Origin of the sequence: Roseburia sp. CLA-AA-H209 (assembly GCF_020687575.1) — a bacterium.
Classification (GTDB): Bacteria; Bacillota; Clostridia; order Lachnospirales; family Lachnospiraceae; genus Roseburia_C; species Roseburia_C amylophila.
Window position 1 is genome coordinate 115,344 of sequence record NZ_JAJEQU010000006.1, and the last position, 57,671, is coordinate 173,014.

The window sequence follows — 57,671 nt, forward strand, 5'->3', positions numbered from 1 at the left end:
GCAGACAAATTCAAAATCTTCCTCCGAATCCGGTTCAGCACCAATCTCCATTGTGTTCTTCTCGTTGTCCTCTATTGCCACCATTTCCAGATTCTCCGGTTCGCCCAGATTCAGTTGCACATGGTCGGTATACCCGGTCAGAATATATTTTCCGAGCGGACTCTGGAAAAAGCCTCTGCCCATTACGGTTGTTCCGAGAATCAATATAAGTACTGCCACAACCATAATGACACGCCGTCTGCCATGCACCGGATAAAGTGCCGGTATCGTGCGTTTTCCCATGCCCGGTTGCAGCAGCACTTTTATTTTCTTTCGAAATGTCCTTGAAAAGTGATGCTTTGGTGCAGCCATTGCGTGCTTATAATCTGCCTCACACGCCGATGTGATGGCATCCTTCAGTTCCTGTTCTGTCATAATGAATTCCCCTTCTCTAGCTTTTCCTGCAGTTTCTTCCTTGCCCTGCTGGAAATGTGTCTTGCATTGTCAACTGTTGTGTCAAGAGCAGTTGCAATTTCTTCATAGCTCAATTCATTATAATATCGTAAATATAATACGTCCTTATATGGATATTTCATTCTGCCGATAAGTTCTGACATGCTGCTGCCATCCGGAAGTTCAAAGATTTCTCCGTCTCCCTGAGACTCCTGCAGCAGATTTTCAATCGTTTCCTCGTCCATTTTGCTTTCGCGGTTCCGCCTACGATATACATTAATTGCTCTGCTCCTAACTATAGTAACAATATAGTTCCACGCTTTATGACAGTTTTCACGAGAAATTTAACATAAATTATTTATAATTGCAATATAGCTTTCCTGCACAGCATCTTCCGCATCTGCAGAATTCTTTAAAATTCCATATGCCACATGGTACATTGCAGAGTCAAACTGCTCACTCAACTTTCTGCAAAATTCCCTGTCCTCTTCATTTTCGATTAGTTCAAGTAACTGAAACATAACACGCTCCCATTTCCTCTGCTGTTCTTTTCCGACGCTTATGCCGTCTTATTTGCTAAAGTTTCTGCCTACTATTACTCCTCCTTGCAGACATTAACCCATTCTGAATATCCGGAGCACTGCTCCAGTTCCGGGATTGTCAGCTCAATGGCACTGTTTCCACTGCCACATGCCGGAAATACTGTTTCAAATTTTTTCAGGCTTTCATCGAGATATACTTTTATACCCTCTTTGATTCCAAAAGGGCAGACTCCGCCAACGGCGTGTCCGATATAGTCTTCCACTGCCGCTGCCGGAATCATTTTTGCTTTGGTTCCGAAGGTTGTCTTATATTTGTGGTTGTCGATTCTTGCATCTCCTGCAGCTACAATCAGAATCGGCTGTTCTCCCACCAGAAAAGAAAGCGTCTTTGCAATACGCTCCGGCTCACAATGAAGCGCTTCTGCTGCCAGTTCCACTGTCGCACTGGATTCTGCCAGCTCCATAATCCGCTCCTCCATTCCAAATTCTTTTAAATATGCTCTCGCGCGTTCGATTGACATAGTTACGCTTCCTTTCCATCATTTCTAATAGCTGATTTTATCAAGAATTCCAGACAGATATGCAATGGCAACACCATAGTTGCTCATTGGAACTTTCTGTTCTTTTGCACGTTCAATTCTCGTCATAACATACTTTTTATTAAACATACAGGCTCCGCACTGAATTATTAAATCATAATTAGATAAGTCTTTTGGAAAATCTGTTCCGCTGACGATATCCACTGTCAGTCCTGCTCCGATACGTTTTCTCAGCATATTCGGAAGTTTCTCCCTGCCAATATCCTCTTTCAGTGGTGCATGGGTGCAGCATTCTGCAATCAGTACCTTTGATTCTTCCGTAAGACTGCTAATAGCTGCTGCGCTCTCTTTGTAGTAAGCGAAATCTCCCTTGTACTCTGCAAACAATACGGAAAATGAGGTCAGAAGACTTTCCTGTGGCTTCTTATCATATACTGTACGGAATACCTGAGAGTCGGTAATAATAAGCTTCGGCGGTCGTGCCAGCGCCGCCAGCGTATCCCCTAACTTATCCGTTGTGCAGCTCATTACCAGACATTTATGATCCAGCAAATCACGGATGGTCTGTACCTGTGGCAGAATCAGTCTGCCCTTTGGTGCCTGAATATCCTGTGGCATAACAAGAAGAACCAAATCTCCTTCTTCTACCAGCGCTCCGGTTATGGTCTCTTCGCCATAATCATCCGGCACAAGTCTTATTAATTCTTCTTTAAATTTTTCTATATCCTCCTTGTTTTTTGAGCTGATAACAAGAATTTCCTGCTTTATCTCTTTCTTAAGCTGTGCGGCTATTGCATCCGAATCCGTCAGTGTATCCGCTTTACTCAGTACACATAAGGTCGGTGTATGCTTTTCTTTAAAATAGTGGAACCATTCTAACTCTGCCTGATATTCCTCCCCGGAAAACAACAGCACCGCAATATCCGTTTTCTCTGCAGCTTTTTCCGTCTTCTCTACACGCATTTTCCCCAGTTCGCCTACATCATCCACTCCTGCCGTGTCAATAAATACACATGGACCGATACCATGTACCTCCATCGGCTTGTAGACGGGATCCGTTGTGGTTCCCGCTACATCCGATACAATTGCTACCTGCTGACCGGTAAATGCATTAATCAGAGAAGATTTTCCGCTGTTTCTTTTGCCATAAAAACCGATATGTATCCGGTTTGCACTTGGTGTTTCATTCAATGACATTGCTAAAGACCTCCTAGAATCTGAAATCGCGCTGTCCTTCCTCAATTTCTTTCAGATGACGTTTTGCAATTTCTCTTGTTTTTTCATTTGGTACTTTTTCTATCTCCTTAGCAATCAACGCTTCTCCGATTTTTCTGGTATCTTCAGAAGCATAATCAATCAAATATTCCTTCAATGTCATCAGTGCATTCGGATGACAACAGTTTAAAATCTGCTGGTTCTTGCACAGACTCATGAAACGGTCTCCCGTTCTTCCCTCACGATAGCATGCGGTACAAAAGCTTGGGATATAACCCATATCCATCAGCCAGTGTACTACCTCATCCAGAGTTCTGGTATCGCTGACATCGAACTGCTCAGAACGCTCGTCTTCCGGCTCCGGATGATCATAGCCACCTACAGAAGTCTTGGAACCACCACTAATCTGGGATACACCAAGGCGGATAACTTTCTCACGCACCGCCTGGCTCTCTCTGGTAGAAATAATCATTCCGGTATATGGAACTGCCACACGGATACATGCACAGATTTTTGCAAAAATATCATCACTGATGCCGTTGTCGAATACATCCGGATCAATGTCATCGGCACGTTTGATTCGTGGCACACTGATGGTATGTGGTCCTACTCCATGCACTGCCTCCAAATGTTCTGCATGCATCAGAAGTCCTGCAAATTCATATTTGTAAAGTTCCAGTCCAAAAAGCACACCTAAGCCAACATCATCGATGCCGCCTTCCATGGCACGGTCCATGGCTTCGGTATGATATGCATAATCATGCTTTGGTCCGGTTGGATGTAATTTTTCATAGCTTTCTTTATGATAAGTTTCCTGGAAAAGGATGTAAGTTCCGATTCCGGCCTCTTTTAATTTCCGGTAATTTTCTACGGTTGTTGCAGCAATATTTACATTAACACGACGAATTGCACCGTTTTTGTGCTTAATGCTGTAAATGGTCTTAATACACTCTAAGATATATTCGATTGGGTTATTCACCGGGTCTTCGCCTGCTTCAATTGCCAGACGTTTGTGTCCCATATCCTGTAATGCTGTTACTTCCTGACGTACTTCATCCTGTGTCAGTTTCTTCCGGGCAATATGCTTATTTTTTCCATGGTACGGGCAATACACACATCCATTGATACAGTAATTGGACAGATATAATGGTGCAAACATTACAATACGATTTCCATAGAAATCTTTCTTAATCTGTTCTGCGAGGTCATATACTTCCTGGATTTTCTCTTCGTTCTCGCAGGCCAGCAATACTGATGCTTCTCTGTGAGTAAGCCCTTTCCGTAATTTTGCCTTTGCAATGATTTCGTCAATAAGGGCAAGATTGTCCTTATTTGCCTCGGCATATGCCAGAGTCTCTTCAATCTCTTCGTGGCAGATAAATTCTTCTGCCTTTAATGATGCTTTGTTATACATAATGTTTCCTTTCTTCCGGGTCAGAAGCTCTTTCCCGTTGGTTATTATATGGTGATTTAAGAAATACCTCTTGTATTTCCTTTATTTATATAAATGGCGAATCTCCTCTTGAGACCACCAGTTTATATCCAATGGATTCCATACGGTTGCCAAGACATCCACGGCATTCCGCTGCCTCTTCCCCGGTACAGATTTTATTATCGTAAAGGGCGTACTTCTTCCGTACCTTTACCGGTGACAGATTCGGCATTACCACATTTCCTCCTGCTAAAATGCCAAGCTCCCTGCCCCTTGAATGGATAGTTCCCAATGCTGTAGTTGCCGGAAGCAATACCTTCGGCAGCATCAGGCGGATAACTGCCAGTAAAAACAGCGTCATTTCAAGACTTCCCGGTTCCATCTCTCCAAACGGCGTATCCTTTTGTGGAATAAACGGGCCGATTCCTACCATATGCGGATTGAATGCTTTCATAAAAGCAAGGTCTTCCACCAGATTATCTATGGTCTGATAGGGAGAACCTACCATAATGCCACACCCCACCTGATAACCGATTTCCTTTAAGGTATACAGGCACTGCTTGCGGTTTTTAAGAGACATTTCTGCCGGATGGAGCTTCCCATAATGGACTTCATTCGCGGTCTCATGACGCAATAAATAGCGGTCTGCTCCTGCCGTGTAAAGTCTTTCATAGCTTTCCCGGCTCCGCTCTCCTAAGGACAGTGTAATGGCACAGTCCGGGTAAGCAGCTTTTATCTTATGAAGTAAATCTTCCAGTAAATCATCTGTGTAGTAGCCGTCTTCGCCACCCTGCAGGACAAAGGTACGAAACCCTAATGCATAACCACTTTCACAGCAGGATAGGATTTCTTCTTCATTCAGGCGGTAACGTTCTGCATTCTGATTGCTTCTTCGGATGCCGCAATAGATGCAGTCATTCTTACAGTAATTGGATATTTCAATCAGTCCTCTGGTATAAACTTCATTTCCAAAGGTCTCTTTCTGTCTTTTTCTCGCCAGTTCAAAGCCGTACTCTGCAATTTCTTTATCGGTATGCAGTTCTAATAATTCTTTATATTCTGCCTCTGTAAGCTGTGTATCCTGATACAGCTTATTAAACAACTCTTTTCCTCTATTCTTCATGTCTGGTCACCACACTGGAATATGCTGTTTTTACACTGATTCCCGGTAATTTTCCGATTTTACCGGTCAGTGCACTGATGGTATCCTGCGGTGCATCGATTGCTATACTTACGATATTTATGCCTCTCTCCCGGTATGGAATTCCCATTCTTCCGATAATATAAGCTGCATATTCATGTAAAATTTCATTTAATGCTCCAACGGATTCGTCCTTTTCTATTACAATGCCGATTACAGCCACTCTGGTATCTGTTGCCATATCTTCGTTCCTCTTGTTTTTCTGAATCAATACAATTTCAACGCTTATTTTACGTTTTTAGTATAAGAGATTTATTTTGGGATTACAATTGTCAAGCCCTGGTTTTATGCGTATTTATTGTATTTTTTTAGGCACATTCCCGCGGAGCGTTTTTTACTTTACAGGAAAGCAATTTTCTGTAAAGCAAAAAGGGATTCTGCTCCTTCCTTTCATCCGAAACAGAATCCCTTTTCTTTCACACTTTTTAATTTCCTTTACGTCCTTCTTTATAACCACTTCCAATATAATGCATATAATAGGATTTTAAATCATTTCCAAAGGCGTTTTGAAGATCGTTGTATCTATTCTTATATTTTTTCACATTAAAGGAGTCTTTTGCCTGTCTTCCTTCATTCATACCACACTCCACAAAATGTCTCAATGCGGCTGTATCATCACCATAAAACGCTGCCTTAAGGTCAGAATATTTGCTGATGTAATAATTGTAGTCATATACCAGACTGTAATCCACTCCATTGTATACGGTTACAGGATTCTTAAGCACGCCATTTCCTGTTGCTTTACGTCCTTCCCGATAGCCACTGCCAATATAATGCATATAATATGCTTTCAGATTTCTTCCAAATGCACTTCTTAAGTCTGCATAATTAGCACGGTAAGCTGCTACATTAAAGGATGCTTTTCCCTGACGCCCCTCATTCATACCACATTCCACAAAGTGACGTAAGGTTGCATTTTCATCACCATTAAATGCCGCTTTAATATCCGGATATTTGTTGATGTAGTAATTGTAGTCATATACCAGCTTGTAATCCACGCCATTGTATACGGTTGTCGGATTCTGCAGTTCTGTACTTCCGGTTGCTACTCGTCCCTCAGCATATCCATTGATGCGATAATGATCATAATATGCTTTCAGATTATTTCCAAATGCACTTCTTAAATCCGCATACCGGGCACGATAAGATGCAACATTGAAGTTTGCAATTGCCTGACGGCCTTCTGCCTCACCATTATTTACAAAATGTGCAAAAATTGCTTCTGTATTGCCGCCAAATGCTTTTGCTACATCAGGGTTATTCTTTATGTAATAATTTAAGTCAAAGACCCTTTCATAGCCTGCACCAAATACGGTAGTCGTTGCATATGCACACCGCATTTTATATCCGCCACCACTTACATATACATGGATATTATATACACCCACATTATTCTTATGATTTGCAATATTGGCATGCACGATAAAGGTATCTGCATCTACTCTGGATGCGTTATACCATACAATATCGCTCTGATCAGCCTTTGTCCAGACCGGAACACTAACAGAAGTCACATAACTTGGGACTCCATCCACAACAATATCAAAGGTTCCTGCTGCTGCATTCCTGCTCTGAACGATTACGTCAGAAGTCAGCACTGGTTCTGTGATAGCAAAGGACTTTGTCACGCTGCCCTTATAGTCTCCAATTCCTGTAATGGTTACATAAGCTGTTCCTACAGAATAATTGTCACGATAGGAAAGCTTGTAGTCTACATTTTCTTTCAGCATTGTTGTCCCATCTTTGACAACAACCGGCGGAGTCAGCAGTCTTCCATTATAAGTCTGTGATGCAACTGCCAGAACCGTACAATTTTCAATGCTCTTTTCTTTAATTACAAAGGTAACAACTTTTTCTCCGGAGTATACACCAATACCGGAAATGATTACCCTGGCAGTTCCCACATTTCTATTGTTACTGTAGCTTACCGTATAATCAACATCTTCTGTTAATACCTTGCTTCCCATCTTAACGACCGGAACCGGCTTATAAGTCTGTCCGGTATACTGCTCTGAAGCAGGAATTCCGGTAACTGTTGCCTTGGATAAGCTGTTGCTGATTTTGAATTTCTTAACAATCGTTCCGGTATAATACTGGGTCAGCGGACGCACAGTAATGGATGCATCGCCTGCCAGCTCATTATTTGCATACGTTGTTTCATAATCTTCATTCAGCGTTAAGGTATTGCCACCACATGCCACATGGATAGACGGACATATCGGGCTTCCGGTATAAAGCTGTTCCGGAACACTGTCAATAATTGCATCCTCAAGGCTTGCCACAATATTGAAGTAAACGCGCTTGGTCTCATCATAGTTGCCAAGTCCTTTAATTACTACCCATGACTCTCCTGCCCTTAAGTTGTTGCCATTGACAACCTGATAATCCTTCCCTTCTACCAAAAGTTTTCCGTTGTCATAAATCGTCAGTGCCGGGCGGATGTAATTGCCGGTATACTTCTGATCTGGGATTGCTTCTGCCACAGCATTTCCAATATCATGCTTGGTAATCTTATAGTATACCGTAATGCTGTCTTTGTAGTTACCGCTTTCGGTTGCAGTTACCGTTGCACTTGCGGTTCCGATTGCAGTGTTGTTCTCATAAGTTACTTCATACTGGGAAGAATCAATGGTTAATCCGGTAGAAGTATCTTTTAAAGTAAGTACCGGTTTAATCTCGCTTCCGGTATAATCTACGTTATCGGTTCCGGTAATCTCAATATCTGCAGAAGTAAGTGACTTTCTTGCAATCTGATATGGATATACAGCTGTTCCTACATATCCGGTCTGGTCATTTTCCGTACCAACGATTCCAACATATACTGTTCCAGCATGAATCAGGTCAATGGCACTTGCTTCCGCCGTACAATCTTTATCAATATAGTATTTTACGATGTAATCTTCGTTTTCTGTCAGATAGCTTCCGGTCTTATTGAACTTCACCTGAATGTTCTTCGGCTTGGTATCAAGACCGTTATATACAGTATCGGAAATTCCGGTTACCGTTAAAGTATCATTGGAAAGCAAGGTACCGATGGTAAACTTCTCAATTCGTGTTCCACTGTAGTTACCCTGTCCGGTTACTTTAATCCACGCGGTTCCCACCTGACTGTTATTGGTAGAATATTCATAAGTAAAGTCTGTTCCATTTACCAGTGCTACAATTCCATTTTCCGAATTATCTTTCAGGCTGATATTCGGTGTATAAGTAGTACCCTGAATATAAGGATAGTTCCGGTTTGCCGGGTCAAATCCTGTATCAGAAGCATCGGATAACGCCGCACTGATATTTTCAGAAGAAAGATCCCTTGCCAGAATAGAGAACGGAATTGTCTTGCTTCCGGTATAGTTGGTGGTATCCTTCGGAGTAATCTGAACAAACGGTCCGGAAGTTCCATTTGCATCTTTTACAGCTTCATTGTTAAAGTAAGCTGCCACATAATCTACATTGCGAACCAGCGGTTCTGCACTGGTGGATGTCATGTAAACATTTAATTCCGGTTCATACTTGGTTTTTAACGGTACATACTGTGGATCTTCTATTTTAGAGTATACTAAATCCTCAACATTTTTCTTTAAAATGTTAAACTCTACCGTTGCAGTTCCAGTACAGCTTGCCACACCGTGGATTGCTGCATATGGTGCATTTGCCCCGCCGGCGTTCGCTGCATTGATATTATTGCGATACTCATCCACTACATAATCTGTGTCTAACGTAAGGGTCTGTTCTTTGTTATTTTCATCATTAAATGTTAATTTAATTTCAGGTTCCTGTGCCTCACCATTGTAGGTTACGTCATCAATCGTCTTGCTTACCGTAGACAAATCACGTTTTGTAATCGTAAAGGTCTTAGTCAGTGTTCCCTTGTAATTGCCCTTACCGATTACGGTAATGGTCTCGGTTGCGCCTGCCGGTGCACTGGATGGATTATCTGCATCCGTCTGGTAATACACACTATAGTTTGCCGGGTCAATTACTTCTGAACCGCCAATCTTCTTAATGACCAGAGAATCCGGCTTAATCAGCTTACCGGTATAAACATAGCTGTCCGCAATTCCGGTAATCTCATAATCTTCCATATGAATGGAATCAATGGTAAATGCTTTCGCCTTGGTGGTTCCCATCAGTTTACCGTTTGCTGTTGCCTGAATGACTACACATGGTCCGTTCTCGCCATTTGCTGCTGCAACTGCAGTATTCTTACGATAAGTTACCGTATAATCTTTTCCTTCTTCCAAGGTATCAAAGGTAGAACCGGTTAATGCATATTTCACAACCGGAACCGGTCTGATTTCCTGTCCGGTATAGGAGAATACATCTCCGCCCAAGTCAATGCTTAAATCATCACTGCCCAGGTCGTATTTAATCGCAAACTTCGCTGATTTTTCACCACTGAAATAAGTTCCGGTTCCCTCAATAGTTACGATCGGGTCAGTCAGTGAAACAGATTTACCATTTACAATGCTCTTAATGTTGTAGTCTGTTCCAAGTGCCAAAGTCTTGCCATCACATACTACAGTCATATTTTCAATTGGCTGTGTGGTTGTATTGTATTCGCTTCCGGTATATTTCTGTGCCGGAATCGTAATCTCAGCATCTTCAATTTTACCGGTAATAGCGAAATTTGCAACATAGCTTCCTACCCAGTGATTCTTCTCAATTCCGGTAATGAGTACACTGGCCTGCCCTGGAACAGTATTATTTCTATAAGACACGCTGTAATGTGTTCCCTCTATCAGACGTTCCTGGGTATCGCTGCCTTTTACATACACGGTAACGGTAGGTTTCATTCCGCCGGATGCTGCCTGTGCCTTGTCATACTCAATGGTATCATAGCTTAACTTCACTTCAATCTGGTCAGCAGAATTATTCATATCTCCATCATAGTAGAAGTAACTATTCTTGGTTCCCTTAAAGTTACCGGTTCCTTCAATGGTAATATCCTGCTGTCCAACTTTAAATTTATCTACCTGGGTCGGAGTATAAGTATAATCTACGCCAGGCTGCAGAGTATATGAATATTCTCCAATTCCGGACTCATTCGGAAAACTCTGTGTTACTGTGAAATCCGGAATACTCTTTTTAAAAATGTAACTCATTCCCTGCAAAGATACGCCTACACCATCAATACTTTTCCGCTGAATAATAAACTGGTTCGAACCTGCAATCTTATCTGCAGTATAATTTGCGCTTTCCAGCACACCACAGTAGTTTCCAATACCCTGGATTCTTACATAAGTCGTGCCGGCATTGGTTTTTTCTGCGGCTGTTGCTACATTCTGATAATCCTCATCCGAATATACTTCAAACTGATAATCCTTATTCGTTGACAATAAGCTGGAAGAATCTCCATAGCTTACTTTTACGGAAGGAGTCAGTACTTTATTGGCATAAACCGGGCTGGTAATGTCTACACGCAGCTTGCTTAATTCGTTCAGATTTTTCTGATTAATGGTATAGCTTACGGTTGTTGTTCCTGTGTAGTTGCTGTTTTCTGCCGCTTTTAAGGTCAGAGTTGCAATTCCCGCATTGATTGCATTTTCACTGCTTTCAATACTGTATTCCTTATCGGTCAGAATATAGCCATTGGTGGTAGGGTACTGTAATACAACACCATCTCCGTCTGCGGTAGTAGAAATTACAACCTTCTGCTCAATTCCATTATATGTATAAGTTCCATTTACTCTTGCATTCAGTTCAGATATATCTTTCTTTGCAATGACTGCATATCCGGAAATATCTCCATAATACTGACCCTTGCCGGATACTGCGAAGTAAATCGTTCCCGCATTGATAAATGCCTCATTTGTCTCAGAGCTTACAACATTCTTATGTGCTGCATCACTATAGAAGGAAATGCTATAGGACGACGGATCCGGAATTGCATCCATCATTTTTGTCTCAATTGCCTGAATCATTTCATCCTTATGGGAATTGCGGTTATAGGTTCCACCGGAAATATTAAATGCCGGCACAACGGTCGCAATATTTGCTCCAATAAAGAATGTGGTTGTTGCGGTTCCGGTATAATTCTTACCGTCTACCGCTTTGATTCTGACATATACTTTTCCGGAATTCTTATGTTCTGAAACCTGTTTACATAATTCATCGTCATAATATCCTTCAACTTCATAATCCACGCCTGCAACCAGTACACGGTTTCCATCAGATACACTGATACCCGGCTCCACTGCTTCTCCAGTATAACCGCAGTTGCTTGCAGTTACGGTCAGCGTGCTCATGTTCTTTGGCGTGATCTTATAAGAAGTACGGATACTTCCGCCTAAATTAGCATAAGTTCCAAGACCGCTGATTAATACATAATAAGTACCTGCGTCCACCGGCTCTGCAATGACCTTCTTGTATGCAGAATCCGTAAAATAAGTAACCTTAAAGTCTTCGCCCTGTACCAGGCCTTTGGCACCGTTATTATCAGTAATACGGATTGCCGGTACCTGCATGCTGCCATTGTATTCAAAGGTAACCTGTGTCGGATCATAGTTTGCAGAACCTGCAACGATATTACACTCGCATTCATTTAACTTTCTTGGCACAATACTGAAAGTTCCACGGTTCACGCCACCCTCTGCCAGTGCATAATCTCCAGTCAGTCTGATATAAGCCTTTGCATTATTGGTTCCAATTTCGATATTATCTTCACAGGAAACCACTTCTACATACTGGCTGTCCAAGGTGACATTTTTACTACCTTCTTTATAATAAACGGTAATATTTGCAGGATCCGGCACAACAGCACTACCGGTATAAGTCTGGTCTGTAATTACAATATCTGTCGGGCTGATGTTCTTTGGCTTAATCATATAAGTATATACTCTTTCGCCTCCGGCATAGTTACTGCCATCCAGACCGGTTATCTTAAGATAATAGGTTGCTGCATGAATCAGTTCCTGTATGCCCGTAGTGCCTTCCTTATCGTCTGCCGGTTCAGTACATTCCGGATCACGATAAACAGCATAGTCAAAATCCGTTCCTTTTTTCAAAGCATTCCCCTCATCATCGGTTGCTGTCAGGGATAATACCTTGCTCTTACCATCAAAAAAGCTGGAATAACTGGTATCTTTATTAATGACACCTGCTTCTGTTCCGTTGATTGCCAGCTTAAAGGTACATTTATCTAAAGATTTTGCAACAATATCAAAATAAATCGGCTCTGCCTTGGTTCCAAGGTCTCCTTCGTAGTAATCCAGTCCGGTTACCTTCACATAATATCTTCCAATAGAGGTCGGTTCAGATACAGTCTTGGTATACTCCGCATCTTTATAATAAGTAATCTTATATCTGGAATCACTGATAACATCACCGGATGTATTGGAGACGGTAATGTTTGGCACATTTTTCTTGCCATTGTATTCCAGTTCATTTTTATCTAATACTGCTTTACCAAGCTTGTCATAGATCTCAAAGTTGATAAATGCGTTTCCGGTTAAATTTCCGGTTCCGGTAATAATCAGGTTATTGGTTCCGGTCTGTCCTGCAGTAGTTTCATTTCGGTATGCCACGTTGTAGTTGCCGGCAGGAATCTCCACGCCATTCAACTTCACTACTACCTCATTGGTCATATCCGGTTTACTATTCTTTACATAATAATATTTATCACTCTTTAAGGAAACACTGATGCCTGCTGCACTTAAATCTGCCTTGCCAATCAGGAAATTAAAGGTCTTGCTGCCCCGGTACAGAGAAGAAGAATTCGCTGTTACTGTCATCTTCGCTGTTCCGGCATTGGTATTATCTGCCCAGCTTGTGGTATAGTCAGACGCCTGGATTCCTGCGGAATTCTGACTGTCTACCAGTGTAAATTCCGGTCTCTGTGCAGTTCCGGTATAAGTAGAATCGCTCAGTCCATTGGAAACAGTTACAGAATCCGCTCCAATATTATAGTAAATATTGTAACGGTTCTCTGTAATTGTTCCGGAAAATGTATAGTTACTGCTGCTCTTTAATACAATTTTAAAGGAATGTGTTCCTACTGTGGTATTGCTTCCGGATGTATATTCTACGTTATAATCATCTGCTGAAAGGTTTACCATGGTAGAAGTACCGCTTATGATACCATACACCCCTGTAATCGTCGGTAATACATCACTTCCTGTATAATATACATATCCGTCTTCACCGGTTCCTTCCACCCCTTTATAATTAACACCGATATAGCTTAACTTCTGCTGTGCAATCGTAAAGCTCTTGGTGGTCTGCCATCTGTGGCTGTCTCCGATACCAACGATATCAATATATGCTGTTCCTGCGCTGGTATTATTACGGTAATAAACGGAGTAATCCTCTTTTTCTTTCAAAGTTTCTCCATCAATCTGGACCGTAACTGCCGGCTTAACCTCCTGTCCGGTATAAGTATAGGTATCATTTCCGGTTGCAGTTGCACCATTTGCATCCGCTCCTAATGTAATGCTTCCATTGCCCGGAAATGCATCCGCCGCCTCTGCCGGTATTGCCGGAAGAACGCCCGCAATCATACAAACACTTAAAACTAATACCAGTATTCTTTTTCCAACATCCTTGTACTTACGCATAGAACCTCTCCTTGTTGCTTGTTGTTTCCTCATCTTTTTATCTTTACTATATTCCTTTTGCTTTTCAGATTCAAGAGTAACCCTTTTTTCTAAAAAAGCGCAGGAAAAGACACTTCTAAACCTTTTATCGTCCGGAAGTTACTTTTTCTTTATATTTTCCAGCGGATTTTTTCATTTTTTAGAAAATCTTTTTCAGAAAATTAACACTTGACATTTTATACTACCACTGTTACCATTACAAACTGAAAACAAAACATCACTTTGCTAGGGGCGCCTTTGGCTGAGAAACGCATCTGCGTTGACCCTTATTACTTGAACCGGATAATACCGGCGTAAGGAAGCACATAGTTCAACCTCCTGGCAGAGTATCATCTTTAAGGAGGATTTTTTATGTCATTTTTTGCAACATACGACGGCTCTTCTTACCAGCTTACCACCGCTGGTTTTACAGCCCTCGTTATCATCATGATTGCCATTCTTCTGATTGGCTGTGCTATCTTCGGTGGAAAGAAGAAATTCAGTGCAAAGCAGCTTGCATTTTCAGCTATGGCAATTGCCCTTGCCATGGTAACTTCCATGATTAAACTTTTCGATATGCCAATGGGCGGTTCCGTTACTTTACTGAGCATGTTATTCATCGTTCTGATTGGTTACTGGTACGGTCTGGGTGCCGGCTTAACCGCAGCTTTTGCTTACGGAATACTGCAGTTAGTCGTTGACCCTTATATCATCAGTGTTCCACAAATGTTAGTGGACTACCTCTTCGCCTTTGGTGCATTAGGACTTTCCGGACTTTTCAGCGAATCCAAACATGGACTTATCAAAGGTTATATCGCTGGTGTATTAGGTCGATACTTCTTCGCATTCCTTTCCGGCTGGATTTTCTTCGGCATGTATGCTCCGGAAGAATTCCCGAATGCAGTGGTATACTCCCTTGCCTACAACGGTGCATACCTTGGTGCAGAAGCACTTATTACATTAATCATTATCTGTCTGCCACCAGTCCAGAAGGCATTGAATGCCGTTAAGAATATGGCAAATTCATAATTTAAGTTCTAAAATCTACAGAAAAAGCGTCTCTTCTAAATCAGAAGGGACGCTCCTTTTTTCTATCAACTACATCTGAATCCATCCGAAAGCATTTGCTATGGAACTGATTAAAATAATCGCTGCAAAGATCGGACAGAGGTATTTTATCATCACTGTAAATATCTTTTTCCTGCGGAACGGGCTGCCGCCCCGGGTTACTTCTTCTTCAATCCGCTGCACTCCCACCACTCTTGATACCAGAAGGCAGGTTGCAATAGCCGCAATCGGCATCATCACGGAGTTCGTCAGGAAATCAAAGAAATCAAGAATCTGCATTCCGATAATTTTTACATTCGCCAATGGTCCATATCCCAGTGTAGAAAGACTTCCCAAAAGAAGCATTACAATACCGACAATTACCGTTGCTTTCCGTCTTTCCCAGCCCAGTTCATCTTCGAAAGTCGATACTGCACTTTCCGTTAATGCAATAGAACTTGTGATTGCTGCAAACAGCACCAGTACAAAAAATAAAATTCCGACTCCGGTTCCAAGTCCCATGCTGTCAAATACTTTTGGAATCGTAATAAACATCAATGATGGACCCGCCTGCAGGGTTTCCGGATTTCCATTGGAAAATGCAAAGACTGCCGGAATAATCATCAGCCCTGCCATCATGGCAATCGCTGTGTCGAAGATTTCCACGTTCTTCGTGGACTCTTCAATAGAAACTTCCTTCTTCATATAAGAACCAAAAGTAATGAGAATTCCCATGGCAATGGACAGGGAATAAAACATCTGTCCCATGGCTGTTACTACCGTCATCCAGGAAAAATTTTCAAAATTCGGAATCAGAAAATATTTAACTCCTTTTAATGCTCCCGGTCTGCTTACGGAATAAACCGTTATTAATATAGAAAGAACAACCAGCACCGGCATCATAAATCTGGATACCCGCTCAATACCATTCCGGACTCCGGCAAAGATAATCCCCAGCGTAAATACTGCAAAAAAAGCAAAGCAGATTTCTGTGGAAAGCCCGCTGGAAATGAAATCGGAAAAATATCCATCCGATGCAAGCTTACTGCCATTTCCCCTGATATATTCCACCAGATATTTCATTACCCAGCCGCCAATTACAGAATAATATGGCACGATTAAAACCGGAATAATCGCATTTATCCAGCCACCGAAAGAGAGCCAGCGGGATTTTCCAAAGGTATGATATGCTCCCACCGGGCTCTTCTTCGTCATTCTTCCGATAGAAGTCTCCGCCATAATCATCGTATATCCAAAAGTCAGTGCAAGTATAATATAAATCAGCAGAAAGATTCCTCCCCCATACTTTGCCGCAAGATATGGGAATCTCCATATGTTTCCCAGTCCCACGGAAGCGCCTGCTGCTGATAATACAAACCCTATCTTCCCCGAAAATGTACTTCTTTTCTCATTCTGTGTCTTCATTTTGTTTTTCTTCTCCTAAACTCATAATTTCCATAACGCAAAGTTATAAAAATCATAACACAGTCTCATAGTTCCTGCAATATTCTTTCTTTTTTCGCAATACATTCACTTATTTTCTCTTCTTTTTCACAGCGTATTCCCTTATATTTCCTTAGTTTTCTCGCAATTTGCAACCAATTCACAAATTTTTCACAAATTTATTAGCACTCACCTCTTGACATTGCTAATAATTGGTGTTATAACGTAGTCAGAACAAAGGAGAGGAACAAAAAGAGGTTCCTAAAACATCCCGGTTCCAAAGAAACAAGGTAAACAAGCATAGATAGATTTATTTAAAAAAGGAGAGATGACTTATGTTGATGCCTAGTATTTTTGGAGAGAATTTATTTGATGACTTCTTTGAGGATTTTCCATGGATGGACGATAACATGGATATGAAAAAGACTGAGAAAAAACTTTACGGTCGTAGAGCCGCACGTCTGATGAAGACAGATATAAAGGAGCAGGACAATGGTTACGAACTGGTCATTGATTTACCTGGATTTAAGAAAGACGAAGTAAGTGCTTCCTTAGAAAATGGTTACCTGACCATCAGTGCCGCCAAAGGCTTGGATGAGGAAGATAAAGATAAGAAATCCGGCAAGTACATCCGTAAGGAACGTTATTCCGGAGCCTGTAGCCGAAGCTTTTATGTTGGCGATGCCGTTACCGAAGAAGATATCAAGGGTGAATTTAAACACGGTATCTTAAAACTCTTCGTTCCGAAGAAAGAAGCAAAACCTGCTGTGGAAGACCACAAGTACATCGCCATTGAAGGATAACAGAACTTTATATAGTATCTGATTCAGATTAAGAAAGGAAGCATGTTATTATGTCAGACAAAAATCCAAAACATCCATTAAAAAAGAAAAAAGTAAAAGCTAAAATTAATGTAGCCGACCATGAGGCTGTTGAGGAAGCCAGAGAAGCTCACAGAAACAAGAAACATTATTACTAATTACAATAGACTATTTTAGGAGGAATGACTTATGTTAGTACCAAGTATTTTTTCAAACAACTTTGTAGATGATATATTCGATGATGTATTTCCATTCGGAGCTTACAATGCTCCTGCAGCAGACAACCGTGCTGCCATGAACACTGACGTTAAGGAATTTGACGACAGATATGAACTGGAATTTGAACTTCCAGGTTTTAAGAAAGAAGATATCCAGGCTGAGCTGAAAGACGGATACCTCATCGTCAATGCCAAACACCAGGACAACAAGGACGAAAAAGGCAAAGATGGCAAATATATCCGTAAAGAACGTTACTATGGCTCTTACCAGCGTAGTTTCTATGTCGGAAATGGCGTTACTCAGGATGACATCAAAGGCGGTTTTGAAAATGGTATCCTGACTCTGACCGTTCCGAAGAAAGAAGCAAAACCTGCTGTGGAAGAAAAGAAATATATTTCCATTGAGGGATAATACCAGGATAATTAAAAGGGAAAAGGGGCGGTGTGAGTATTCACACCGCCTCTCCTTTTTATGTGAGAAACACGCTTTACGTGTCTCTCGTAGTTTAGCTGACATTACTTTATCGTCGATGCCCGCTGTCTGACATTCTTATTAAAATTAATCACATTGTGATTATATTCTTCATCCATCAACTCGGAATGAATCATAAAATCTGCAGTTGCCTTATTATTCGCAATCGGGATGTCATATACCTGTGCAATACGAAGCAGTGCTTTTACATCCGGGTCATGAGGTGCTGCAGTAAGCGGATCTGAAAAGAAAATCACGAAATCTACTTTTCCCTCTACTATCTTAGCACCAATCTGCTGGTCTCCGCCCAGCGGACCGCTGTTATAGCCCTTTACCGGCAGTCCCGTCTGGTCTGTAATCATTTTTGCCGTTGTTCCGGTTCCACAAAGGAAATGCTTCTTTAAAGTTTCTGCATTGTCTTTGCACCACTGGATCAGTTCTGCTTTCTTTCCATCATGGGCAATCAATGCAATATTTTTCTGTTTTCCGATTGTCAAAGTAAGAAAATCCGGTTCCATACTCATATTGTGTCTTCTCCTTTATTGTATTATTTTCCAACCTTTTCATTTATCAAGTGAAAATCAACTCCTGATAAACAATTGCAGCTCGCCAATCACGCTTATATGTTGACTTGCTTACGTTCATTATAACATGACAAGATGATTCCAGACAATATTTGGGTAGAAATCTTCATATAAAAAACGAGCACACCTAACAGTGTACTCGTTTTTTTCGTCGATGCGACAGGATTTGAACCTGCGACCTCTGCGTCCCGAACGCAGCGCTCTACCAAGCTGAGCCACGCATCGTTATTCAGTTCTTTCACACGCTCAACTATATTAGCATATATCACATTTTTTGTCCAGTAATATTTTTATTTTCTTTTCTACTTAATCGTTTTATGTTGTACTTAAGTCAATCATAAGAACGGCTTTTTCAATGCCGAAGCAACTTTTTTTACCAGACCGGATGCACTCATTATTACCTATGGTTCTCTTTCTATTTTTAAAAGTAACCAGGTAAAGGCAGACTTTCTTTCCCATTATAAAGATATTCCATTTCTGATGTTAGAGGACACACCTGACGATCCGGACATTCCATACCTGATTGCTGACAACTACTCAGAGCTTGTCACCGAGCAGGTGGAATATATCCTAGACCACAACCCGGAATTAGAGGCAATTGCTTTTGCAAATGATAATATGGCAAAGGCAGGATACCGCGTCTGTGCTGCAAGAGACCTTTTGGTGGGATATGACATTGACCACGCAAAAACCATGGAACCACCACTGACCAGTGTTTCCCACAGCAGCTTCCAGTTCAGCTGCCAGGCATTACAGAATGCGCTTATGCTCTGTCAGGGAAAGAAGCCACAATCCTGCCGGATGTCAACCATTTTTCACCAGAGAAGTTCCTGCGGTTGCCAGCTGTACACTGGCTTTACCACACTGCGTCATATCAGCATGGAGCGGCTGCGTAAATGCCTGCCAAAGGATGCCATTACTGCAAGACTGGGCGGTGACGAATTTGTTTCCTTTATTTTAACCGATATATTAAAGCATTCCGACGCAATACTCTACGAGGAAAAGGTCAAACGGCGTGCAAGCATCAAGAAGTAGTCTATGACTTACTCTCCAAATCAGCATATAAAATGCCGGATGGTAAATCCATCCGGCATTCTTAAACCTCTCTTTTATTCATCCATTCCCCATTTGTCTTTCATGTATTCTTTTCCAAATCCGGAACCGATATTTTCATTGATTCTCCGGCCAAAGCATGCATAAAATCCAATTATTGCGGCGAATATCAGAATTCCAATAAATATAACCATAGTAAGTCCCCCTTCCTATGTCTCTTTATCTTTTCCAAAGTATAGCACAAGTATGTAAAGATGTCACTTATCTTTTTAAGGAACGGTACTATTTATAGAAATATCTTTTGTTTTACAAAACAACCAAAAGCTTTCCCTCACAAGAAGAAAGAATTATCTTTTTTTCCTGCAGCTGTGGAACCTCCACTGATGTCAGTGTCACACTGCCGGTGCCGGTATTTAAAAATACCAGGACTTTGTCGTCCCCAAAACTACGTAAAAATACATATACTCCCATTATATCATTGCAGTAAATTGTCCGGTAATTGCCCTTGCGTAATGCCACATGCTCTTTTCGGAGTGCAATCCAGTAGCTGAACTTCTCTGCCAGATTTCCCTGTAATCTGTTGTTTTCTGCCTGCTGCTCCATTACTGCCTGCCAGTCCATGGCTGCCCGATACTCCAGTTCTTTCATTCCCTCGATATACACTTCATCCCCGTAGAATACCGATGGCACGCCCACTCCCATAAAGAGATAGAAAAATGCCAGCTCCATTCTCTTTCTATTTCCATTGCAATAGCTTAAAAATCTCGGAATATCATGGGAATCCAGAAAATTCATCTGTGCCAGGCTCACCTGCCATGGGTAGCGGTAAATCATCCGCTGCATCTGGGCATCAAATTCACTGACCGAAAGTTCTCCCTTTCCAAAAAAATCCCGGCACAGATAAGAAAAAGTATAATTCATCGTAGAATCAAACTGGTCTCCCTGAAGCCAGATGCCTGCTTCTTCCCAGATTTCACCTATTAGAAATATATCCTCTTTTACCGCTCTCACCGCATGACGGAAGACTCTCCAGAATTCATGATTGATTTCATTTGCCACATCCAAGCGCCAGCCGTCAATATCTGCTTCCCGAATCCAGTAAGTTCCAACATTGCAAAGGTACTCCACCACTTCAGGATTTCCGGTATTAAGCTTTGGCATTTCCTTTACATAGGCAAACGCCTCATAATTCGGCGGATCAGCGTACTGTATCGTTTCCGGCAGGTGATAAAACCAGTTATAATATCTTGATGCTTTTCCCTTCTGCCGCACATCCCGGAATGCAAAAAAATCTGCTCCACAATGATTAAATACACCATCTAAAATAACCCGGATTCCTCTCTTGTGGCACTGCTGCACCAGTTCTTTTAAATCCGCTTTATTTCCAAGACAGGGGTCGATTTCAAAATAGTCAATGGTATCATATTTATGATAAGACGCTGCTTCAAAAATCGGATTCAGATAAATGCAGTTAATTCCAAGCTTTTCGATATAGTCAAGATTTTCACAAATTCCTTTCAGTGTACCACCCAGATGATTCTTACAAATCCGGTCCGGTAAAATTTTTCCATTGCTGTCGCTTTTTTCATCCGGCAAAAGCATATGCCTTGTCGCTTTTTCCGTCAGTTCCCGTCTGTCATTTGCAAAACTGTCCGGGAAAATATGATACATAACAATGTCTTCTGCCCACTCCGGGATATCTAAAATATCCTCTCTTCTAATATATGGAAACTGGAAATATTCTGCCCTGCCACAGGACAGTTTCTCTGCAAATCCTCTTCCATAATAATAAAGGCTTTCTATATCGTCCTCTAACCGGAAATAATAGCATACCCTGGTATACGGAGACGTAATCTTAACTTCATAATAATCATAAAGCATATCGGATGCCACATGTTCCATTTCACTTTGTTTCACCGGAAGTGGCTCTTCCATTGCCACCCGGTCTCCCCAAAGCAGCACGCACCGTTTTAAATCGCCCTTTTTACAACGGATTCTTATTACCAGCCGGTCTTCTTTTTCTGCAAAAGCAAATTGTGACAGTGGAATATGCAAAATTGCTTCTTTTTCCATTTTATTTCTATCCTTTCACACCACCTGCAGTAAGACCGGATACCATATACTTTTGTATACAGAAGAAAATAATCAGCACCGGAACAGATACCAGGATAGCGGCTGCGGAGAACATTCCCCAGCTTCTGGTGTAATCGTTGGACTGTAACTGATATAATCCACCTGCCAGTGTATAACTGTTTTCATTCAGTAGAAATGTTGTGGAAAACAGATATTCATTCCATACAAAAATAAGTACCATCACGGAAGTTACAATGATTGCCGGACGAGCCAGCGGCATTACTACCTTCCACAGCAGCTGGAAATCCGATGCACCGTCAATTTTCGATGCTTCTTCGATTTCTATCGGAATGGTATCAAAATACCCCTTCATATTCCAGATAGAGAAAATGCACATGCTTCCCGCATAAATAATCACCAGTCCCAGTTTCGTATCCAGCATATTCATCTGTTTTAAAAGACGGAATAATGCAAACATGGACAGAATCTGTGGGAATGCATTTAAGAGAAGCAGTAATTTTAAAATGCCATTTCTTCCCTTAAAACGGTATCTTGAAAATGCATAAGATGACACCATGGCAAATCCGATAGCAATGACCATTGTAAAGAAGCTTAATACGGCAGAGTTATAAAACCACCGCAAAAACGGCTTCTGCGTCAGTATATTTTTATAATTATCCAGTGTAAATTCCTTTGGAAACAAAGATAATCCGGAGGACAATGCTCCACTTCCCCTTTCAAAGGAAAGATTCAACGCATATAAAATCGGTACCAGTGCCAGCAGACACAGTATAATATAAAAAATATGTAATCCGCTAAGCTGTAAAATCTGTTTTCTCTTTTTCTTAGTCATAATTTTCCTCCTTTACCCCTCGATTGGTAAACAGCGAAAATACCATGATGAGGAAAAAGATAATAATGGATACCGCTGAGGACAGTCCATAGTTATTTGAAACAAACGCATTCTGCTGTGCATAAGTAATTACGGTCTGTAAGGTTGCCCCTGAATATGCTCCCTTCTGCATCGTAAGAAGATATACGATATCAAACTGCTTAAATGTGGTAAATGTCGTCATAATAACCGCCGGTGCAATAATTCCTTTCATTGCCGGAACGGTAATATGGATGTTCTTTGACCAGAAACCTGCTCCATCCAGTTCTGCGCTTTCATAATAGCTGCGGTCAATGCTGGACAGTGCACCGTCTATCATCATAATCATAAACGGCAATGCCATCCACAGGTTTAGAGTCATGCAGGAGAGAAATGCCGGCACATTGGTGGAAAGGAAATTTACCTTTCCAAAGCCAAGTGCCACCAGAATCTTATTCAGAAGACCAAACTCCGTGTTATAAATGCCTACCCTCCACAAAAGAATGGACACATAAGCAGGCATTGCCCACGGGAACATCAAAAGAGTCTTGTATACACGTTTTCCCTTTAAATCTTCTCTTTGAAATCCCAATGCAATAAAATATGCCACAACTACCTGTATCACCATATTTAATGCGGTCCAAAGTAAGGTTGTAAACAATGCTCCAAGAAAACCGGAATCTGCCTTTAATAATGCCCTGCTATAGTTGGATAGTCCGATAAATTCATAATTTGACCAGTGAAAAAGATTCATATTGGTCAGTGATATATAGCCCGTATAAATAATCGGGAATACAATAACCATTCCAATCAATATCAGTGCCGGCATACTGTAAAGCCATGGTGTTAATTTCCGTTTGTTCTTCATATACACACTTCTCTTCCTAATTTTCCTCTTTATTGCTTCTAAATAAACTCCTTCTTACTGCATATCTGCAATGGCATCCAATGCCTCCTGCTGATAAGTCTCTGCTGCAGTGTCAATATCTTCCCCTGATTTGTTGACTGCTGCCAAAAATTCTTCTGTCGGTCCCCACATAACGCTCATCTGTGGAATGTTTGGCATAGGCTGTGCAGTTTCTGCAGTTGCTTTCATTGCCATAATCATCTCATTTGCAGCAACATCTGCGTCATCATATGCTTTGCTGTTTGCCGGTGCACAGTTTGATTTATTCGCCAATGCAATACCTACTTCCGGGCTTGCAATTGTCTCTAATACTTTTGCAATTGCTTCTTTCTTATTTTCTGCTGCATATTTTAAGACACCAATGCTCTGTACACCTGAATATGGTGCCAGTCCGTTTCCATTCGGAAGTTTAAAATCCGCTAAGGATTTAATACCAAGGTCAATGCCCGCTGCCTTGATTCCGGATACCAGCCATGGTCCACCAATGATTGCTGCTGCCTGGCCTTCATTGAATAATGCAGTTACTGTGTTGTAATCTCCATCTGCCTCCAATGCTGCAAATTTCTGATTGTATGCGATAGCATCCTTGGTTTCCTGTGTATTTAATCCAGGATTTGCATCTTTATCAATAATATATCCACCAAAACCATTGATTACCGGTGCCACATTGTATGCGGTAGAATGCTGATTTACCAGCGCATAAGTTCCTGCATCCACATCGGTATGTGCTACCATATAATCATACAGTTCATCTGTTGTTTCCGGCACATCACCTTCCCATTTTGCCTTATTATACATAAAGAGCAATGTCTCATAATAAACCGGCATCAGGTACTGGGTATCCTTATAATTACCTGCTTCTACGGTCATCGGTAATAAATCCGCCATTACATCCTCACTGATAACATCCGTAATCGGAGCTAAAATCCCCATTTCTGCAAATGTTCCCAATGAATCATGTGCATAAAGATACATATCCGGTCCGTTGGATTCATCATTTCCATATAACTGAAGCTGGTCGGTCAGACCGCTCTTCTTTTCAAAGGTAACCTTGATATTATCCTCTGCCAGTTTCTCATTCGCACAATCCGCAATGGTCTGCATGATATTCTCATCCCCATCATGCCAGATTTTTACTTCTGTCATTTCATCCTCTGCATCATTTCCAAGTACTTCTGTAGTCTTTCCTTCGTCATTTCCTGCTTCTTTTCCACAACCGGATAATGTGCCGATTGTCATTGCGGTACAGAGCAACAGACTCAACACCCTTTTCTTCATAAAAATACCTCCGTTTTCCGGTTTCTTTAGGAAACCGTTTTCTTTATTTTCTTTTTTTCATGCAATTGGTTCCTCTTGCTAAGTCTATATTTATCACTTTTTTCCCTTGTTTACAATGTTTATTTGTCAAAAACGATTGACTTTGTCAGGAAACCGCTATACTATATTTGTAAATTTATACATTTTTTCAGGAGGTATTTTATGTCTGTTACCATCAATGATGTTGCCAATGAAGCCGGTGTTTCCAAATCCACTGTTTCTAAAGTTTTAAATCACTGGACCACCATATCCCCAGCCACTGTGGAAAAGGTTCATGCAGCAATTGAAAAGCTTCATTATACCCCTAACTCCCGGGCTGTAAGCTTTGCAAAAGGTGCTACTTCCAATATTGTCTATCTTACCAATCTGGAGAAAGATACTGCTTATCGGAATCCGCATATGTTTGACATTATGTGCGGCGTACACCATACCTTGTCCGAAAACAACTATTCCCTGACGCTTGTCAACACTTCTGAAGAACGCTATCCCGGAGAAAAAGTCAGCGAAGTTATCACAAGCGGTTCCTCCGATGGTCTTATCATCCACGGCTCTGCCATTAATAAAGAAATTGCAAATCTTATTCTGGATGCAGGCTTTCCACACATTATCATTGGGCATCCGAGTTTTGAAAGCCGCTTATGCTGGGTAGATACCAACCACGCCCTTGCCGGTGAATATGCCGCTGCCCACATGATAGCCTGTGGTTATACAGATGTCGCCTTTATCGGAGAGCGCAAAACCGATTATATTTCTGCCCAGCGTCAAAAAGGATTTATGGCAGGCATGTTAGACAGAGGCTTTCACATTCCGGCTGCCCGTATCGGAAATACCGATTCCAGCTGCCAGCACGCTTATTCTGTTACTTCTGATATGCTGACACAGCCTGTACCGCCTCGCGCTATTGTATGTGAAAATAACACCCTCGCATTAGGTGTCATCCAGGCCGTCAAAGACCGGCAGCTTTCCATCCCGGATGACATTGCCATACTTACCTTTGACGTCTACCCATATTCCAGCATCATCGACCCACAGCTTACCATTGTAGACATCAATGTCTATGATACCGGTGTGCAGGCAGGCTCCATGATGATCCGTAAGCTTCAGAACCCGGAACTTCTCATCCAAAGCTATACAACGCTTCCTGTTATCATCCAGGGAGAAAGCACCAGACCACTGCCATAAGAAACACCCCTGTCAATCTGACAGGGGTGTTTCTTTTGCACTCATTATATGATAATTAATGATAAGCCAATCAGCTTATCATTAACTTTCATCGCTCACTATTTCATTTTCATAATGATATCTCTTGCAACGGCTTCTTCCACCGGTGTAGCAAATACGCCTTCCTCAAACTCTACGATTCCACCGATTCCTTTCTCTACAACGAAACGGAGTTTTCCATCCCGGACTTTCTTATCCGTATATAATTTCTTAACCAGGGCTTCCCGGTCAATGTATTCCGGAATCTCTACCGGCAGCTTCGCTTTCTCTAACAGATTCTTTACTGCTGTTTTTTCTTCTTCTGTCATGTAACCAAGTCGGTGTGCCAGTTCTGTCATAGCTACCATTCCAATGGAAAGTGCTTCTCCATGAAGCAGTCTATAGTCACTGACTGTCTCAATGGCACGTCCTACTGTATGTCCTAGATTCAAGATTTCTCTTAAGCCCTGCTCCTTTTCATCCTTCATTACCACAGCATATTTAATCTGGCAGTTCTTCTTTGCGATGTATTCACAGGCTTCTCTGTCTCCCGCAAAAATATCTTCCATATGTTTTTCCAGGAATTCAAACATTTCCTTATCTGCCATGCAGGCATGTTTGATTGTCTCTGCCATACCACTGGATAACTGTCGCTGTGGCAGTGTTTTCCATGCTGCAATGTCAAGATATACTTTCTCCGGCTGGTTAAAAAGTCCAATCAGATTCGTTGCCAGTGGTGTGTCTACTGCGGTTTTTCCACCAACAGATGCATCTGCCGCCGCCAAAAGTGTCGTAGCATAGTTAATGAATGGCACTCCTCTGCCATAGGTTCCTGCCAGAAATCCAGACAAATCGGTTACCACACCACCACCAATGGCGATGATGCAGCAGTCTCGCCGGAAACCTGCCTCTAACATGGCATCTTCTACTTCTTCTTTCGTCTTTCTTGTCTTGCTGGTCTCTCCTGCCGTAAAAACAAATTCCCTTGCCTGATATCCTACTTCCTGTAATAAGGTTACAATGTGGTCTGCGTAAAGCTCCTTCACCGTGCTGTCTGTAATTACTGCAAATTTCTTAATCTTTCCAACCAGACCGTTTTTTAAATCTTCTATTAACCGGTTCTCAAGCTGGTAGCCAATCTCGATTTCGTAACTGTCATCAACTACCTTCTTCAATTCTACCTGAAATACACTCATGTTTTTCTCCGTTCTATCCTGCGTCTTGTAAATCTGCTCCTGTCACAGATTTTTATTTCGTTTATTATACTATTTTGCTCTTTTCTCTGCAACCACAGGAGCTCTAATCGAAAGAAATTCCCTGTTTGCGAAATTTCCTATTTCACGCCAGATGCTTCTCTATATATGCAAGATACGGTTTCTTATTTACCTTATCCTGATTTACCACATACCAGTCATAAGCTTCTTTTAATCCATCCGCCAGTGGCTTCGTCCCACTCATAAGTGCAAGCTGTTTCGTAACGTCCAGTGCATATTCATAATTATAAAAGCTGAAATAATTACGCTGCTCTTCCTCCGCTGTAACTTCCACAAACTCTGTCTGCTTTCCTGCCGCCTGATAGCACAGAGTTACCCAGTCACGAATGGATATGCTTTCTTTATTTCCAACATTGAAAATATGCTGCTCCGGTTGTTTTTCCACCAGAATATCTATAAATCTACACAAATCCTCCACATGAAAAAATTGCAGCTTCATGCCGCCCTCCCGTGGCAGATAAAATTTCCGGTTTTCCAATGCACAGTCAAATACAAAGGTTTCCCGGTATACATTATTCATTGGTCCATATAAATAAGGCGGTCTAAGAATGTACGCTTTCGGATTTCTCTCCATCAGTGCTGTCTCAGCCGCTATTTTATTTGTTCCGTATGCACCCCAGTGCACATTTTCTGCAAGCTGTGTTTCTTCCGTAAATGGTGCCGGCGCATATTCCGGATATACGGCACTTGAACTTATAAGAACATAATCTTCGTAGCTTTCCAATGCATTCAGCAAATCCGCTGCATCTTCCCCGGTATATGCCGTATCAACCACCAGGTCAAAATGCAGTCCCTGCAATGCATCACCGATTGCATGCCGGTCTGCCTGAATCAGCTTTACGCCCGCTGACTGCGGTCGGGTGTTTCGATTTAATACATAGACTTCATCACCTTTTGCCACATAATGCTCTGCAATAAACCGACTCACAAATACAGTGCCACCAGTTACCAAGATTTTTCTCATACTTGTCCTCCTTGTGCATGGGTTTCTATGAAATTTTTATTATTCCCGCTCTATTGTTAAAACCATACATTCTTTAGATTCGGTAAATCCGCAGGCATGATACAAGGCTCTGCCACTCTCCGTTGTATCCAGAATCAGTTCTGTCACGCCACGCAATTTGGCTTCATTTATCAGAAGCTCCATCATGTGGCGGGCAATTCCCTGTCCACGATAGTCCTTCTTCGTATATACATTCATAATATGTCCACGTTTTCCGGTAGGATGGGCAAATGTCGGCATGACCTCAATATAGCTGACCGACGCACAGCCAACTACTTTTCTTCCATCCATTGCCAGAATGGTTGTCTGGTTGCCATCTTCAAAATACAGTCTGCTGCTGTCGACCAGATTATCCGGAAAAGTATAATCCTCTGACAAATCATTTACTTCCCGCAGCATCTCCAACCGGGTACTCATCAGATTCTCCATATCTCTTCGTGACGCATTCATATATGTTATCATAATCATTCCTCCAGGTCGCAATATTTCCGTCTTCTTCGTACAGCAGTATCATATCACAGAACAGAGGAAATAATACTTAATTTTTTATGATTCTTTGATTTCCATATAAAATGTCACATTCTTACAATCATATCCTACGAACTTCAGTCGATTTTTTCCCTCTTTCAACTGAATAGAATAGGTAGTCAGTTCATTCACTTCAGAATCCGGCGTACATTCCACCACCGTTGACACATTTCCATCCTCATCAATCTGCACCAGCTTTGCTTTTCCTTCATCCAGCGTAAACACAAGCGTTATATCTACCCACGTCGCGCTGCTGCAATTCGCTTCCCAGAGTGTCTCCCTGCCATCAAATTTTCCAACGGTGTATGTCACATTATTTCCATAATTATTCAATACACTATTTGTTTTAGCATATCGGTCCCCACCCTCTGCTATCTGAATATCTGAATCGTACTGCTCTTTTGCAAATTTATTATTACAGCCAGTAAGCAATAGCCCCATAACTAAAATACATACTATGCCAAATCTTTTCATTTTCCCTGTAATCTTGTTTTTCATTCTATTTTTAATCTTCCTTTTCATTTACACTTCCTTTGCGTTCTCTCTTCTTTTCCGTTCACTCTTCCTCTTCATTCACTCTTCTCTATCACCGATTGCATGAACAACGCAGGCAAATCCCGCAACCATCGAAAATAAAATAGCTCCTCCCATTGAATTGTCCAAAAAAGCCCCCATAAAGAAACCTACAATTCCCGCAAGTACCATAATACAAACTGCATCCACTGCTTTAAATTTTCTCATAAAAATACCTCCGTTTTTTGCGCTCTTCTTGTTTTTAACTTCTATTTACCCACAACAATTTACATATCATATTATACTTATTATTGTTTCGCATGTATATAGCTTATCTTTAGCTTTCTTTTATGAATTACTTTTTGACTTTCTTTTTTTAATGAAATAAAGACGAAGGGATTCAAAAATGCTGTTAAAAATAGATGAACGCCAAAATATCAACTCCACGATGTTGTTTTGCCGAACACTTTTAAACGTTATTCCCATGTTTCTTTCCTCCATGTCATAATTTTTAATACAATAACTATTGAAACAAAAGCTGAGAAAAAGGAATGCTACAATTAAAAAATGCAGTCATTCCTTTTTCTCTATACATTTATTCTGTTGTTTCAACCTCTTCCTGCGGTGTCACATCATATAGCCATACTCCTTTTTTCTCTTTCTTATTTAAATTCAATGTGTTTTTTGTTTTAGTTCGTGAATATCCTGTATATAGTTGTTCATCATCAGATTGTGACAACCATCCACAAGTCATCGGATAACCTTTGCTCAAAATCGGTTCATCATAGAAAATCATAAATTCATCATCCGTAAATATAATCTTGGAATCCCTTGAACTAGTATCATAATCCACTTCAAGATTGCCTAGTTTTACTGTTTCTGGTTGAAATCCACCATTTACAAGGTCATCCTTACTTGTCATTCTCCATTCACCTCTAAGAATATCCTGTGTAATAGTTGTTTCATCTGAAGTGCCTTTTTCAAATTCTTCGATTTGTTTCTCTAATTCTGATAATTCACTTTGTCCTTTGTCGGTAAAATCTGTTTCTGTTATTTCTGTTGTTTCAGACACTTCTTGCTCACCCGTTTCTTTTTGTTGTTGCCCACAAGAAGTCAATATATTTCCTTTTGTCTCTGATTCATCTGCATTCACTCCATCTAAAGCCTTTTGTGCTTCAGCGGGTTCATTTTCCGCTTCATCCGGATTTGGAAGTTTTCCTTTGATTTCGTCATAATCAATATCAAGGGCATCACAAATATTACGCATTAGTGTTTCATTATCAAGCTGTGAAGCAAGAGAAAGAAGTGTGTTAATTAACACCCTGAAAACCTTTCACCACATGAATAGGAGTATCAAAATCAATCAGGTTATTTGAAAGGCTGCTTACTATATTTGATATATCCCTAGAACGTAATGAATTGACCGTAAACAAGGCTTTAGCCTTTGATGGCAATAATCCTTACATTAAGGGTACAAAATCCGTAAATGGCAATCGTATAGTTCCAATACCACCATTTTTAAATGAATTTATTTCAGAATACATAAAGACCTTACCAGGAACCAATCTCTTCTATTCTGCCAATAATGAATATATGACTGCTTCTACTTATAATAAGATGTGGTCTAATATTGTTTCCAAAATGAATGTTGCTGCCGGTGGGTCAAATAAGATTAAAATAATAACCAGACTAACCGCGCATATCTTTCGGCATAATTACTGTGCAAACTTATGTTATCAGATGCCAAACATCAGTATTAAAAGAATTGCACAATTATTAGGTGATTCTGAGAAGATGGTTTTAGAGGTTTATAATCATGTTCTGAAACAGAAAGAAAACGTACAGGAAGTAGTAAAAAATGCAATTAATTTTTGAAGATGAAATGAAGATGAAGGGGTTCAAAAATGCCCTTGAAGATGGGGTGAAGATGAATATTTAGGCTTACTTAGCACTACTTCCGATTACTCACAAAAATGGCGGAAACACTGTATTTATCAGTATTTCCGCCATTTTTAACTACTGAGACATCGGGGATTCGAACCCCGGACAACTTGATTAAAAGTCAAGTGCTCTACCAACTGAGCTAATATCCCATTTCTCAGGTTTTCTGAGAATGCCCAGTTCCGGAATCGAACCAGAGACACGAGGATTTTCAGTCCTCTGCTCTACCAACTGAGCTAACTGGGCAAGAGTTGCGGGAACAGGATTTGAACCTGTGACCTTCGGGTTATGAGCCCGACGAGCTTCCAGACTGCTCCATCCCGCGCTATTTATTTGCAAAAGCTATTATAGTCCTTCCTTCTGCAAATGTCAAATTTCTATGTCCCTGCCTTACATAATATACAGTTACAAGCACTTTTATTCCTGATTTTTGAAGAATTGTATCTTCATCATCTGAAGTCCTGTACAGTCCTCGTCAACCCAGAAAAAGTGTAGCACACTATTTATGGAAAGTCTACACCCGTCCCGCCAAAAAGATACTTGCCGCAATTCCTGCCAGCGTAGCAAACAATGCCACCGGAAGCGTAAAGCCGGTCTTTCGTACTTTTACCGACATAAAATAAATTGACATGGTATAAAAAATGGTCTCGGTGCAGCTTAACATGACAGAGGCTGCCATTCCCACGAAGGAATCACACCCGGCTTCCTTGTATAAATCCACCAGCAGTCCGGTTGCCGCCGAGGAGGAAAACATTTTGACAATGGCAATGGGGATAAGCTCGGAAGGGATTCCGATATGTTTCGTCCAGCCCATGCAGGTAGTAGAAATGAAGTCCAACAGCCCGGAGGCTCTTAGGATCCCGACTGCTACCATAAGCCCCACCAGCGTTGGCAGGATTCCAACTACTGTCTGTATGCCTTCTTTTGCGCCCTTTAAAAAATCGTCATATACATTTTTCTTCATCAGAATGCCGAATCCTACGATGTAAAAGACCAGTATCGGAATCAGGGCATCTGACAGGAACATAAGAAAGCGCATCCTCATTCTCCTGCTAAGAGCTTCTTTTTCATTCTATGCAGACAGGAGAACTATCATGCCGCTTTTATAAAAAATTTGCACTAACCGGGAATTTTATCCAGGAATTTATCCGGAAAATTTTTACTGCTTCCGCAGGCGCAGCCCCACGCCCTTGCGGGTTTCGATGTAATCCCTGCCGCTTAATTCCCGCAGTTTCCGTCGTAAGTTGCTGGCATGGACTTTGATGGAATTTTCTACACAGTCCGGTGTATCTTCTGCAATTTCATCTAACAGCGTGGTCTTTGTCACCGTCCGTCCGTTCCGCTGTATCAGACATTTTAAAATAGCAGCTTCTGTTCTGGTAAGCTTCGTAGTCTGCCCGCCAATGGTCGCCAGCCGCTTCTCGATATCCAGCTTTATCTCTTCGTAATAGAAAACTCTTACTTTCTCTTTTTCTGCCGGAATCTTACTCAGACGTACTTCCACCCGGATGCGGAATTCCTGTATATCAAAGGGCTTTCTGATATAATCGTCTGCCCGTTCTATGCATTTTTTACACCGTTCAAAAACAGAGCCGGTTTTCTCCGGCCGAATCAATAGCAGCGGCTTTGCCTGCACCAGGGCGAGGAAGGTATTCTCCCATATTGCTGCTACATCCTCTTTTCCGGCAAATTCCTTCTGCTCAAGGTCTAATACCACCATATCCACAATAACCTGCTGAAATAACTCCCCGGCATCTGTGAGGGAATCCGCCCGCACTGTAAAATAGCCTTTTTCGTCCAGTACCTGCTCCATGGCATCCCCCAATGCTTTATCCTGTTCGATGATTCCTATGGTATACATTAATCCGTTCTCCTTCGACTTACAATCCGACAGAAAATGACTGCCGTTGCTGTGCTGATAATGGTCGCTGCAAGTCCCGGTCCCACCACCGCAGCCGGATGCACCGAGCCATACTGACTGCGGTACGCCACAATGTTCATGGGAATCAGTTGCAGAGACGATATATTGATAATCAAAAAGGTACACATTTCCTTTGTGGCATTTCCGGAATACTTCTGTATGTTTTTTCCGGCTGCCTTAAGTCTGGCAATATGTAACTCCTGTAATTGCTGCATTGCCTTTAAGCCTGCCGGCGTTGCCGCCCAGCCAAGCCCTAGCATATTGGCTATCATATTGACTGCTATGTAATGATTGGCAGGATGGTCATCGGGTATATCCGGAAAAAGAAATGTCAGCACCGGCCGCATTTTCTTTACTGCCGCTTTTACAATGCCGCTGCATTCCGCAATTTTCATCATTCCCATCCAGAACGCCATGACTCCTGTCATCGTAATGGCTAATGCCACTGCTTCTTTGGCAGAGTTTACTGCTGCCTCCGTCACTTCCGGCAGTGTTCCGTTGATTGCACCGTAGAGCACTCCCACAAGAATCATAAATCCCCACAGATAATTCATTTCGAACCTCTTTTGCTTTCCCGTTACTCTACTATATGCAGTTTCCCCGGAAGGAACTACTTTCTCTGGTGATTATAGCACACCCTCTTCTGCCATATCACGTTCTTTTGTCATATCGATACGATTTTTTTCATATTCTTTGTTGAATACTCTTCATCCGAGGCCGTCTATGCTGCACAAATATATTTCTCCTTTTCTGATAACCATTTGCTTTGCTTTATCCTTATTTCTTCTAAGCGGGTGCAGCAAAGACCAGTCGGCTTCTGATTCCGGTTATATTGCACCGGATTCCATTTCCTTTGAGGAATATACCAGTCTTTTATTCCAAAGCCAAGTAATCTCCGATACCCTGACCCTTCACTATACCTTAAGCCAGCCGGAAGTCTATGGCATTACCGATTATAAAATTGCTCTGCCGGATTATTCTGCCGATGCCAGAAAGCAATCTGCCTTAAATATCGAAAATATCTCCTGTGGGTTACAGTCCTATGACTATGAGGTACTGACCACCGAGCAGAAGCTGACCTATGATATTTTAAATGACTATGTCTCTTCTAACCGCAGTCAATCGGACTATACCTATTACCCGGAAATCCTGCGTCCTTCCACCGGATTTCCTGCCCAGCTTCCGGTTCTGCTATCAGAATACCATTTCTATGACCGTAAAGATGTGGAGGATTATCTGACTCTGCTTTCACTGATCCCAGCCTGCTTTGATTCTGTCTTAGATTATGAAACGAATAAAATCAATGAGGGACTTTTTCTTTCGGATACCCAGGCGGATACGCTGATTGCAGACTTAAATACCTTCTGTGATAACAGTTCTGAGCATTATCTGATTACTACTTTTCGTAATAAAGTAGCGGAACTTCCTGATTTAACAGCAGAGGAACAGGCTTCCTACTGTATCGAAAATGAAGGTGCTTTTAGGGAATATGTTCTGCCAGCCTATGAAGCTTTGCGGGATTTTCTGGTGGAGCACAAGGGCAGTGGCAGCAACTCCGCCGGACTTTGCTATTTTCCGGATGGCTCAGACTATTATGCTGCTTTGGTTTATGATGTCACCGGCTCTTCCCATTCCATAGATGAACTTTTAGAAATGACGGAAAAGCAACGGAAATCCGACCTTCTTGCCATCAACGGGATTGCTGCCAGTCATCCCGGTATCTCTCTTGCTACCGATGATTTTCCAATGAAGGATGCCACCCCGGAGGAGATGCTTACCTGTCTTTCTTCCGCTATTACAAAGGATTTCCTGCCGCCGGTCTCTACGGATTTTTCCGTCCGCTCCGTGGACCCTTGTATGCAGGATTCCATGGCTCCCGCCTTTTATCTGACGGCCCCTATCGATAACATTTCCCATAATGTCATCTATATCAATCCCCGCAGCCACTACGAAGGCTTCGAGCTTTTCACCACACTGGCGCACGAAGGATTCCCGGGACATCTCTATCAGACTACCACTACGTCTGCCTCCGGCTGTGCACCCATCCGGAGTATTCTCAACTATCCCGGCTATGTAGAGGGCTGGGCAACTTATGTGGAAATGCTCTCTTACTCTTATGCCGGTCTGCCGGAGGAAAAGGCTTCGCTCCTTATGCACAACCAGTCCGCTCTTTTGAGCCTCTATGCCACCGCAGATTTATCCATTCATGCAAAGGGTTGGACACTCAGTGACCTTAAGGACTTCTTAAGTGATTATGGCATCGACAATAAGGAAGCCGTCTCCGAAATCTACGACTATATCGTAGCGGAGCCGGCTCATTATCTCAAATATTATATTGGCTGCCTGGAATTCCTTCAGCTAAAGGACTACGCCAAAGAAACCTTCGGGGATTCCTATTCCGATAAACAGTTTCACCAGGCAGTGTTGTCCATCGGTCCTGCACCTTTTGATATTGTAAAAAAATATTTAAAGGACTACTACCGGCAGACTATTTAACTTCTACTTTAACAGTGCCTGATATACATCACGTTTACTGATGCCACGATCCTTTGCCACCTGCTTCATGGCTTCCTTCCGTTCCATGCCGGAAGCCTCATAATGTGCCATATGTTCCTCGACGGAAAGGCTCTCCCAGGCTTCTCTTGCTTCCTGTTCCTTTGTCTCAAATGTCTTTCCAGAAATGATTAAAACGTATTCTCCTTTTGGTTCATTGTCCTCATAGAATCTTATGACATCTTTGAATGTCGTTTTTGTCGCGTTCTCATATCGCTTGGTCAGCTCCTTGCAAACCGTTAATTCACGGTTTCCAAGAACTTCATAAAGCTCCTTTAAGGTCTTGAGAAGGTGGTGTGGTGCCTCATATACTATCATCGTTCGGCTCTCCTGAGCCAGTTCCTCCAAGACTCTGGCACGCTCTTTTTTATCTCTTGGAAGAAATGCCTCAAAGGCAAATCGTCTGGTGGGAAGTCCAGACATGGTCAATGCAGTAATGCAGGCTGCCGGTCCCGGAAGGGATGTTACTTCGATGCCATTTTCATAACAGATACGGACCAGTTCTTCTCCCGGGTCAGAAATACCCGGTGTTCCGGCATCTGTTACCAGGGCAATATTTTTGCCTTCCTGCAATTTCTCTACCAGCTTGTATGCCTTTTCAATTTTGTTATATTCATGATAGCTGGTCATCGGTGTCTTAATCTCAAAATGATTTAAGAGCTTAATGGAATTTCTCGTATCCTCTGCCGCTATTAAATCTACTTCCTTTAAGGTACGCAATACCCGGAACGTGATATCCTCTAAATTTCCAATGGGTGTTGCACACAGATACAGTTTTCCTGCCATAATCTATCCTCTTTTATTTAAGTGGTATTATATATCTTCTTACTCCGCTTTCTTCGCATCTTCATAAATGCGCGGCAACATCTGATAGAGTATGATGCCTGCTGCCACAATACCAATGGAAATAAACTGGGAAGTAGAAAGGAATCCCACGCTTCCGCGGTAATCACTTCTTAAAAATTCCACACCAAATCTTCCGATTCCATAGAACATTAAGTATAAGGATGCCACTCTGCCTTTTTTCGGCTTACGCTTTGCATAAGCAAGCAACATCAGGCAAATCATGAAGTCTCCTGCAGATGAAATAAGCTGTGTTGGTATCAGCTTGACTCCATTTGGAGCATAGTCGGAATGAGTAAAGGTAATTCCAAACCAGCTGTCCGTTGCTTTTCCGTAACAACAGCCTGCAAAGAAACATCCGATTCTTCCAAAGCCCTGTGCCAGTGCTACTGCCGGCATAACAAGGTCAAAGTATTCGATGAAAGATACCTTCTTTATCCTGCAGTAAAGCCAGGATACTAAGATTCCTCCGATAATTCCTCCATATACTACATAACCGTTTTTAAAGTTCCAGAGAATGGATGGGTCTTTGATAATCTCCGGAATCTCTACAATATAATAAAGCAATCTGGTTCCCACCAGTCCGCCGATGATGGCACACCAGAAGATTCCATAAAGGATATCTCCGCTTTTTTCCATTTTCATCTTTTTCCCACGGTAATAACACATCGCATATGCGGCTAAAAATCCAAGTCCAATCATCAGTCCATACGTATGAAGTGTCAACGGTCCAATTGTTATCTCATTAAACATATGTCTTTCCTTTCTTTCATTACAAATCATAAATCTCATATATTTCATCGGTGTATACATTCGGTTCCTTGTATACAATCAGCGGCTTCTCCACCGTCATACGGGAACGCCCGCCTCTGCAGCCTTCGATAAGTACCATGTTCGGCTCCCGGTCTGCATATGGATATACCAGCCGCATCCGCTTTGGCTCGATGCGATGCTCATGCATACAGCAGATGATTTCTGTCAGACGAAACGGGCGGTGTACCATAAAAAAATGTCCCCCCGGCTTTAGTATTCTCGCACTCTCCCTCATAATATCCGTAAGATTGCACAATATTTCATGGCGGGCAATTGCCTTTGCTTCCTCCGGATTCGTAAGACCGTGCTGTCCTATCATATAAGGCGGATTTGTGGTTATAATATCAAAAGAAGATGCCCCAAAGATCTTCGAGGCATCTTTTATATCTCCTGTTACGATATCGATTTTATCCGTCAATCCATTTAACGCAACGCTTCGTCTTGCCATGTCGGCACTGTCCGGCTGAATCTCAAGCCCGGTAAAATGCTCTCCGGGAGTCTTCGCCTCTAATAGGATGGGAATCACTCCCGTTCCGGTTCCAAGGTCTAACACTCTCTGTTTCGGCTTTACCTTTACAAAAGCACTTAAGAGTACCGCATCCATTCCAAAGCAGAACTGCTTCGTATCCTGAATGATACGATAACCCTTGCGATTCAGCTCGTCCACACGCTCATCCGGTTTTATTTGAATCTCATTACTTGACGTCATTAATCTTAGACTTTCCTCCCTTATCCTCTAAGGCTTCCAGCTCTTTCATCTCTTCCGGAGAAAGTTTGATATTGTCTCTGCGTCTTCTTGGCTTGAACTTCAGCTCTTTTACCTTATATTCCCGAAGTTCTTTCTCATCATTTACTTCGATTAAGACCTTCACCAGCTGACGCAATACGTTAATGCTCTGTACTTCACCTTTACATCCATCAATTGTGGTAACGGTATCACCCACATTCGGAAGATGGCTGTTTAAATATTCGTATGTTTCAGCCTCATTTTTCAGACAGCACATCAGTCTGCCACATACACCGGAAATCTTAGTCGGATTTAAGGACAGGTTCTGCTCCTTTGCCATCTTAATGGATACCGGAGCAAAATCAGCCAGATAGGATTTACAGCATAATTCTCTTCCGCAGATTCCAATTCCGCCTAAAATCTTGGTCTCGTCTCTCACTCCAATCTGGCGCAGCTCAATTCTGGTACGGAATACTGCTGCCAGATCCTTTACCAGTTCACGGAAATCAATTCGTCCGTCTGCGGTAAAGTAAAACAGAAGCTTATTGTTATCAAAGGTATACTCTGCTTCTACCAGCTTCATTTCAAGCTTATGCTTTGCAATTTTCTCAAGACAGATTTTGTATGCTTCTTTTTCTTTCTCTTTATTTCTCTGCTCGGTCTTATCGTCCTCCGGTGTTGCCACGCGGATGACCGGTTTCAATGGCTGAACCACTGCTTTATCGTCTACCTCTTTCGGGGCAATCAGCACAGTTCCGTACTCTATGCCACGGGCAGTCTCCACGATAACATGGCTGCCTGCCGCCATCTTTGCTTTACCCGGGTCAAAATAATATATCTTTCCGGCTCTGCGGAATCTGACTCCAACTACTTTTGTCATTCTAATTCTCCTTTATTGTCAGCAGCAACAATTCCATCACAAGGTCAAAGTTGACATTTGCCGTAAGGCGCACCTTAGCCTTTTCCAACGCTTCTAATATTGCTTCAATTCCACTGTAGGAACTCTTGCTTGCCTGCTTCTTTATGTCATAGACTTCATCCTTAAATATCAGTCCATTTACATCTGTTGTTGCTTTATATAATAAAATGTCACGAAACCAGATCATCATGATATCAAGATAATCGTTGATTTCCATTTTATATTCGTTAATCTGTTTGATGGCTTCCTTAAATTCATAAAGCTCAATCTCATGGATTCGCTTTAATAACTGCACGGCTGCAGCTTTCAGCTCCTGAAAATCATCCGAAGATGCCAATGCCATTGCCTTTCCCACATTTCCCTGGGCAAATGCCACACACACATCCGCCTGATAATCCGGCACTTTACAGTGCTCCATCAGATATTTTTTGATTTTATCATCGGAAACTACCTTAAGGTTCAATACCACACACCGGGAAAGAATCGTCGGTAAAAATGCATCCGCATTGGTAGTCAGCAGAATGATAACCGCATATGCCGGCGGCTCTTCGATGGTTTTTAACAGTGCATTCTGCGCCTGCTGGTTCATTTTCTCTGCTTCATCTACAATATAAATCTTATATCTGCTGCTGTATGGCTTCACATCTACATCATTTACAAGCTGGCTGCGGATATCTGCCACGGAAAGCGTATTCGGCTTCTCATGTGTGACATAAATGATGTCCGGCTGGTTGTGGTTCACTGCCTGCTTACAGGAATGGCACTCCATGCAGGGCTCAATGCCGTGCTGTTCACACTGCAGGGTCTGGGCAAATGCCTCCGCCAGCATTTTCTTGCCGGATTTGTCCGGTCCGTTCAATATATATGCATGGGATATTTTATCCATTTTTATTGCATTCTGTAAATGCTCTATAATCTGTTCATGTCCAATGATTTCTGCAAATCCTGCCATGTGTGCTCCTTTCTCCTGAAGCTTCCTGCTGTCTTAGGCTGCCCTGTTTTTACGTGAAAATATCCAGCAATAATCCTGCAATTTCCCCGATTTTATCCAATATGGTAATGTGGTCCGACTCATCCTTCACCAGCTCTTCTGCCAGTTCGTCTAAGTTCTTATCCACCAACTTGACGATTCCATAGACACGATGACGGCCTTTCCGGTCGAGAAAGTTCTCTCTGGAAAATTTATGGGAACGGGTTACGACTTCATTTAAGAAATCCTTCACCAGTCCGCGGTATTTCTTCATGTCCCGGATGTCCATATGCTGTGCAATAAGATTACCCTGCTTGGTAATGTCATCTAAGAGGCTGTTCAACCGCTGCTGAAGCTCCTGCTCTTCGATTGCACTGGTCAATGTAAATTTAAAGCTGCCGTCTCCGGTGTCTACCGGCGTGGTTCCGGTGGTCTGATTCACCGGTGCAGTGTCGTTTACTCTAATCTCCATTTTATCACCTATCCATTATATGATAGCACAAAAGCTGCAATTTCCTCTACTGTCTTTTGCAGATTATCATTCTCAAAGTGTCTGGTAATTCCTGCCTTTTCCAATGCCTCTTCTGCAAAATCCGCATCATCTGCAAGAAATCTCCTGCAAAGCTCTGTATACTTTGGCTTATCCTGCATCCGCTCCCGGTCCAATGCCCGCTGCAGACGTAAACCATCTTCTACTTCTATATATATCGGTACGATTGCGTCTTTTCCATAATAGGCACAAAGCTGTGTATACACGGCAAGGGTGCCAATCAGAAGATAACTGTGCTCCGACAGATTGACCTGCCCGTCTGCAATTGTGGCATAGCGCCAGATTCCGTATATAGTATCATATGCGCGCTGCTCTATGACTTTTCCTTCTTTTTCGAGATTCAAAAGCCTTTGTTCATCAATAAAATGATACTCTACGCCCTCCGTCTCGCCGGCACGGATCGGCCGGGTAGTATATGGTACAATCGTCTGAAGCTGCAACGCTTTCTCATCCCGCAGCATCTTATATATGGTATCTTTTCCTGTTGAGCTCTTGCCCATCAGGCAGAAAATCTTTCCCATGTGTAAATCTCCTGTTTCTACGGTTTTGCCGTCTGTTTTCTAGTATAAAATAATTTTCAGGAAATGACAACTTTTATCTTTCCGTCCTCAGTCACACCATGAATACGAAATGCATTCTCCCGGCAGGTTTTTATCACTACCACTGCTTCTTTGGAAATCCCTTCTCCCGGCACCAGCATCGGGATACCCGGCGGATAAAGATAGACAAATGCTCCTGCCATCTTGCCAACACTTTCCTTCAGCCCCATTTCCACTGTCTTTGCATCCAGCGCTTCTGCAATGGATATGCGGACCGTCCGCTTTGCATAGACTTCGGTCAGAAACTGCGGCGTTATTGTTCTTCTTGCTGCGGCTTCTTTTTTATCAATTTCTTCCAGTGCCGCATACAGCCGGTCAAATCCTTCTTCACGGTCAAAGATACTGGTCATTGCCAGCGCATAGTCTCCCTGACACATCTCTAACTGCAAATGGTATTTTTCCCTGAGCAGCTGATACAGCTCTTCCCCGGAAAATCCGGCTTTCGTGGCACGGAGTACCAGCTTCGACGGGTCTTTGGCAAAGCCTTCTGTCTCTTTTAAATCCACGTCTCCCATGACTTCCACATTAGAAAAATGGGATGCTTTTTCATAAAAGTCCCTCAGATGCTTCTCATATGCATCAAAATACTTCTCTTTCTCTTCCGTCAGAAGACGCACACATTCATCCATGCTGGCCAAGAATAAATAGGATGGAGAACTGGTTTCATAGATATTTAAGAACCACTCCAGCCGCTCCTTCTTTATATATGAAGAATTCCAATGCAGAATTGCAGTCTGTGTAGGTGCCGGAAGCGTCTTATGCAGGCTCTGGATTACCACATCTGCTCCCAGCGTAATAGCTGATTTTGGGAAATACGGATGAAAGCCAAGATGCGCACCATGAGCTTCGTCCACAATCAGCGGAATCCCATGCTGATGGGCAATTTCTGCTATTTTTTCTATATCTGATACGATTCCATCATAGGTTGGTGATGTAAGAAACACAGCCTCAATACTTTCATCCGCTTCTAATGCAGCTTCCACCTGCTCCGGCAGTATTCCACCCTGTATCCCGAATTCTGTAAATACCGGATAGAGATATGTCACCTGTAACTCTCTTAAATATGCTGCATGATATGCTGCCTTATGGCTGTTTCGTGCCATCAGAAGATGTCCCTTTTTCGGTAATGCGGCACTGAGTGCTGCTAAAATACCGCAGGTACTTCCATTTACCAGAAAGAAAGAACTCTTTGCGCCCCATAATGCAGCTGCCCGCTCCTCGGCTTCCTTTATGATTCCTTCTGCGGCATGCAGATTATCAAATCCATCTATTTCTGTAATATCATATGTATAAGGATTGATGTCACAATCCAGTCTCCGCTTATGTCCCGGCATATGAAGGGGATACATATCAGAGGATGCAAGTTTACATAATTCATCTTTTATATATGTCATGGTTCACCTTTCGGTCTGTACTTCCTGTAAGTTGCGTTTTTTTCCATTGTTCTACTCTTCATAATGATATTTGCAAGTATAAATAATTAAATTTAAATTTACATCAAAATTGTATGTAAGGCGGTGTTCATCCGTAATCCGCCTGCTCCAGACTTTCCTGTATTTCAATGGTTCCGGCTTTCCTATTCCCTGTGCCAATCCCTCTCTGTCTATACTTTTTATCAATTCATTAATGCGTTTTACTATTTTCTTATCTTCCCGCTGCCACTCTGTATACTGCTCCCAGGCAGTCGGTGTAAAAATGATATTCACCTATAAATTCTCCAATTCCCCAATTGTTTTTACAATAACTCCACCAGATTCCGCTTCGGACATAGATTTGTCCAGCATAGCCAGATAATCTGCATTTCTCTGAGCTTTCTTCATATCGTTATATTCTGCTTCAGACATCATAACAATATTTTCATTCTTTGGTCTTGATACAATAATAGTCTCTCCATTTATTACCTTATTACACCACTCTTTAAAATGGTCTCTTACATTCATTGATTTTACTGCTATCATATTCTCACCTCTTTTCGTATTAAAATCCGTATGTTTTTTCGTACTTTTATTATATTCTACTATTTTGTCCAAGTCAACGGCTTCTATTCAGACTCTCCAGAAACGACTTTCGGGTGACTGCTTTGAAAGCAGCCACCCGAATCTATATGATAACTTTACACAACTCAAATTCTTTATCGATACTCCTTACTGGGTAGTTTACCACTTTTTTCCAACACAAACTTTACGCTTTTGTTGTTGGTTTTCGTTGGTTTGTATTGTTTTTTGTTGTTTTAAAGGGGTTTTTGAGATATAATAAGCTTAATTTTAAAGATGCCTTGTGAAATGTTATTTTATTGAAACGATATATGAGTAAATCAGGAGGACTTGTACATGGAAAAAATGCTCCACATTTTATTAATCGAAGATGATATGAACACCTGCAATCGTATTTCAAACTATATTGCAACTAAAGATAATATGGATTTAGCCGGCGTCACCAATAATTCTTATGTTGGCATTCAATATGTACAGAATACGCTTCCTGACGCTGTTATTCTTGATCTGGAATTGCATCACGGTGGTGGAAACGGACTGTTTTTCCTCTCTGACTTAAATAAACTGGGCTTAGAGAAAAAGCCTTATATTCTTGTCACTACTTACAACTCCAGCAAAATCACGCTGGAATCTGCCAGAAGACTTGGTGCTGATTTCATTATCGGCAAATATGAAGATTCTTATTCTCCGGAATCTGCTGTTGATTTTCTCGAACAGCTTCTTCCTATGATTGAAATGACAGAATCCACATCCAATACTTCTTATATGAAAGATAATCAAAAAGATTTAGAGCAGGGACTTATCCGCAGAATCCACCGGGAACTGGAGCTCATTGGTATCAGTCCAAAGGTTGTCGGTTACAAATATCTGACCGATGCCATTATGATAACAATTGATGGACCGACCACAAACATTTCCCAGATTCTTGGTAACAAGTATAAGAAGAGTAATTCCAGTGTGGAACGTGCCATGCAGAATGCCATTAACCGCGCATGGAATTCCAATGACACCGAAACTCTTCTTAACTGCTACACTGCCCATATTAATCCTGACCGCGGAATGCCTACCATTAAGGAGTTCATCTACTTTTACGCGGAAAAGATTACGGATGGACGTTAACCAAAATATTTTTTTATAAAATCTAAAAACCAAGCCATTTTTTCTTCCTCCTTCTCAAAATGTAAGAAGAGTATAGAAAAAACCGACTGGTTAACGGAGTTGCATTACAGATTGCATTTTATATGCTTTTTTCTTTCTTTATATGAGGTTATGTATGATTCAAGATAGCATTCGTTGGTTTTTTAACTTTTTATGTAGCTTTTATCTTTTTTATAAGCTCCTTAATTTGAAAAATCCTAAAATTCTTCAGAAAATATCCTTTTTCATTATCTTTCTTATAGATAGTTTTCTTTTTTGTTTTTTAGAAGCTAATAGTTTCATTTTCATTTTTCCAACAATTATACTTTTTAATACTTTTATATTGTCTCGTTTTACCCAGAAAACAATTTCATTAAGTCTTGTAACACTAGTTATTTCTGAAGGGATTCATTATATCCTCTTTCTTCTTGCAGCCTTGCTTACCGCCCTGGTAATTGCACCCTTTTTCTATGGACGCTATGATTTACCCTATGTAGCAATACAATTTACTGGTGGACTTCTTGAATTGCTCTTAATATTCCTTCTTTTCAAAATCAAAAGGCTCCGCCGTGGCATGCCATTTCTCTATCAAATCGGCTCTTCTGCCACAGGTTTTATCTTAAGCTGTTTTATTCTGCTCATTGTTACCATAATCAGCTTTTATGATTCCATTCCTGACATGCAGTTCCTCTTTCTCCTCATCGCCCTTTTCCTGATTGGACTTCTGCTTTATTGCTGGTGGCGGTTCCGGATTACCCGTGACTACCGGGAGAAGCTGCGGCAGGCAGAGCTTAAGGCTTTACAGAATGAACTCATTGAGAAAGATAACCGCATCCGGAAATTAGAGGAAAATAATGATGCCCTGGCTAAGATTATTCATAAAGATAACAAGCTGATTCCGGCAATGGAACTGGCTGTCTGCGAATACTTAGAAACGGAAGCTACAGACGATGATACCAGAAAGAAAGGCGAACAGCTTGCCAGCGGGTTAAAGACCATGGCACAGGATCGGAAAGGTACGCTGAACTCCTACCGCCATGATGAACAAGCTCTTCCGGCAACCGGGGTCTGTGTTTTAGATGCGCTTTTTACCTATATGCAACAGCGCGCCCTGGCGCAGAACATCAACTTTTCCCTGCATATCACAGGCAATATTGTAAAAATGACGGAAGATATCATTTCCGGGGAAGACCTTTCCCACCTTCTGGCGGATTTGCTGGAAAATGCCATGATTGCCATTGGTGATAATGAGGTGCGCAGTCTTTCTGTCTGCCTTTGTCATGACGAAGATACTTCCACCCTGGAGATTTCTGACAGTGGGAATGCCTTTGATGTGCAGCTCTTTGAGGACTTTGGTCAGACCCGGCACACCACCCACAAGGACAGTGGCGGCAGCGGAATCGGTCTTATGGACATCTGGAAAATAAAGAAACAATACCGTGCATCCCTGCACATCATTGAATATACGCCGGGAACTTCCATATTTACGAAGAAGATTGCTCTGTTCTTTGACCAGAAAAATCACTATCTGATTCAGAGCTACCGCCGTAATGAAATTGAACGGGTACATATGAGAAATGATATGTTTGTTTTACAGTCAGACTGATTTATGTTATGATGGAAGAACTTTTGAGAAGGTAAATATTACATGAGGTAAATGTTATGAGTCATGCACTGGTTATATTATGTGGTGGAAAAAGTACAAGAATTGGAACGGACAAGGCTTTGCTCCCTTTTGGGGACTGCTGCCTGATTGAATATCTGGTCCGGAAATTTCAGCCGGATTTTCCGAAAATCTACCTTTCTGTCCAGCAGAAAAATGATTATGCGCATCTGAATCTTCCGGTGACAACCATTGGAGACATCTATGGAAATGCCGGTCCGCTGTCCGGTATCTTCAGCGCACTTTCCATGATCTCTGAGGAACGTGCCTTCTTCATTTCCGTAGATACACCTTTTGTAGAACCGGCACTGGGGCTTTACCTGCTGTCACAGCCACAGGAGCATCCTATCTGGGCGATTGAGCGTGCCAATGACCAGCTGGAGACTCTTTCCGCAGTCTATTCTAAAAGCTGCATTCCGCAGGTGGGAAAAGCCATGCTCTTTCACCAATATTCCTTTAACCGGCTTCATGAGAAATGCAATGCCGGCTATGTCCCGGAAGAGGAACTGGCTAAAGTATGTCCGGTTCCACTGAATGAACAGTTTTTTAACATCAATACCCGCACCCATTATTATCATGCCTTAAAGCTGCTTTCCGAGCGGGGAGAGCTTTTTGATGAAGACAGCAATCTGGAGCTTCCGGCAACAGGCAATATTGCTTCTTTTATTCCCGTGGTATCGCTGGTGGGGGATTCCATCATTGATAAAAAGACCTTCTGCATCCAGCTATTGGAGGCATTAAAAAAAGATGGCATTAAGGCTGCCATCTTTGATTCAGAAAAAGATTTTTCCAATATTACGAATGTAGACCTCATCCTCACCTGCGATTTAGAGGATGAAGACTGCTTTAAAATTGAACTTTTGAGCAGTGAGTTAAATGAGACTCCGCTGCATCCCCTTTCCGGTCTTGTTGCCATCGCCAGTGATTTCGGTTACAAATGCGAAGAAGTTCCTTGCTTTGACTTCCGCAAGCCAAAGTCACTTCTCGGCTTCTTAAAGACGCTGATCCGCGACTATAGCCATTAAGTATCTACAGGAAACGGCACAGCTCCGGCATCCAGTCTCCGATAAAAATTTCATCTCTGATAATTGCACGCCAGACCGGTGGGAAGAAGGCTTCCAAAAGAGTCATCACTTCCACCCAGTCTGGCTCTTTTTTGCGTTCCCTCTTTAAGTATGCCGTCCATTTCCGTTTCATATAAGTATAATCCTTATAGTGAAGGACGGTATCCAGCCGGTCTTTTCCAAAGAACAGCTCTCTCTTTGTTCCAATTTCAATAATCTGCTGCTCAACCTTTCTGCCATCTAACGCCTCTTTCTTTAAGATTCCATAAATTTCTTCATAGCAGGACAGGTCGTTGATTAATTCCATTTTCTCTAAAATTTCCACAAAATTCTCTGCCACAACCTGCTCATAAGGATATTGCAGAAACTGGATTACCGTATTCTCCTGTAAGAAAAATGGCAATTCTCCATGGGCAGGCTGCATCTGCTCGTCCCGAAGCTCCTGAAAACGCAGGGTAATGGGAACTTCATGCTCCTTTGATTTTGCCAGCAGCTCTATCTGATAGCTGCCCGCCCTTTCTTTCTCTATCTGATAGACATACTCCGGCTTCCGGCTTAACACCTCTTTCATGAGCTGCCCTAACTGCATTTCCGTTAAATGCTCATCCTTTACCACCTGATAATAATAGGAAAGGGAAAAGACTCTCTTCCGGCGATAATTCTCCACACCGAGGCTGCTGCCATTTCTAAGATAAAGCTTCTCTGCAAATGTTGATTTACTTATCTGATATAGAAAATACTCGGTTACCGCAGAAGGAAGCAGGTCCACAAAAGGGATTTGCAAGTCCTCACTTCTCTGCCGGATCAATGATTCTCTCAGTATGCACTCTGCCACTACAGCCACACTCCAATTCTGCTCTGAACCTTTGCCACAACCTTGCGGGCTCTGGCATATTCCATTAATTTTGCAATATCTTTCTTTGGCTCATTGATAAATGCCAGCAGCGCCTTCTTTAAATCCTCCCGCTCCAGACGTTCCTCGTACTTGAGGCAGTCACAGATAAGACGCTCTTTTTCATAAATCTTCATCTCGCCACCGGCAAAAGGAATGGCCGTTACGCCAAGCTCCATGACTTCCGGCTCTGTATAATATGGTTTCACCACCGGATATTCCATGCGGAACCTTGACTTCGAAGTATTCTTGCTAATGGCAATACTCCATTCATAAGGACGCTTCTCAATATAACCGTAATAGTAAAGGGCGCTGTCCATACATAAGATTCCATCCGGAAACAGTCCCAGAATAATTTCTTCCTGCGGCTTCTCTTCATACCCCATGGAATAATATCCACTCTTTACATGGTCAAGTATGCCGGCTTTCACCAGTCCCTGAATACTTTTATAGGTCAATCCCAAAGGATATAATTTTTCGGCTTTCACAATGCCATTATTTTCTTCTAAAAGCTTCTTTATCTCTTCAATGGTCTGCTCTTTCTGCTTCGCATTCATAGATATCGCTCCTTCGCATTTTTCTTCTAGTATAAGTTAATTTTTGCCGCTTGTCAATTTCTGTTGCAATTTGTCTCATTTTTTTAATTTGTCGTTGTAAAAGTCATTTTCTTGTCGTATAATTTATTTGGAACAATATTTAATGTCGCATATGTCTATTCGAATATACGCTTGTTTTTGATAAATGAGGTATTTATGGAAACAGAAAATACTACCCGAAAAAACCCTTCCCGGGAAACCTGCCAGAAGATTATCAAACGTATTCTGGTCACAGAAGTATTAGAAAAGGGCTGCAATGAACATTTCCGTCAGGCTTCGGATTTTATGGGATATTTCCAGTCCCTGTACCCTGCTTCCGATGCGCTGACCAAACAGGTGCAGCGTGCCATCAAGGCAATGGATATGCCCCGGGATGAGAGAGGTTACTTTATTGTAAATAAAACATCAGAGCAATTTGAGCAGGACAAAGAAATCAGCCGCCTGCTGCAATCCGGTGAAGCTTCTTTAAAAAGTCTGGAGGAATCCGAACCGGTACTGATTGAAGTACCAACCGAGCTTGCCGATTATCTGATGTATACTTTAAGTTCTTCCATCAGCTTAAAGGGACATTATGATACTATGGTAAAGGCTTATAATGGCATCATTATCTACACCAGGGAGCGCAGCCGTATCCTTTCCTACCTCCAGACTCTGTTATTCACAAATTGATGATAATTATCCAAATAGTGTGGATAACTCTGCTACGATAACAGAATAATAATGGATTTATCCACAAATTATCAGAATATAATTCGTCCTGACGTTAATGTCCAAGATAACGTAAAACGACAATATTTAAATTTAAATATTGTCGTTTCTTTTTATTCTTGTCCTTTTCAGTTGTTCTATTGCAATTTTCGAGACTATTTTCTTCTTCTGTGCCGTCTCCTCTTGCTGCGATAGTTTCTTTTTATGGTTTTATAACGTTTATCCGGTCTGCTCTTTGAGAAATATTTGTGTCTGATAATATAGAAATTATCCGCAAATCTCCGAATCAGAAATGCTATGACCACAAGAGCTGCGACACCGAGAATTCCCAATAACACTTTCCAGATATTTATCTGGAACTTATGCTTCGTGGTGGTTCTGGTTCCTGCTTCCGTAGAAATCTCTTCTGATTTTACATTATCAAAGGAGAATGTATCTGCTTTTACTCCGGTGGAAATGATATCCGCACTGCCTACATCATGTCCTGCAAATGTATATTTGATATTTGCCAACACATCATCCGAAGTATTATCATAGCTTACTGCTGGCGTAGCTTCGCTGAATTCTGCACTCTTTGGCAGAACAATATTTCCCGCCGGGTCTATCTTTACAAAGGAGGAATTGGTATTGAGCATTCCCATATCCATTTCTCCATTTTCAAGCCTTGTCTCATTCTGAGCTACATTATATAGCGAAAAGTTCTCAAAATAATAATTATACAATGCAATACTATCTGTCCACTGCGCCGGCGACTGGGCATTCATAATGACACAGATAAGTGTCATATCGTCCTTTTCTGCATAGGTAACCAGCGTACTGTTTGCCGCTGTGGTGTATCCGGTCTTGCCACCAACACAATATTCATAGAGATACTGTCCTCTGGTTTTAAAGGCATGAATCATCTCATTGTGATTCTGCAGATAGGTGATTTCATCATGCTTGTTGGTTGGTGGAATCTGATAGGTCTTAGTTGATGTAATCACACGGAAAGTCTCATTCTGGTAAGCCGCCTTTGCAATCAGTGCCATATCATAACAGCAGGTGTAGTGAAGGGTTGCATCCTCTCCCTCAGATAGTCCGTGTGGATTGTTAAAATGTGTATTCACACAACCTAACTCTGCCGCTTTGTCATTCATCATCTGAACGAAATTCTCAACGGTTCCGCCTACATGCTCCGCTACCGCATAGGCACATTCATTGGCGGACTCCAGCATGACTGCATAAAGGCATTCCTCCATGGTCATCTGCTCTCCCACATCCCTGGAGATTCCAGAACCATGGGTGTTATAAACCGCCTCTTTGGAAAATGTTACTGTCTCATCCAGCGAACAATTTTCCAGTGCCAGAAGCGTGGTCATAATCTTCGTGATACTTGCCGGACAATGCTGCTCCGTGGAATTCTTATCATAAAGAACCGTTCCTGTGCTCTCTTCCATCACAATCGCATTTGGTGATTCGGTTTCCGGGTCCTGGGGCCAGTACTCTGCCGCCTTTACCTTTTGTGTGTTTATACCCAATAAGCCGACAAAACAGCACACTGCCAGTCCGAAACTTAATATTCTCTTTTTCTTTTTCATTTTCTGCTGCTCCTAAATCATTCTTACCTTTAAGTATATATCAATCCATTTCCATGGTGCAATACCTTTCCATTAATATTCACAATTCTCTTTCTTTTAAACCATAAATATGATAAATTGTTTTCGAAAGATATATATAAGTAGAAAGGATTTCATATTATGAGACTTCGCAATATCCCGGCGGCTGCGCCGGCTGTAGAAGCCAGTGACCTCTGTATCAAGGATGCCGCTTCCCATAAAGGACACTGGAATGAAATATTTGGAAATGACCACCCGATCCGCATTGAAATCGGCATGGGCAAGGGACGCTTTATCATGGACTTAGCTGCCCGGAATCCGGATATCAACTATCTTGGCATGGAACGTTACGAAAGCGTATTGTACCGCGGACTCCAGAAATTGGAAGAAAATCCACTGCCAAACTTACGCCTTCTGTGTGAAGATGCGGCACTTCTGCCGGACTTTTTCGAAAAAGGCGAGTTAGACCGCATTTATCTTAATTTCTCCGACCCATGGCCAAAGGACCGCCATGCCAAAAGAAGACTGACCTCCCGCCAGTTCTTAGAGCTCTATGACAAAGTCTTAAAAGGTGACGGACAGATTGAGTTTAAGACCGATAACGTAGGACTTTTTGACTTCTCCTTAGAAGAAATCGATGCTGCAGGCTGGAATCTGGACGCATTTACAAGGGATTTACACCATGATACTGCCATGAATGAAGGCAATATCATGACCGAATACGAAGAGAAATTCTCTTCCAGGGGAAATCCTATCTGCAAGCTGATTACTTCCAGAAATATTCCTTTATGACCTTTCCGATAGTGCCAGTGCACGGACACTGCCGGATGCATGACCCATGAGATGAACCATTTGCCTGAGCAGTCGGAGTTGGTTTATCAGTGAAATTTTTATAAATTTTTCTTTTTTTATTGTGGCTTATCTTCTGAGGGTTTATAATACATCATAGCATAAATCATTGATATAATGTAAGGAGATGTATACCATGTACGAATTTACAGAAGATTGTATGATTCATATTCCACAAATAGATGAGGAACACCGCAAATTATTCCAGATAATAAATGATGCTCTTTCCCTTGTTAAAACAACCGAAGATATTTCCGGAATTGCCCAGAGCCTGCTTCTTCATCTGAAGGATTATGCGAATACACATTTCGCCCATGAAGAGGCTTATATGGAACAGATTCATGACCCGGAGCTTCCTCTTCAGAAAAAGGAACATGCTGAATTTGCTGAGAAAATCAATTCCTTTATTTTAGATAAGTCTTCAAAAGAGGCTGCCAGAGCATCTTTCGAAGAACTACTTTCCTATCTGGTACGCTGGCTGTACCACCATATCTTAAGCAGTGATATGATGATTGGAAAAATGTCCGCAGTTGAAGGGACTTCCGAAGACCCATTTGCCTTTACGGACAAATACAAGACCGGCATTGACCTTGTGGATAAAGAGCACCGCCGTCTCTTTGAAATTATAAAAGAGACCAATGACCTGATTCAAAACGATCTGCTGCATGACAAATATGATGAAATTATGCGGCTTTTAGTGAAATTAAAGGATTATACACAATTTCATTTTGCTGATGAGGAAATGCTGATGGAGAAGATGCACTATCCGGAACTGGCTGCCCAGAAGCGTGCCCACACTGCTTTCGTTGAACGCCTGGTAGAAATTGACCTCTCAGAACTTGACGATATGGACAATAACCAGCAGACTTATCTTCTGGAACTGATTCAGTTTCTGCTGGGCTGGTTATCCAACCATATTATTGGTATGGATAAAAAAATTGCTGTCTATATGGACGAAATGAAAAAATAATAAACTGCAGAGCATACATCATAAAACCGACTTCCTGATATTAGATTTTATTCTAAGTCAGGGAGCCGGTTTTCTTATATAAAGTGTCTTTCTGTGACACGCTCTCCTTTTTCAAGATGAACGAAATTACAATCCCATTTTCCCGATAAAAGCTTTCTTATAATATTGCAGTCGGATGGCTCCACCGCCAGCTTCTTATTTAGAAGTTCTGCAGGTCTTTTCAGTCCATCTTTGGTTTTCTTTATATCATAGCTTTGCGTATCTATTAAAGTAATCTTCTCATAACCGCCATAGATTGTATCTAAGACTTCCATCCCCCGTTCTCTGCCATAAGCAGCAAGAATGGTGCGGCACTGGCCTCCAATGGACTCCTTGTCAATTGTCCACGCTCTTGTTGCATAAAGAGAATTCTTATCCACATGATTCTCCAAAAGCTGGTGGATACAGTCGTGGAAACGTGGCATTACAAGCTCTGTATTCCAGCTTACAATCCCTTCCGTGCCCCGCCCGCACAATCCATAGGTGAGCAGGATTATATCCACATCCTGGTGCCTGTCAATCTCCTGCTGCAGCAGATTTCTTAATACAAACGGGTTTCTATGCAATCCACGTTGCAGATATACAACAGGATATGTTATATTTAATTGTTTTCTGTACTTTTCAATTTCATCCTGCTGCATTGCACAGGCAATCAGAATTTTCTTTTCCAAATGATTTCCTCTATATTTATATATTTATATATTTATATATTTTTCTATATCCTTTTGTATATAATATCTAAAAAAGGGTATGCCCTCATGAAATTCAAATCAAACTGCTTTTCCAGAAAGGCTTTGCTTTTTTCCTACCGTAAGCCTGCCCTGCATACTAAATTTACTACAATTCAAAGGTCTTTTAAAGAAGTAAAAAATATACTGAACAAATAAACGATATCTTCATCATTCCTTATTTACATCTACAGAACCTGCCACTGACATCTTCTTACGGATTTTTTATAACAAAAAAAAGCACCAACCCCATGGCTCCACGTCCACAAAATCGGTACTTTACATGCGCCACCAGGGGTTCGAACCCTGGACACCCTGATTAAGAGTCAGGTGCTCTGCCAGCTGAGCTAGTGGCGCATTGCTTAACGCAAGGACTATTATATAATAGAATTTATCGAATTGCAAGTAATTTTTTATTTTTTTTAAAAATTTTGTAAATTACATATTAGCAAATAATGCCGCAATTTCTTCCGGTGTCATCATGTGATTCGGGTCAGAATTTGCCTCGATAACAGGCTCTGCTGCCGGTTCTGACACAGGTTCCTCTTCCGTTATCGGCTCAGATTCTTCTGAAATAGCATCTTCTGTTACAACTGGTTCTTCTTCAGCTGCTGTATCAGCATTTGCAATCAAAGCAGCAATCTCTTCCGGTGTCATCATATGATTCGGGTCGGAATTCATTTCCATAACCGGTTCATCAATGGTATTTACCATTTCTTCTGTAAATGCAGGTTCTTCCGGTTCTTCATCTGCAAATCCAAGTGTATCATCAAAACCAACTGGTTCTTCTGGTTCCGGTTCATTGTTTTCTTCTGCAGATCCGGTTTCTTCTTCTTTTGTAGTTTCAGCTGCTTCGTCATTTCCGAATAAAGCATCTATATTTAATAAATCATCTTCTGCTAAATCCGGCATATCCTCTGCAGTTGTCTCCGGTTCTGTTTCTGGTTCTTCCGGCATCACTTCGTTGATTGGTGCTTCCGGTTCTTCCGGCATCACTTCGTTGATTGGTGCTTCCGGTTCTTCCGGCATCACTTCATTGATTGGTGCTTCCGGTTCTTCCGGCATCACTTCGTTGATTGGTGCTTCCGGTTCTTCCGGCGTTACTTCCTCAACTGGTGCGGCTGATGATGGCTGTACCGGTGCTGCTGTATAAGCAACAGCTGGCGCACCATTTATTTTTCCAACTTCAGCTAATATGGTATTGTGGATGGATAATTCCATTTCTTTCACGGAAGCTGCCATTTCCTGCTGTTTTAGCAGAAGGTCTTTATTGGCATTCTCAACTATGATACGCTGCTGCTCTAACACGTTCTTCTCAAGATTATCCAGACGGTCGGAAAGATTAAATATCTGCTCTAATAATTTGTCGTTGGAATTCATCAATGCATCGGAATTTTCTTTGTTACGGCTTATGGTAACTTTGGCAATGGATTTCTGTGCATCTATGATGTCCTTTGTCGGTGAACCGGCTGCCTCTTCGATACGATCAAGCTGATCCGCAATATCTTCAAAGGATTTGCGGGTTACAAGATAAGAAGCTTTTTCTGACTTAAACAGATTATCATACTGTTCGTACTGGTCAATCTCTTTCTTATAATTTTTCTGGATTGCACTGGCAATCAGAATATAAATATCAGCCAGTGCTACAACTGTAAGTACAATCAATGCCACATAATTGGACGGATAGTTAATCATCACATATAATTCCCCTAAAACCAGCACTGTTAATACCAGTACAGCCGTCACAATTCTCAGATTGTAAGAATCCTTCTTTTGTTTGATGTTCTGCTTTGCTTCTTCCATTGTAAAAATCCTCCATGATTTTTTATTTTTCACTAAATAGCAGTAGCAAACCGTAAAAACCTGCCACTATACTGGCAGTTCCCTGGATATGTCCTGCAGCCGGGTACTTACTTTCCCTGTAAGTATAATTAATTTTATTCTATCACAGGTAGAATTTTCCTTCAAGAAGCCTTTTCCAAAATAGAAATGAAAATTAAGAAAGTTTGCTAGTTGATACCTTTACATATGAACTGATTTAAAAACTGATTTTTATCACATGGTCTGCCAAAAAGATAGCCCTGCAGATAATCAGCATGTATTTCTTTCAGCTTTTGATACCACTCTTCTTTTTCTACACCTTCTATACATATTTTGATATCTATACTATGTACCAGTTCAACTATTTTTTTTAACAGCTCAAAGTCCCTTGTTTGACTCATAGCTTTTGCTGTAAAATGATTATCCAGTTTCACATAATTAGGATTCATGTTTACAATACAATGTAGATTTGAAAAACCTGTGCCAAAATCATCCAGAATAAACTGTATTTTTTTCTCTTCGAATTTCTTCCGAAGCGTATAAAAATACGGTGTCATATCCGTATATCCGCTTTCTGTCAGTTCCGCACACAGGCTCTCCGGCGGAAGATTATATTGTTCTATAGACGAAAGTATGTCCTTCCAGATATCACTTTTCATCATCTGAATATAAGATATATTTACATTAACCTTAAATCCCGGTATATACTGCCGCATTTCATGGCACATTGCCGCAGCTTCATTTAATACAAATCTTCCAGCCGGAATAATAAGCCCGGTTTCTTCCAGTAATGGTATAAATTCCACAGGCGAGATACTTTCTTTTTTTCCACCTGAATACATGGAAAACCTCATAAGCGCTTCCGCACCAATTATATTTCCCGAGGAACAATCTATAATCGGCTGATAGTATACTTCAAATCCTTCAAATTCATTTGTCACGGCACCTCGAAGTGCACTTTTTATTTTCTCTTTTTTTAAAAATAACTTATAATCTTCTTTCTCAAAAAAATATACTCCGTTTCCTCCCATGGATTTTGCCTGTTTTAAAGAGAAAACCGCTATTTTACGATACTCGTCATAATATTTTAAGAGCTTCGTTGCATGGATAATTCCGGTAGATACTGTAAAAACCACCTTATATTTTTCAGAAATAATAAAATCTTCTATTTTTTTACATATTTCCTTCTGCAATAGCATAACATCATCTCTTGTATGGCTTTCCAGATCAACAATCATATACTCATCTGCAACAAGATGGTACAGCTGCTGGTTATCAGAAAGACATTCCTTGATACCGTCAGCAACACTTTTCAACACATAATTTCCATAATCTACGCCTAATGTACCATTAATCGCATTAAATCCATCAATCCCTATATGTATTAAAAATACTGACGAGCTGTCTTTTATATGGGAAGAAACAAAGGAATGCATTTCTCTTTCACCCAAAAGTCCGCTGACATTATCTGCCCGCTGTATATTTCCAATTTCGTTTACACAGCCTATAAGATAATGAGGTTTTCCATCTTTATCATGGATTACCTTTCCACGGCAGTTAATCCATACCGGCATCCCATCTTTATCAAGCCATCTGTAATGCAGATTGTGATTTTTTTCGTTTCCATCCGCAATCCGCTGTAAATGTTCCCTAATCATCGGGCGGTCTTCTTCATATACAAAATAGCGGACACTGTCGGCAGCATTATCAAATGAATTGCCCGGCATCTTAAAACGCTTCACCGCTGCCTGTGAAATGATAAGGGTATTTTTCTGTAAATCTATAATATAAAGATAGTCATCCATACATGGTGCAAATACTTCTATTAAATCTTCTGCTCCTATTTCCTTGAGCAGTCTGCGTATGTTTGTATCCATAGTATAAGTGCCTTTCTTATAAAATTTTTATACTGATAAACTTTCTATTCTGTGTTAGAAATTATAGCTGGAAATCATTATCGTATTATACTGTTTTTTCTAATTCTGCCACTTTAAATTTACGAATCATTTCACGCAGATTTTCTGATTCGCTACTCATCTCCTGGCTGGCAGCTGCACATTCCTCAGATGTTGCAGAATTGGTCTGTACAACATCATTAATTTGTTCAATTCCTTCATTAATCTGCCGGATTTCTGTTGTCTGTGTTTCTAACGTTTCCGCAATATTTGTAACTTCTTCTGTAATTATTTTAGAGTTCTCTGCAACATCTTCCAATTGCGCCGCAGTCTGTCCTGCAATCACCATACCCTTTTCTACTGCCTTCACAGAGGTTTCAATCAACATTGCAGATTCTTTCGCTGCCTGGGCACTCTGGTCCGCTAACGAATTTACCTGATTTGCTACAACTGCAAATCCTTTTCCGGCTTCTCCTGCCCTTGCTGCTTCGATAGAAGCATTCAATGCAAGCAGATTTGTCTGGGAAGCAATTTCATTAATTGTTGCAATAATTTTGTCAATTTCTTTTGATGCTTCATTAATTTCATGCATGGAATCAACCATTTCATGCATCTTACCATTACTTTCTAAA

Annotated in this window: 56 protein-coding genes, 5 tRNA genes and 1 riboswitch (2 of these 62 cut by a window edge); of the genes, 14 read left to right on the plus strand and 47 right to left on the minus strand. The window is 41.5% G+C overall.

Annotation, left to right across the window (positions count from 1 at the left end; translation table 11 throughout):
• The 9 genes from LKD41_RS07560 to LKD41_RS07600 form a co-directional block, all read right to left on the minus strand.
• Positions 1-414, minus strand: the 5' portion of a protein-coding gene (locus tag LKD41_RS07560; RefSeq protein ID WP_227700835.1) for a DUF4367 domain-containing protein. It extends 336 nt beyond the left edge of the window; the window shows 414 of its 750 coding nt (coding positions 1-414); it begins with the start codon at positions 412-414; the stop codon falls past the left edge of the window.
• Positions 411-776 carry an RNA polymerase sigma factor gene (locus LKD41_RS07565; RefSeq protein ID WP_227700880.1) on the minus strand — a complete coding sequence of 122 codons (366 nt, stop codon included), beginning with the start codon at positions 774-776 and terminating at the stop codon, positions 411-413. Before LKD41_RS07565 ends, LKD41_RS07560 begins: the two co-directional genes overlap by 4 nt.
• Positions 777-953 (minus strand): sigma factor, encoded by a 177-nt coding sequence (locus tag LKD41_RS07570; protein WP_227700836.1) that lies wholly within the window; start codon positions 951-953, stop codon positions 777-779.
• Positions 954-1,027: 74 nt separating this feature from the next.
• Positions 1,028-1,495, minus strand: coding sequence for a YbaK/EbsC family protein (locus LKD41_RS07575; RefSeq protein ID WP_227700837.1), 468 nt, complete (start codon positions 1,493-1,495; stop codon positions 1,028-1,030).
• Between the two features lie 24 nt (positions 1,496-1,519).
• Positions 1,520-2,710 carry a [FeFe] hydrogenase H-cluster maturation GTPase HydF gene (gene hydF / locus LKD41_RS07580; RefSeq protein WP_227700838.1) on the minus strand — a complete coding sequence of 397 codons (1,191 nt, stop codon included), beginning with the start codon at positions 2,708-2,710 and terminating at the stop codon, positions 1,520-1,522.
• Between the two features lie 13 nt (positions 2,711-2,723).
• On the minus strand, positions 2,724-4,142 hold the full coding sequence (gene hydG, locus LKD41_RS07585; RefSeq protein ID WP_117842320.1) for a [FeFe] hydrogenase H-cluster radical SAM maturase HydG: 1,419 nt from the start codon (positions 4,140-4,142) through the stop codon (positions 2,724-2,726).
• 85 nt (positions 4,143-4,227) lie between these two features.
• Positions 4,228-5,283, minus strand: coding sequence for a [FeFe] hydrogenase H-cluster radical SAM maturase HydE (gene hydE, locus LKD41_RS07590; protein WP_227700839.1), 1,056 nt, complete (start codon positions 5,281-5,283; stop codon positions 4,228-4,230).
• Positions 5,273-5,542 carry a TM1266 family iron-only hydrogenase system putative regulator gene (locus tag LKD41_RS07595; RefSeq protein ID WP_227700840.1) on the minus strand — a complete coding sequence of 90 codons (270 nt, stop codon included), beginning with the start codon at positions 5,540-5,542 and terminating at the stop codon, positions 5,273-5,275. Before LKD41_RS07595 ends, hydE begins: the two co-directional genes overlap by 11 nt.
• Before the next feature lie 244 nt (positions 5,543-5,786).
• Complete coding sequence (locus LKD41_RS07600; RefSeq protein WP_227700841.1) at positions 5,787-13,910, minus strand: GBS Bsp-like repeat-containing protein; 8,124 nt, start codon at positions 13,908-13,910, stop codon at positions 5,787-5,789.
• Between the two features lie 256 nt (positions 13,911-14,166).
• Positions 14,167-14,266: riboswitch (TPP riboswitch) on the plus strand.
• A gap of 34 nt (positions 14,267-14,300) precedes the next feature.
• On the opposite strand from LKD41_RS07600, the gene thiT reads away from it, so the two are divergent.
• Positions 14,301-14,957 (plus strand): energy-coupled thiamine transporter ThiT, encoded by a 657-nt coding sequence (gene thiT, locus LKD41_RS07605; protein ID WP_022242808.1) that lies wholly within the window; start codon positions 14,301-14,303, stop codon positions 14,955-14,957.
• Between the two features lie 69 nt (positions 14,958-15,026).
• Here thiT and LKD41_RS07610 read toward each other — a convergent pair whose 3' ends face one another.
• Positions 15,027-16,400, minus strand: a complete 1,374-nt coding sequence (locus tag LKD41_RS07610; protein WP_227700842.1) for a sodium-dependent transporter — start codon at positions 16,398-16,400, stop codon at positions 15,027-15,029.
• Between the two features lie 353 nt (positions 16,401-16,753).
• On the opposite strand from LKD41_RS07610, the gene LKD41_RS07615 reads away from it, so the two are divergent.
• Genes LKD41_RS07615 through LKD41_RS07620 form a run of 3 tightly spaced genes read left to right on the plus strand, consistent with a single transcriptional unit; the run spans position 16,754 to position 17,869 of the window.
• Complete coding sequence (locus tag LKD41_RS07615; RefSeq protein WP_022242810.1) at positions 16,754-17,221, plus strand: Hsp20/alpha crystallin family protein; 468 nt, start codon at positions 16,754-16,756, stop codon at positions 17,219-17,221.
• A 50-nt stretch (positions 17,222-17,271) separates the two neighbouring features.
• Positions 17,272-17,397, plus strand: coding sequence for a hypothetical protein (locus tag LKD41_RS15670; protein ID WP_255415056.1), 126 nt, complete (start codon positions 17,272-17,274; stop codon positions 17,395-17,397).
• A gap of 31 nt (positions 17,398-17,428) precedes the next feature.
• Positions 17,429-17,869 carry an Hsp20/alpha crystallin family protein gene (locus LKD41_RS07620; RefSeq protein ID WP_022242812.1) on the plus strand — a complete coding sequence of 147 codons (441 nt, stop codon included), beginning with the start codon at positions 17,429-17,431 and terminating at the stop codon, positions 17,867-17,869.
• A 104-nt stretch (positions 17,870-17,973) separates the two neighbouring features.
• Here the strand turns inward: LKD41_RS07620 and LKD41_RS07625 are convergent, their stop codons facing one another.
• Together LKD41_RS07625 and LKD41_RS07630 are read right to left on the minus strand one after the other, a co-directional pair.
• Complete coding sequence (locus LKD41_RS07625; RefSeq protein WP_227700881.1) at positions 17,974-18,447, minus strand: methylglyoxal synthase; 474 nt, start codon at positions 18,445-18,447, stop codon at positions 17,974-17,976.
• 217 nt (positions 18,448-18,664) lie between these two features.
• Positions 18,665-18,738: transfer RNA gene (locus LKD41_RS07630), tRNA-Pro, on the minus strand.
• A 255-nt stretch (positions 18,739-18,993) separates the two neighbouring features.
• On the opposite strand from LKD41_RS07630, the gene LKD41_RS07635 reads away from it, so the two are divergent.
• Positions 18,994-19,548, plus strand: coding sequence for a hypothetical protein (locus LKD41_RS07635; RefSeq protein WP_227700843.1), 555 nt, complete (start codon positions 18,994-18,996; stop codon positions 19,546-19,548).
• Between the two features lie 74 nt (positions 19,549-19,622).
• Here the strand turns inward: LKD41_RS07635 and LKD41_RS07640 are convergent, their stop codons facing one another.
• From LKD41_RS07640 to LKD41_RS07660, 5 genes are all read right to left on the minus strand, one after another.
• Complete coding sequence (locus tag LKD41_RS07640) at positions 19,623-19,760, minus strand: hypothetical protein (RefSeq protein WP_022242815.1); 138 nt, start codon at positions 19,758-19,760, stop codon at positions 19,623-19,625.
• Between the two features lie 112 nt (positions 19,761-19,872).
• Positions 19,873-21,639 carry a glycoside hydrolase family 13 protein gene (locus LKD41_RS07645; protein WP_227700844.1) on the minus strand — a complete coding sequence of 589 codons (1,767 nt, stop codon included), beginning with the start codon at positions 21,637-21,639 and terminating at the stop codon, positions 19,873-19,875.
• A 7-nt stretch (positions 21,640-21,646) separates the two neighbouring features.
• Positions 21,647-22,492 carry a sugar ABC transporter permease gene (locus LKD41_RS07650; protein ID WP_022242817.1) on the minus strand — a complete coding sequence of 282 codons (846 nt, stop codon included), beginning with the start codon at positions 22,490-22,492 and terminating at the stop codon, positions 21,647-21,649.
• Positions 22,485-23,378, minus strand: coding sequence for a carbohydrate ABC transporter permease (locus LKD41_RS07655; RefSeq protein WP_022242818.1), 894 nt, complete (start codon positions 23,376-23,378; stop codon positions 22,485-22,487). Before LKD41_RS07655 ends, LKD41_RS07650 begins: the two co-directional genes overlap by 8 nt.
• 54 nt (positions 23,379-23,432) lie before the next feature.
• Positions 23,433-24,695 (minus strand): extracellular solute-binding protein, encoded by a 1,263-nt coding sequence (locus LKD41_RS07660; RefSeq protein ID WP_227700845.1) that lies wholly within the window; start codon positions 24,693-24,695, stop codon positions 23,433-23,435.
• A gap of 201 nt (positions 24,696-24,896) precedes the next feature.
• Here LKD41_RS07660 and LKD41_RS07665 point away from each other — a divergent pair, with 201 nt between their 5' ends.
• Positions 24,897-25,916, plus strand: a complete 1,020-nt coding sequence (locus LKD41_RS07665; RefSeq protein WP_227700846.1) for a LacI family DNA-binding transcriptional regulator — start codon at positions 24,897-24,899, stop codon at positions 25,914-25,916.
• A gap of 98 nt (positions 25,917-26,014) precedes the next feature.
• Here the strand turns inward: LKD41_RS07665 and aroB are convergent, their stop codons facing one another.
• From aroB to LKD41_RS07695, 6 genes are all read right to left on the minus strand, one after another.
• Complete coding sequence (gene aroB / locus LKD41_RS07670) at positions 26,015-27,130, minus strand: 3-dehydroquinate synthase (protein WP_227700847.1); 1,116 nt, start codon at positions 27,128-27,130, stop codon at positions 26,015-26,017.
• A gap of 142 nt (positions 27,131-27,272) precedes the next feature.
• Positions 27,273-28,172 carry an NAD-dependent epimerase/dehydratase family protein gene (locus LKD41_RS07675; RefSeq protein ID WP_227700848.1) on the minus strand — a complete coding sequence of 300 codons (900 nt, stop codon included), beginning with the start codon at positions 28,170-28,172 and terminating at the stop codon, positions 27,273-27,275.
• A 39-nt stretch (positions 28,173-28,211) separates the two neighbouring features.
• Positions 28,212-28,673, minus strand: coding sequence for a GNAT family N-acetyltransferase (locus LKD41_RS07680; protein ID WP_117698322.1), 462 nt, complete (start codon positions 28,671-28,673; stop codon positions 28,212-28,214).
• A gap of 84 nt (positions 28,674-28,757) precedes the next feature.
• Positions 28,758-29,237 carry a hypothetical protein gene (locus LKD41_RS07685; protein ID WP_147326032.1) on the minus strand — a complete coding sequence of 160 codons (480 nt, stop codon included), beginning with the start codon at positions 29,235-29,237 and terminating at the stop codon, positions 28,758-28,760.
• A 75-nt stretch (positions 29,238-29,312) separates the two neighbouring features.
• Positions 29,313-29,480: a hypothetical protein gene (locus LKD41_RS07690; protein WP_022242825.1), complete on the minus strand. Its 168-nt coding sequence runs from the start codon at positions 29,478-29,480 to the stop codon at positions 29,313-29,315.
• 367 nt (positions 29,481-29,847) lie between these two features.
• Positions 29,848-30,573, minus strand: a complete 726-nt coding sequence (locus LKD41_RS07695) for a hypothetical protein (protein WP_227700849.1) — start codon at positions 30,571-30,573, stop codon at positions 29,848-29,850.
• Positions 30,574-30,641: 68 nt separating this feature from the next.
• Here LKD41_RS07695 and LKD41_RS07700 point away from each other — a divergent pair, with 68 nt between their 5' ends.
• Positions 30,642-31,127 (plus strand): tyrosine-type recombinase/integrase, encoded by a 486-nt coding sequence (locus LKD41_RS07700; protein WP_331470907.1) that lies wholly within the window; start codon positions 30,642-30,644, stop codon positions 31,125-31,127.
• A gap of 145 nt (positions 31,128-31,272) precedes the next feature.
• On the opposite strand, the gene LKD41_RS07705 is transcribed toward LKD41_RS07700, so the two are convergent.
• The 6 genes from LKD41_RS07705 to LKD41_RS07730 form a co-directional block, all read right to left on the minus strand.
• Positions 31,273-31,345 (minus strand) — tRNA-Lys (locus LKD41_RS07705).
• Between the two features lie 21 nt (positions 31,346-31,366).
• Positions 31,367-31,439, minus strand: a tRNA-Phe gene (locus LKD41_RS07710).
• A gap of 5 nt (positions 31,440-31,444) precedes the next feature.
• Positions 31,445-31,518, minus strand: a tRNA-Met gene (locus LKD41_RS07715).
• A 189-nt stretch (positions 31,519-31,707) separates the two neighbouring features.
• Positions 31,708-32,232 (minus strand): spore maturation protein, encoded by a 525-nt coding sequence (locus LKD41_RS07720; RefSeq protein WP_227700850.1) that lies wholly within the window; start codon positions 32,230-32,232, stop codon positions 31,708-31,710.
• Between the two features lie 120 nt (positions 32,233-32,352).
• The gene (locus LKD41_RS07725; RefSeq protein WP_227700851.1) at positions 32,353-33,054 is read right to left on the minus strand and encodes a response regulator transcription factor; all 702 of its coding nucleotides are present in this window, start codon (positions 33,052-33,054) and stop codon (positions 32,353-32,355) included.
• Positions 33,054-33,668 carry a nucleoside recognition domain-containing protein gene (locus LKD41_RS07730; RefSeq protein WP_117842268.1) on the minus strand — a complete coding sequence of 205 codons (615 nt, stop codon included), beginning with the start codon at positions 33,666-33,668 and terminating at the stop codon, positions 33,054-33,056. The genes LKD41_RS07725 and LKD41_RS07730 overlap by 1 nt, the downstream gene beginning before the upstream one ends.
• Positions 33,669-33,837: 169 nt before the next feature.
• Between LKD41_RS07730 and LKD41_RS07735 the strand changes: the two genes are divergently transcribed.
• On the plus strand, positions 33,838-35,610 hold the full coding sequence (locus tag LKD41_RS07735; protein WP_227700852.1) for a DUF885 domain-containing protein: 1,773 nt from the start codon (positions 33,838-33,840) through the stop codon (positions 35,608-35,610).
• A 3-nt stretch (positions 35,611-35,613) separates the two neighbouring features.
• Here the strand turns inward: LKD41_RS07735 and rsmI are convergent, their stop codons facing one another.
• From rsmI to LKD41_RS07785, 10 genes are read right to left on the minus strand one after another with little or no spacing between them, the layout of a single operon-like run.
• On the minus strand, positions 35,614-36,453 hold the full coding sequence (gene rsmI / locus LKD41_RS07740; RefSeq protein ID WP_227700853.1) for a 16S rRNA (cytidine(1402)-2'-O)-methyltransferase: 840 nt from the start codon (positions 36,451-36,453) through the stop codon (positions 35,614-35,616).
• Between the two features lie 39 nt (positions 36,454-36,492).
• Complete coding sequence (locus LKD41_RS07745; protein WP_117947534.1) at positions 36,493-37,263, minus strand: prolipoprotein diacylglyceryl transferase; 771 nt, start codon at positions 37,261-37,263, stop codon at positions 36,493-36,495.
• Between the two features lie 19 nt (positions 37,264-37,282).
• Entirely contained in the window at positions 37,283-38,032 is a 750-nt protein-coding gene (locus LKD41_RS07750; RefSeq protein ID WP_227700854.1) for a tRNA1(Val) (adenine(37)-N6)-methyltransferase, read from the minus strand.
• A complete protein-coding gene (locus LKD41_RS07755; protein ID WP_227700855.1) occupies positions 38,019-38,930 on the minus strand; it encodes a PSP1 domain-containing protein in 912 nt (303 codons plus the stop codon). The genes LKD41_RS07750 and LKD41_RS07755 overlap by 14 nt, the downstream gene beginning before the upstream one ends.
• Before the next feature lies 1 nt (position 38,931).
• On the minus strand, positions 38,932-39,921 hold the full coding sequence (locus LKD41_RS07760) for a DNA polymerase III subunit (RefSeq protein WP_022244280.1): 990 nt from the start codon (positions 39,919-39,921) through the stop codon (positions 38,932-38,934).
• 49 nt (positions 39,922-39,970) lie between these two features.
• Entirely contained in the window at positions 39,971-40,411 is a 441-nt protein-coding gene (locus LKD41_RS07765) for a YaaR family protein (protein ID WP_022244281.1), read from the minus strand.
• Positions 40,412-40,419: 8 nt separating this feature from the next.
• Entirely contained in the window at positions 40,420-41,010 is a 591-nt protein-coding gene (locus LKD41_RS07770; RefSeq protein ID WP_022244282.1) for a guanylate kinase, read from the minus strand.
• A 56-nt stretch (positions 41,011-41,066) separates the two neighbouring features.
• The gene (locus LKD41_RS07775) at positions 41,067-42,482 is read right to left on the minus strand and encodes an aminotransferase class I/II-fold pyridoxal phosphate-dependent enzyme (RefSeq protein WP_227700856.1); all 1,416 of its coding nucleotides are present in this window, start codon (positions 42,480-42,482) and stop codon (positions 41,067-41,069) included.
• Between the two features lie 51 nt (positions 42,483-42,533).
• The gene (locus LKD41_RS07780; RefSeq protein ID WP_022244284.1) at positions 42,534-42,794 is read right to left on the minus strand and encodes a Txe/YoeB family addiction module toxin; all 261 of its coding nucleotides are present in this window, start codon (positions 42,792-42,794) and stop codon (positions 42,534-42,536) included.
• Positions 42,795-43,046 (minus strand): type II toxin-antitoxin system Phd/YefM family antitoxin, encoded by a 252-nt coding sequence (locus tag LKD41_RS07785; protein ID WP_022244285.1) that lies wholly within the window; start codon positions 43,044-43,046, stop codon positions 42,795-42,797.
• A 372-nt stretch (positions 43,047-43,418) separates the two neighbouring features.
• Here LKD41_RS07785 and LKD41_RS07790 point away from each other — a divergent pair, with 372 nt between their 5' ends.
• The 3 genes from LKD41_RS07790 to mobA all read left to right on the plus strand — a co-directional run bounded on the left by LKD41_RS07790 (position 43,419) and on the right by mobA (position 46,907).
• Positions 43,419-44,201, plus strand: coding sequence for a sporulation initiation factor Spo0A C-terminal domain-containing protein (locus LKD41_RS07790; RefSeq protein WP_227700857.1), 783 nt, complete (start codon positions 43,419-43,421; stop codon positions 44,199-44,201).
• A gap of 592 nt (positions 44,202-44,793) precedes the next feature.
• On the plus strand, positions 44,794-45,825 hold the full coding sequence (locus LKD41_RS07795; RefSeq protein ID WP_227700858.1) for an ATP-binding protein: 1,032 nt from the start codon (positions 44,794-44,796) through the stop codon (positions 45,823-45,825).
• 56 nt (positions 45,826-45,881) lie between these two features.
• Entirely contained in the window at positions 45,882-46,907 is a 1,026-nt protein-coding gene (gene mobA / locus LKD41_RS07800) for a molybdenum cofactor guanylyltransferase (protein ID WP_227700859.1), read from the plus strand.
• A gap of 4 nt (positions 46,908-46,911) precedes the next feature.
• Here the strand turns inward: mobA and LKD41_RS07805 are convergent, their stop codons facing one another.
• Positions 46,912-47,781: a hypothetical protein gene (locus tag LKD41_RS07805; protein ID WP_227700860.1), complete on the minus strand. Its 870-nt coding sequence runs from the start codon at positions 47,779-47,781 to the stop codon at positions 46,912-46,914.
• Positions 47,781-48,395, minus strand: a complete 615-nt coding sequence (locus LKD41_RS07810; RefSeq protein ID WP_022244291.1) for a type IV toxin-antitoxin system AbiEi family antitoxin domain-containing protein — start codon at positions 48,393-48,395, stop codon at positions 47,781-47,783. Before LKD41_RS07810 ends, LKD41_RS07805 begins: the two co-directional genes overlap by 1 nt.
• Before the next feature lie 195 nt (positions 48,396-48,590).
• Here LKD41_RS07810 and LKD41_RS07815 point away from each other — a divergent pair, with 195 nt between their 5' ends.
• On the plus strand, positions 48,591-49,103 hold the full coding sequence (locus LKD41_RS07815) for a hypothetical protein (protein ID WP_227700861.1): 513 nt from the start codon (positions 48,591-48,593) through the stop codon (positions 49,101-49,103).
• Positions 49,104-49,297: 194 nt separating this feature from the next.
• Here LKD41_RS07815 and LKD41_RS07820 read toward each other — a convergent pair whose 3' ends face one another.
• Positions 49,298-50,719: a D-alanyl-D-alanine carboxypeptidase family protein gene (locus tag LKD41_RS07820; protein WP_227700862.1), complete on the minus strand. Its 1,422-nt coding sequence runs from the start codon at positions 50,717-50,719 to the stop codon at positions 49,298-49,300.
• A 159-nt stretch (positions 50,720-50,878) separates the two neighbouring features.
• Here LKD41_RS07820 and trmB point away from each other — a divergent pair, with 159 nt between their 5' ends.
• Together trmB and LKD41_RS07830 are read left to right on the plus strand one after the other, a co-directional pair.
• Complete coding sequence (gene trmB, locus LKD41_RS07825) at positions 50,879-51,529, plus strand: tRNA (guanosine(46)-N7)-methyltransferase TrmB (protein WP_227700863.1); 651 nt, start codon at positions 50,879-50,881, stop codon at positions 51,527-51,529.
• A gap of 193 nt (positions 51,530-51,722) precedes the next feature.
• A complete protein-coding gene (locus LKD41_RS07830; protein ID WP_022244295.1) occupies positions 51,723-52,556 on the plus strand; it encodes a bacteriohemerythrin in 834 nt (277 codons plus the stop codon).
• A 74-nt stretch (positions 52,557-52,630) separates the two neighbouring features.
• Here LKD41_RS07830 and LKD41_RS07835 read toward each other — a convergent pair whose 3' ends face one another.
• From LKD41_RS07835 to LKD41_RS07855, 5 genes are all read right to left on the minus strand, one after another.
• A complete protein-coding gene (locus tag LKD41_RS07835; RefSeq protein WP_227700864.1) occupies positions 52,631-53,266 on the minus strand; it encodes a DUF1638 domain-containing protein in 636 nt (211 codons plus the stop codon).
• 341 nt (positions 53,267-53,607) lie between these two features.
• Positions 53,608-53,680, minus strand: a tRNA-Lys gene (locus LKD41_RS07840).
• Positions 53,681-53,761: 81 nt separating this feature from the next.
• Positions 53,762-55,126, minus strand: coding sequence for a hypothetical protein (locus LKD41_RS07845; RefSeq protein ID WP_227700865.1), 1,365 nt, complete (start codon positions 55,124-55,126; stop codon positions 53,762-53,764).
• Between the two features lie 206 nt (positions 55,127-55,332).
• Complete coding sequence (locus tag LKD41_RS07850) at positions 55,333-57,021, minus strand: EAL domain-containing protein (RefSeq protein ID WP_022244298.1); 1,689 nt, start codon at positions 57,019-57,021, stop codon at positions 55,333-55,335.
• Positions 57,022-57,106: 85 nt separating this feature from the next.
• Positions 57,107-57,671, minus strand: partial view of a methyl-accepting chemotaxis protein gene (locus LKD41_RS07855; RefSeq protein WP_227700866.1) — the 3' portion only. It continues 1,154 nt past the right edge of the window; only the last 565 of its 1,719 coding nucleotides appear in the window; the start codon falls outside the window, past its right edge; the stop codon is at positions 57,107-57,109.

Bases quoted from the DNA above. Each gene is read 5' to 3' on its own strand.
- LKD41_RS07570 (WP_227700836.1), bottom strand. From the start codon at position 953: ATGTTTCAGTTACTTGAACTAATCGAAAATGAAGAGGACAGGGAATTT.
- LKD41_RS07575 (WP_227700837.1), bottom strand. From the start codon at position 1,495: ATGTCAATCGAACGCGCGAGAGCATATTTAAAAGAATTTGGAATGGAG.
- hydF (WP_227700838.1), bottom strand. From the start codon at position 2,710: ATGTCATTGAATGAAACACCAAGTGCAAACCGGATACATATCGGTTTT.
- hydG (WP_117842320.1), bottom strand. From the start codon at position 4,142: ATGTATAACAAAGCATCATTAAAGGCAGAAGAATTTATCTGCCACGAA.
- hydE (WP_227700839.1), bottom strand. From the start codon at position 5,283: ATGAAGAATAGAGGAAAAGAGTTGTTTAATAAGCTGTATCAGGATACA.
- LKD41_RS07595 (WP_227700840.1), bottom strand. From the start codon at position 5,542: ATGGCAACAGATACCAGAGTGGCTGTAATCGGCATTGTAATAGAAAAG.
- LKD41_RS07600 (WP_227700841.1), bottom strand. From the start codon at position 13,910: ATGCGTAAGTACAAGGATGTTGGAAAAAGAATACTGGTATTAGTTTTA.
- thiT (WP_022242808.1), top strand. From the start codon at position 14,301: ATGTCATTTTTTGCAACATACGACGGCTCTTCTTACCAGCTTACCACC.
- LKD41_RS07610 (WP_227700842.1), bottom strand. From the start codon at position 16,400: ATGAAGACACAGAATGAGAAAAGAAGTACATTTTCGGGGAAGATAGGG.
- LKD41_RS07615 (WP_022242810.1), top strand. From the start codon at position 16,754: ATGTTGATGCCTAGTATTTTTGGAGAGAATTTATTTGATGACTTCTTT.
- LKD41_RS15670 (WP_255415056.1), top strand. From the start codon at position 17,272: ATGTCAGACAAAAATCCAAAACATCCATTAAAAAAGAAAAAAGTAAAA.
- LKD41_RS07620 (WP_022242812.1), top strand. From the start codon at position 17,429: ATGTTAGTACCAAGTATTTTTTCAAACAACTTTGTAGATGATATATTC.
- LKD41_RS07625 (WP_227700881.1), bottom strand. From the start codon at position 18,447: ATGGAACCGGATTTTCTTACTTTGACAATCGGAAAACAGAAAAATATT.
- LKD41_RS07635 (WP_227700843.1), top strand. From the start codon at position 18,994: ATGTTAGAGGACACACCTGACGATCCGGACATTCCATACCTGATTGCT.
- LKD41_RS07640 (WP_022242815.1), bottom strand. From the start codon at position 19,760: ATGGTTATATTTATTGGAATTCTGATATTCGCCGCAATAATTGGATTT.
- LKD41_RS07645 (WP_227700844.1), bottom strand. From the start codon at position 21,639: ATGGAAAAAGAAGCAATTTTGCATATTCCACTGTCACAATTTGCTTTT.
- LKD41_RS07650 (WP_022242817.1), bottom strand. From the start codon at position 22,492: ATGACTAAGAAAAAGAGAAAACAGATTTTACAGCTTAGCGGATTACAT.
- LKD41_RS07655 (WP_022242818.1), bottom strand. From the start codon at position 23,378: ATGAAGAACAAACGGAAATTAACACCATGGCTTTACAGTATGCCGGCA.
- LKD41_RS07660 (WP_227700845.1), bottom strand. From the start codon at position 24,695: ATGAAGAAAAGGGTGTTGAGTCTGTTGCTCTGTACCGCAATGACAATC.
- LKD41_RS07665 (WP_227700846.1), top strand. From the start codon at position 24,897: ATGTCTGTTACCATCAATGATGTTGCCAATGAAGCCGGTGTTTCCAAA.
- aroB (WP_227700847.1), bottom strand. From the start codon at position 27,130: ATGAGTGTATTTCAGGTAGAATTGAAGAAGGTAGTTGATGACAGTTAC.
- LKD41_RS07675 (WP_227700848.1), bottom strand. From the start codon at position 28,172: ATGAGAAAAATCTTGGTAACTGGTGGCACTGTATTTGTGAGTCGGTTT.
- LKD41_RS07680 (WP_117698322.1), bottom strand. From the start codon at position 28,673: ATGATAACATATATGAATGCGTCACGAAGAGATATGGAGAATCTGATG.
- LKD41_RS07685 (WP_147326032.1), bottom strand. From the start codon at position 29,237: ATGAAAAACAAGATTACAGGGAAAATGAAAAGATTTGGCATAGTATGT.
- LKD41_RS07690 (WP_022242825.1), bottom strand. From the start codon at position 29,480: ATGAGAAAATTTAAAGCAGTGGATGCAGTTTGTATTATGGTACTTGCG.
- LKD41_RS07720 (WP_227700850.1), bottom strand. From the start codon at position 32,232: ATGCGCTTTCTTATGTTCCTGTCAGATGCCCTGATTCCGATACTGGTC.
- LKD41_RS07725 (WP_227700851.1), bottom strand. From the start codon at position 33,054: ATGTATACCATAGGAATCATCGAACAGGATAAAGCATTGGGGGATGCC.
- LKD41_RS07730 (WP_117842268.1), bottom strand. From the start codon at position 33,668: ATGAATTATCTGTGGGGATTTATGATTCTTGTGGGAGTGCTCTACGGT.
- LKD41_RS07735 (WP_227700852.1), top strand. From the start codon at position 33,838: ATGCTGCACAAATATATTTCTCCTTTTCTGATAACCATTTGCTTTGCT.
- rsmI (WP_227700853.1), bottom strand. From the start codon at position 36,453: ATGGCAGGAAAACTGTATCTGTGTGCAACACCCATTGGAAATTTAGAG.
- LKD41_RS07745 (WP_117947534.1), bottom strand. From the start codon at position 37,263: ATGTTTAATGAGATAACAATTGGACCGTTGACACTTCATACGTATGGA.
- LKD41_RS07750 (WP_227700854.1), bottom strand. From the start codon at position 38,032: ATGACGTCAAGTAATGAGATTCAAATAAAACCGGATGAGCGTGTGGAC.
- LKD41_RS07755 (WP_227700855.1), bottom strand. From the start codon at position 38,930: ATGACAAAAGTAGTTGGAGTCAGATTCCGCAGAGCCGGAAAGATATAT.
- LKD41_RS07760 (WP_022244280.1), bottom strand. From the start codon at position 39,921: ATGGCAGGATTTGCAGAAATCATTGGACATGAACAGATTATAGAGCAT.
- LKD41_RS07765 (WP_022244281.1), bottom strand. From the start codon at position 40,411: ATGGAGATTAGAGTAAACGACACTGCACCGGTGAATCAGACCACCGGA.
- LKD41_RS07770 (WP_022244282.1), bottom strand. From the start codon at position 41,010: ATGGGAAAGATTTTCTGCCTGATGGGCAAGAGCTCAACAGGAAAAGAT.
- LKD41_RS07775 (WP_227700856.1), bottom strand. From the start codon at position 42,482: ATGACATATATAAAAGATGAATTATGTAAACTTGCATCCTCTGATATG.
- LKD41_RS07785 (WP_022244285.1), bottom strand. From the start codon at position 43,046: ATGATAGCAGTAAAATCAATGAATGTAAGAGACCATTTTAAAGAGTGG.
- LKD41_RS07790 (WP_227700857.1), top strand. From the start codon at position 43,419: ATGGAAAAAATGCTCCACATTTTATTAATCGAAGATGATATGAACACC.
- LKD41_RS07795 (WP_227700858.1), top strand. From the start codon at position 44,794: ATGCCATTTCTCTATCAAATCGGCTCTTCTGCCACAGGTTTTATCTTA.
- mobA (WP_227700859.1), top strand. From the start codon at position 45,882: ATGAGTCATGCACTGGTTATATTATGTGGTGGAAAAAGTACAAGAATT.
- LKD41_RS07810 (WP_022244291.1), bottom strand. From the start codon at position 48,395: ATGAATGCGAAGCAGAAAGAGCAGACCATTGAAGAGATAAAGAAGCTT.
- LKD41_RS07815 (WP_227700861.1), top strand. From the start codon at position 48,591: ATGGAAACAGAAAATACTACCCGAAAAAACCCTTCCCGGGAAACCTGC.
- LKD41_RS07820 (WP_227700862.1), bottom strand. From the start codon at position 50,719: ATGAAAAAGAAAAAGAGAATATTAAGTTTCGGACTGGCAGTGTGCTGT.
- trmB (WP_227700863.1), top strand. From the start codon at position 50,879: ATGAGACTTCGCAATATCCCGGCGGCTGCGCCGGCTGTAGAAGCCAGT.
- LKD41_RS07830 (WP_022244295.1), top strand. From the start codon at position 51,723: ATGTACGAATTTACAGAAGATTGTATGATTCATATTCCACAAATAGAT.
- LKD41_RS07845 (WP_227700865.1), bottom strand. From the start codon at position 55,126: ATGGAAGAAGCAAAGCAGAACATCAAACAAAAGAAGGATTCTTACAAT.
- LKD41_RS07850 (WP_022244298.1), bottom strand. From the start codon at position 57,021: ATGGATACAAACATACGCAGACTGCTCAAGGAAATAGGAGCAGAAGAT.